The 57,671-nt window shown below is 71.7% G+C and carries 31 protein-coding genes and 1 pseudogene (1 of these 32 running past the window's edge); 13 read left to right on the plus strand and 19 right to left on the minus strand.

Going from position 1 to position 57,671, the window contains the following annotated elements; genetic code table 11:
• The first annotated feature begins 174 nt into the window (after positions 1-174).
• Positions 175-1,233: a hypothetical protein gene (locus NGF19_RS23710; RefSeq protein WP_252427303.1), complete on the plus strand. Its 1,059-nt coding sequence runs from the start codon at positions 175-177 to the stop codon at positions 1,231-1,233.
• 676 nt (positions 1,234-1,909) lie between these two features.
• On the opposite strand, the gene NGF19_RS23715 is transcribed toward NGF19_RS23710, so the two are convergent.
• From NGF19_RS23715 to NGF19_RS23725, 3 genes are read right to left on the minus strand one after another with little or no spacing between them, the layout of a single operon-like run.
• A complete protein-coding gene (locus tag NGF19_RS23715; RefSeq protein WP_252427304.1) occupies positions 1,910-2,887 on the minus strand; it encodes a sugar kinase in 978 nt (325 codons plus the stop codon).
• Positions 2,884-3,510 carry a bifunctional 4-hydroxy-2-oxoglutarate aldolase/2-dehydro-3-deoxy-phosphogluconate aldolase gene (locus tag NGF19_RS23720; protein WP_252427305.1) on the minus strand — a complete coding sequence of 209 codons (627 nt, stop codon included), beginning with the start codon at positions 3,508-3,510 and terminating at the stop codon, positions 2,884-2,886. Before NGF19_RS23720 ends, NGF19_RS23715 begins: the two co-directional genes overlap by 4 nt.
• Positions 3,511-3,512: 2 nt before the next feature.
• Positions 3,513-4,652: a mandelate racemase/muconate lactonizing enzyme family protein gene (locus tag NGF19_RS23725; RefSeq protein WP_252427306.1), complete on the minus strand. Its 1,140-nt coding sequence runs from the start codon at positions 4,650-4,652 to the stop codon at positions 3,513-3,515.
• Between the two features lie 274 nt (positions 4,653-4,926).
• Here NGF19_RS23725 and NGF19_RS23730 point away from each other — a divergent pair, with 274 nt between their 5' ends.
• From NGF19_RS23730 to NGF19_RS23745, 4 genes are read left to right on the plus strand one after another with little or no spacing between them, the layout of a single operon-like run.
• Positions 4,927-5,604 (plus strand): GntR family transcriptional regulator, encoded by a 678-nt coding sequence (locus NGF19_RS23730; protein ID WP_252427307.1) that lies wholly within the window; start codon positions 4,927-4,929, stop codon positions 5,602-5,604.
• The gene (locus NGF19_RS23735; RefSeq protein ID WP_252427308.1) at positions 5,601-6,389 is read left to right on the plus strand and encodes an SDR family NAD(P)-dependent oxidoreductase; all 789 of its coding nucleotides are present in this window, start codon (positions 5,601-5,603) and stop codon (positions 6,387-6,389) included. The genes NGF19_RS23730 and NGF19_RS23735 overlap by 4 nt, the downstream gene beginning before the upstream one ends.
• A 50-nt stretch (positions 6,390-6,439) precedes the next feature.
• Positions 6,440-6,823, plus strand: a complete 384-nt coding sequence (locus tag NGF19_RS23740; protein WP_252427309.1) for a sensory rhodopsin transducer — start codon at positions 6,440-6,442, stop codon at positions 6,821-6,823.
• A gap of 55 nt (positions 6,824-6,878) precedes the next feature.
• On the plus strand, positions 6,879-8,324 hold the full coding sequence (locus NGF19_RS23745) for a sugar porter family MFS transporter (RefSeq protein WP_252427310.1): 1,446 nt from the start codon (positions 6,879-6,881) through the stop codon (positions 8,322-8,324).
• A gap of 410 nt (positions 8,325-8,734) precedes the next feature.
• Here the strand turns inward: NGF19_RS23745 and NGF19_RS31295 are convergent.
• The 6 genes and pseudogenes from NGF19_RS31295 to NGF19_RS23780 form a co-directional block, all read right to left on the minus strand.
• A pseudogene (locus tag NGF19_RS31295) lies at positions 8,735-9,133 on the minus strand (transposase); the annotation flags it as partial.
• A 300-nt stretch (positions 9,134-9,433) separates the two neighbouring features.
• A complete protein-coding gene (locus NGF19_RS23760) occupies positions 9,434-10,300 on the minus strand; it encodes a TIGR03620 family F420-dependent LLM class oxidoreductase (protein WP_252427311.1) in 867 nt (288 codons plus the stop codon).
• 12 nt (positions 10,301-10,312) lie between these two features.
• Positions 10,313-11,137 (minus strand): nucleotidyltransferase family protein, encoded by an 825-nt coding sequence (locus NGF19_RS23765; RefSeq protein ID WP_308288521.1) that lies wholly within the window; start codon positions 11,135-11,137, stop codon positions 10,313-10,315.
• Positions 11,138-11,957: 820 nt separating this feature from the next.
• Positions 11,958-12,380 carry a secondary thiamine-phosphate synthase enzyme YjbQ gene (locus NGF19_RS23770; RefSeq protein ID WP_252427312.1) on the minus strand — a complete coding sequence of 141 codons (423 nt, stop codon included), beginning with the start codon at positions 12,378-12,380 and terminating at the stop codon, positions 11,958-11,960.
• A gap of 80 nt (positions 12,381-12,460) precedes the next feature.
• Positions 12,461-13,297 (minus strand): endolytic transglycosylase MltG, encoded by an 837-nt coding sequence (gene mltG, locus NGF19_RS23775; protein WP_252427313.1) that lies wholly within the window; start codon positions 13,295-13,297, stop codon positions 12,461-12,463.
• Between the two features lie 43 nt (positions 13,298-13,340).
• The gene (locus tag NGF19_RS23780; protein WP_252427314.1) at positions 13,341-15,143 is read right to left on the minus strand and encodes an ABC transporter ATP-binding protein; all 1,803 of its coding nucleotides are present in this window, start codon (positions 15,141-15,143) and stop codon (positions 13,341-13,343) included.
• A gap of 202 nt (positions 15,144-15,345) precedes the next feature.
• Here NGF19_RS23780 and NGF19_RS23785 point away from each other — a divergent pair, with 202 nt between their 5' ends.
• On the plus strand, positions 15,346-15,837 hold the full coding sequence (locus tag NGF19_RS23785) for a MarR family winged helix-turn-helix transcriptional regulator (protein ID WP_252427315.1): 492 nt from the start codon (positions 15,346-15,348) through the stop codon (positions 15,835-15,837).
• Here the strand turns inward: NGF19_RS23785 and NGF19_RS23790 are convergent.
• A complete protein-coding gene (locus NGF19_RS23790; RefSeq protein ID WP_308288522.1) occupies positions 15,834-16,601 on the minus strand; it encodes a hypothetical protein in 768 nt (255 codons plus the stop codon). The genes NGF19_RS23785 and NGF19_RS23790 overlap by 4 nt on opposite strands.
• A gap of 562 nt (positions 16,602-17,163) precedes the next feature.
• Here NGF19_RS23790 and NGF19_RS23795 point away from each other — a divergent pair.
• Positions 17,164-17,634 (plus strand): DUF5709 domain-containing protein, encoded by a 471-nt coding sequence (locus tag NGF19_RS23795; RefSeq protein ID WP_252427317.1) that lies wholly within the window; start codon positions 17,164-17,166, stop codon positions 17,632-17,634.
• 55 nt (positions 17,635-17,689) lie between these two features.
• Here the strand turns inward: NGF19_RS23795 and NGF19_RS23800 are convergent, their stop codons facing one another.
• Positions 17,690-18,484, minus strand: a complete 795-nt coding sequence (locus tag NGF19_RS23800; protein WP_252427318.1) for a metal-dependent hydrolase — start codon at positions 18,482-18,484, stop codon at positions 17,690-17,692.
• Positions 18,485-18,630: 146 nt separating this feature from the next.
• On the opposite strand from NGF19_RS23800, the gene NGF19_RS23805 reads away from it, so the two are divergent.
• Positions 18,631-21,144, plus strand: coding sequence for a DEAD/DEAH box helicase (locus tag NGF19_RS23805; RefSeq protein ID WP_252427319.1), 2,514 nt, complete (start codon positions 18,631-18,633; stop codon positions 21,142-21,144).
• 37 nt (positions 21,145-21,181) lie between these two features.
• Positions 21,182-22,051: an acyl-CoA thioesterase gene (locus NGF19_RS23810; protein WP_252427320.1), complete on the plus strand. Its 870-nt coding sequence runs from the start codon at positions 21,182-21,184 to the stop codon at positions 22,049-22,051.
• Between the two features lie 46 nt (positions 22,052-22,097).
• Here the strand turns inward: NGF19_RS23810 and NGF19_RS23815 are convergent, their stop codons facing one another.
• The 8 genes from NGF19_RS23815 to NGF19_RS23850 all read right to left on the minus strand — a co-directional run bounded on the left by NGF19_RS23815 (position 22,098) and on the right by NGF19_RS23850 (position 52,731).
• A complete protein-coding gene (locus tag NGF19_RS23815) occupies positions 22,098-23,021 on the minus strand; it encodes a TetR/AcrR family transcriptional regulator (RefSeq protein WP_252427321.1) in 924 nt (307 codons plus the stop codon).
• A 153-nt stretch (positions 23,022-23,174) separates the two neighbouring features.
• On the minus strand, positions 23,175-23,930 hold the full coding sequence (locus NGF19_RS23820) for a thioesterase II family protein (protein ID WP_252427322.1): 756 nt from the start codon (positions 23,928-23,930) through the stop codon (positions 23,175-23,177).
• Positions 23,927-29,815 carry a non-ribosomal peptide synthetase gene (locus NGF19_RS23825; RefSeq protein ID WP_252427323.1) on the minus strand — a complete coding sequence of 1,963 codons (5,889 nt, stop codon included), beginning with the start codon at positions 29,813-29,815 and terminating at the stop codon, positions 23,927-23,929. Before NGF19_RS23825 ends, NGF19_RS23820 begins: the two co-directional genes overlap by 4 nt.
• Positions 29,812-35,502: a type I polyketide synthase gene (locus NGF19_RS23830; protein ID WP_252427324.1), complete on the minus strand. Its 5,691-nt coding sequence runs from the start codon at positions 35,500-35,502 to the stop codon at positions 29,812-29,814. Before NGF19_RS23830 ends, NGF19_RS23825 begins: the two co-directional genes overlap by 4 nt.
• Entirely contained in the window at positions 35,499-42,020 is a 6,522-nt protein-coding gene (locus tag NGF19_RS23835) for a non-ribosomal peptide synthetase (RefSeq protein WP_252427325.1), read from the minus strand. Before NGF19_RS23835 ends, NGF19_RS23830 begins: the two co-directional genes overlap by 4 nt.
• Positions 42,020-45,115: a type I polyketide synthase gene (locus NGF19_RS23840; protein ID WP_252427326.1), complete on the minus strand. Its 3,096-nt coding sequence runs from the start codon at positions 45,113-45,115 to the stop codon at positions 42,020-42,022. The genes NGF19_RS23835 and NGF19_RS23840 overlap by 1 nt, the downstream gene beginning before the upstream one ends.
• 1 nt (position 45,116) lies before the next feature.
• Positions 45,117-52,049 (minus strand): type I polyketide synthase, encoded by a 6,933-nt coding sequence (locus NGF19_RS23845; protein WP_252427327.1) that lies wholly within the window; start codon positions 52,047-52,049, stop codon positions 45,117-45,119.
• Between the two features lie 205 nt (positions 52,050-52,254).
• Positions 52,255-52,731 (minus strand): flavodoxin family protein, encoded by a 477-nt coding sequence (locus NGF19_RS23850; RefSeq protein ID WP_252427328.1) that lies wholly within the window; start codon positions 52,729-52,731, stop codon positions 52,255-52,257.
• A gap of 663 nt (positions 52,732-53,394) precedes the next feature.
• Here NGF19_RS23850 and NGF19_RS23855 point away from each other — a divergent pair.
• The 4 genes from NGF19_RS23855 to NGF19_RS23870 all read left to right on the plus strand — a co-directional run.
• Positions 53,395-54,315 (plus strand): ABC transporter ATP-binding protein, encoded by a 921-nt coding sequence (locus tag NGF19_RS23855; protein WP_252427329.1) that lies wholly within the window; start codon positions 53,395-53,397, stop codon positions 54,313-54,315.
• Positions 54,312-55,871: an efflux permease Rv1217c-related protein gene (locus NGF19_RS23860; protein ID WP_252427330.1), complete on the plus strand. Its 1,560-nt coding sequence runs from the start codon at positions 54,312-54,314 to the stop codon at positions 55,869-55,871. The genes NGF19_RS23855 and NGF19_RS23860 overlap by 4 nt, the downstream gene beginning before the upstream one ends.
• A gap of 99 nt (positions 55,872-55,970) precedes the next feature.
• On the plus strand, positions 55,971-56,993 hold the full coding sequence (locus tag NGF19_RS23865; RefSeq protein ID WP_252427331.1) for an NAD(P)-binding domain-containing protein: 1,023 nt from the start codon (positions 55,971-55,973) through the stop codon (positions 56,991-56,993).
• Positions 56,994-57,418: 425 nt separating this feature from the next.
• Positions 57,419-57,671, plus strand: partial view of a ParB/RepB/Spo0J family partition protein gene (locus NGF19_RS23870; RefSeq protein WP_252427332.1) — the start only. 866 nt of this gene lie beyond the right edge of the window; the window shows 253 of its 1,119 coding nt (coding positions 1-253); it begins with the start codon at positions 57,419-57,421; the stop codon falls past the right edge of the window.

Consider the following 57,671-nt stretch of genomic DNA (forward strand, 5'->3'; position numbering starts at 1 on the left):
CGGTCGGGGTTGTCCCTGTTCGTGTCCACCAAACTCCGGTCGTGGACGGCCGGCTGCACTGGGTCCTTGGTGGAAGGCCCGCCGGTCGTGAGGCTCGTTCGCTACTGTCCCAGTTGAACTTCCATCCGCAGCACGGACTGTGGGAGGAACTAGACGGACGGCAGGGGGTGCGGTGTGCTGAGTGAGAGCGACGTTCTGAACGCTGTACAGCGGCGTGTCCAGGAGCAAGCGGCAACTTCCGAACTGGCACTGCCGGACACGGTGGAGATCACCTGGCTCTCCCTCCTGGAGGGTGAGACCGTGCGATGCATCGAGACCCGGAAAGAAGGCCGGCGGGAGCATTTCGGCTCCATCGATCTGTCGAGCCGGCCGGTGTACGACGTCCTGAGCGATTACCACGTGGCGCCGCCGAAGAGCCCGGAGGAAAGACTGACGCTGAAGCTGGTACGACGCGGAACCGCGGCGGACGAGTCATGTTCGTGCAGTAACGGCAAGGTGTCTTGCCCTCGCTGCAGTGGCCGGGGCGATCTGCTCTGCGAGGAGACGATGATCTGCCCGGCCTGCCGTGGTGTGGACTCGTGTCTGCGCTGCGACATCACCGAAACCAAGAACCGGAAGCTCCCCGAGGGCCGCGGCTCGGTGGACGAACGTGGTCTGTGCCGACGCTGCGGGGAGCGGGACGTCGCATGTACCACCTGCTATGGCAGACGCCGCGTCACCTGCTCCCAGTGCGGTGGCAGAGGACTGCGCAGCTGCCCCGACTGCAACCGCGCGGGAACCCAAGACCACGATAAGTGCAAAGGCGCGGGGCGGATCGTGACGTGGACCGAGGGCATCGTCTCCCGGACCCCTGAGAAGGACACGGTGAGGAAGCCCGAAGCAGGCGTGCCGGACCGGGTCCGCAAGGCAGCTCACGAAAGCGGCCACTGGCACACGATGCGCCTGAACGACGACCAGCCTGTGCCCACGGAGGCGACGAGCGAGTTCCGCCGCGCTGTACAGCCCTACCTGACACCGTCCAAAGGTGAGATCGCGCGGCAGGCCACGTTCCAACACCTGAAACTGGCCCGCGTGGTGGCATCGCAGCACCCGCACCGTGTCTACTACGTCATTCCTACGGCCAGTTCACCCAGAGTGGTCATCCTGCCTTCGCAACGGCGTCTCTGGCAGATCGCCGCAGCGGTTCTCGGAGCCCTCGTGGTACTGATCACGCTCCTACAGCTGTTGTCGTAACCCTCACTTGAGCATGCGTCGGCCAAGGGAGTGCGCCGCGAAACTACTGACATCATCGTCGATCAGGCCGCGCACCATCTATGAGGGCGCGGAAGCGGGTCCGCTGCAGCGGCATCGAAACTGTGGACTGCCTGGCACCTCACCAGACTCCCGCATACCTGGCAGGCGACCAGCGCGCCTCCCCTCGCCGAGACACACGCCACGATCAGCTTCCGTATCTGGACCGCACTCGGCAGCCTGACCGCAGGCACCGTGCTCCTGATCCGCATGCAACGGCAAGGGCTCGGCCCCGGCGACGAACTCTTCCGCAACTTCCACCTGTTGGAAGCGCTCAACAACTTCCAGGCCTACCTCGGCTTCGCCCTCATCCTCCTCGCCCTCCTCGTGCTCTTCCCGCCCGGTGGTGGACCGGCCCTCGCAGCCACCGGCATGACAGCGAGCGCCATCACCGCCGAAGCCGCCCTTCACGCCGCTGGGCTGGGCACCCTCGGTATCGTCCTCATGGCTGCCTCGGCTGACGGCAGCAGTGACGGTACTCCGGCCGAGTCGGGCTCGGGGTGGCTGACGGCTACCCTTCAGGACCTGGCTCCATCGACGAGCGACGCGGGTGACCGCGCGGCCCCGTCTGCGTCCTCGCCCACCACCGTCGGCGGACGGCCACTCGCGCGGCGAGCGGTCAGCGCACGACCGGATCGGCGCCGTCCAGGAAGGCCGACAGGTCGCGTCTCGTCGGTGTGCCCTCCCAGTCGCCGGTGTTGAGGCAGGCCAGGGCGCCGCACGCGTTGGCTTGTCGCAGCCGTTCGACCGGTGAGCGACTCTCCAGCACGGCCGCGAGATAGCCCGCGACGAACGCATCGCCCGCACCGACGGTGTCCACCGGCTCGACGGGGAAGGCCGCGGCTTCCTCGTACGCGCCGTCGCGGTGGGACGCGGCGCCCGCATCGCCTCGTTTGAGGACGACTTCACGCGACCCGGCGTCGGCGAGGGATGCCAGAAGGGCGGAGTCGTCGGCGACGTGGTGCCGGTCCGTCCGGTCGCAGAGCAGGAAGAGTTCGCCGTGTCCGCCGAAGAGGACGTCGACGAGGGGGAGCAGCCGCTGAAGCCCCTCGCGTGCCTCGTCGACGCTCCACAGAGTCGACCGGTAGTTGACGTCGAGGCTGACCCGTACGCCGTGTTCGCGGGCCGTCACCGCTGCCTCATGGACAAGATCCGCGCTCGTCCTGGACAGTGCCGGGGTGATGCCGGTCAGGTGCAGCAGCTCGACGCCCTCGAACAGCTCCGGCCTCAGGAGTTCCGGGGACATCGCGCTCGCCGCGCTTCCGGACCGGTAGTAGCTGACGCGAGAGGCGCCCGGAACCCGGGATTCCTTGACCATCAGCCCGGTCGGTCGTTCCCCGTCGACCTCTGCGGCGAGTTCCACGCCCTCGGCGCGCAGCGCGGCGAGGACGGCTTCGCCGATCGCGTCGTCGCCGACGCGCCCCAGCCAGAGCGCGCCGATGCCGAGGCGGGACAGCCCGATCGCGACGTTCGTCTCCGCGCCGCCGATCGTGATGCGCGCGGAGGCCCCGGCCCGCAGGGGGCCGGTTTCTCCTGCCCGGACGAGACCCATCGTCTCGCCGAGCGTCAGCACCCGAGGGCGCGGCCGTACGTTCATGTGATCACGTCCTCGCCGATCGCCTCGGCAAGGCGCCGCATGCGGTCGGTGAGGGTCCGGAGCGACCCGCCGTTCAGCGCGTCGCCGATGAGAGGTCCGCCCATGGAGACGGCGGCCGCTCCCGCGGCCAGCCACGCGCGTGCCTCTGCCGCGCCGATCCCTCCGGACGGCACGGCGCGCAGGTCCGGGAAGGGCCCGCGGAGCTGCTCCAGGTATTCGGCTCCGACCGCGGACGCGGGGAAGATCTTCACCAGGTCCGCGCCCGAGGCCGTCGCGGTCATCACCTCGGTAGGAGTGAGCGCGCCCATGATGACCGGCACGCCGTGCTCGTGCGCCGGCTCCGCCGCCGCGCGGACGATGCCCGGAGTGACGAGGAACCGCGCACCGGCGTCGAGCGCGGCTCGGGCCAGCACGCCGTCGGTCACGGTGCCGACACCGATGCGCGCAATGTCGCCGACATCCGCTCGCAGGCGGCTGACGACGTCGAGCGTTCCCGGCGTGGTGAGCGTGAGCTCGATCTCGCGGACGCCTCCGGCGACGAGTGCGTCGACGACAGGGCGGTAGCGGTCCGCCGACGGGGCGCGGAGGACCGCGACGACCTTCGACAGGGGTGTGGTCGGCATGCTCACGCCTCCGGGTCCGCGAACGCGGGCCGGGTGCCGTACTTCTCGACCGCTTCGGGGTCGAGGGACACACCGAGTCCGGGGCCGGAGGGGATGTCGAGGCATCCGTCGGCACCAAGTCGCCAGCCCCCCGCGACCAGGTCGTCCACATAGGCCGAGCCGGTCTTGTACTCGACGAGGTCGGTGGACGCGAGCGCGGACGAGAGCTGCAGATCGGCGGCGAGACCGATGGCCGTGTTCCATCCGTGCGGGATCAGGCGGATGCCGAGGTCCTGGGCCTCCCAGCCGATCCGTCGCGACTCGCTCAGGCCGCCTCCCTTGGTGGTGTCGGGCTGGACGATGTCGAAGGCGCGGCGCCGCAGGTAAGGGGAGAAGCTCTGCCTGCGGGTGAGGACCTCGCCGCCGCTGATGGGGACGGGTGAACCCGCGCGGAGTTCGGCGAAGCCTTCCAGGTCGTCCGGCGCGAGGGCCTCCTCGAACCAGGCGACGTCGTAGTCGGCGAGCATCCGCGCGGTTCGCTTCGCCCATGCCAGGCCGCCGGGGAAGAAGCCTTCGGAGCCGCCGGCGTCGACAGCGAGCAACCGGTCGCCTATCGCGGCGCGAGCGGCGGCGACGGTGCGCTCGTCGGTGGCGGCGTCCACCCGTCCGAACTTCCACCAGCCGATCTTGAACGCGGTGAATCCCTGCTCCACGAGTTCGGTGAGGTTGTCCGTCATCGGTCCGGCCTCGTCCATGAGCACCGACGCGTAAGGGCGCACCCGGGTGCGGTGGCGCCCGCCGAGCAGTCGGCCGACCGGCTGGCCGAGCGCCTGACCGGCGATGTCCCACAGGGCGATGTCGATCGCGCTCGTCGCGTGCGTGAGCGCCCCGCCCCGGCCCATCCAGAACGCGGTCTGGTGCAGCGTTTCGGTGATCCGCTCGACCTCCACCGGGTCCTGTCCGACGAGGTGCGGGAGCAGGAGGTCGATCGCTCCCCGGACGAGATTCTCGGTGGTGAACGCACTTCCGATGCCCGTGACGCCTTCGTCGGTGTGGACGGCGACAAGCGTGTGCACGACATCGTCCGGGCGCAGTTCGTTCGACCAACCGCCCTCGGGGGTCGCCCCGCGAAGACCGCATGTCTCGACCCTGGTGATTCTCATGAGTGCCTCTCGTGACGGGTGCCATAGCCGCGGACGCCGACGGGGCGGCGGCTGTGTTCGGGACCGTACCCGACCGAGAGGGCCATTGTCGACAATCGACTATTCGGCTACAGTCTGCCGGACCGCCCGCCGCACCCGCCCGGGAGGCACTACCGGAAGGCGTCATGCGACGAAGCCCCGCTCCCACCCCCGCCCCGCGACCCACTCCCTCCGCACCTCTGGGAGCCCGCCGAACTTGATTGTCGACAAAGTACGATCCTGCTACGCTCCGGCCATGTCTGGTCTTCCCGCGCTTCCCGCACTCCCCTCCGCCTCCCTCGCCTCCCGCCGCGAAACCGTGGCGGACGTCCTGCGCGAGGCCATCACCTCGGGCCGCCTCCAAGCGGGCCAGAAGCTCACGGAGTCGGGGGTCGCCGAACAGCTGGGAACCAGCAGGGCGCCGGTCCGCGAGGCGCTGCGCCAGCTGGAGCAGGAGGGCCTGGTGGTCTCCTATCCGTACCGCGGTACGGAGGTACTCGGCGTCTCCCAGGAGGAGATCGAGAACGTTCTCGTACCGGTCCGCGTCTCCCTGGAGAAGTTCGCCTTCCGCAAGGCGATGCCCCGTCTGACCGACGCGGATTACGCCCATCTCCAGTCGCTCGTCCGCAACATGGAGGAAGCGGCCGACGCGTCCGACGCGGCGCTGCTCGCCGACGAGGACATCCGCTTCCACGAGGCGGTCGTGACCTTGTCGGGGCAGCAGCACTGCCTGCAGATCTGGCGGTCGATCCAGCCCCGCGTGCGCGCCTACTTCCGGCGCGACGCGAGCCACTACCCGGACGCGACCGTGGTCGCCGGGCAGCACCGCGAGCTCATCGACGCACTTCGCGCGGGCGACGAGCACGCACTGGACCGCACCGTCACCGCCCACATCCAGACCCATTTCAGAACCACCGAGGACTCCTCCGAATGACCAGAACGATCTTGATCACCGGCGGCGGTAGCGGCATCGGCCGCGCCACCGCGTTCGAAGCCGCACGCCGGGGCTGGGCCGTCGGCATCCTCGACCGTGACGGCGAGAGCGCCGAGCGGGCCGCGGCCGAGGCCCGGCGCTTCGGCGCCCACAGAGTCTGGTCGGCCGCGGTGGACGTCACCGGCGAACGGGAGCTCGTCGACGCGTTCGGCGCGGCGAGCACCGCACTGGGCCCGGTGGACGGGGTGATCGCGAACGCCGGCATCGAGGTCAACGCGCCCCTGCCGCAGATGCCTCTCGAGACATGGCGCCGCGTCCTCGACGTGAATCTCACCGGCGCCTTCCTGACCGTACGCACGGCCGCGCAGGCGCTGCGGGACGCCGGGAGGCCGGGCTCCCTCGTGTGCGTGTCCTCCCCTTCCGCCTTCGTCGGCTTCGCGGGCGGCTCGAACAGCGCGTACGGAGCGTCCAAGGGCGGAGTCTCCGCGTTCGTGCGAGCGGCCGCCATCGACCTCGCCCCTCACGGCATCCGCGTCAACGCGGTCGTCCCCGGCGCCACCGACACGCCGATGCTCTACTTCGGCCTCGACGGTGACGCGCTCGAAGCGGAGCGCGCGCGCTTGAGGGACGCCGCGGCACGGCAGATCCCGCTCGGGCGGATGGCCGACCCCGCCGAGATCGCGCGTGCCGCCACCTGGCTGCTCTCCGACGACGCCTCGTACGTCACGGGCAGTCACCTGGTCTGCGACGGCGGCCTCATGGCCAAGAGCGCGAACGATTTCTGACCGGACTTGTGACAAACCCTGAGAACCCACTGCAGAAAGGCCGAACTCACATGACGACTCAGGCGATCGGCGCCACGACATGGGTGGTCGCGGACGGCTACATCCCCCCGAGCAGCACCGGACCGGCACCCGCGATGACCAGCCATGACAGCATCTGTATGCTCAACGCGGGCGACGACCCCGCACACGTCGCAGTCGAGGTCTTCTACACCGACCGCGAGCCGGTCGGACCCTATGAACTCACCGTTCCCGCACGCCGCGCACACCACCAGCGGATCAATGATCTCCGCGGCCCCGAGCCGATCCTTCCGGGCGTCGACTACTGCCTGGTGATCCGGAGCGACCACCCCATCGTCGTCCAGCACACCCGCCTCGACTCCCGGCAGGCGGAGAACGCCCTGATGTCCACCATCGCCTATCCCTCCTCCCGGTGATTCTCCCTGTGAGCAACATGGTCGACAATCCACAATCGACAAGGACCGGTTCATCATGTCCCACGCACGCCCCGGAGAGAGCGGCCGCCTGACCCGCCGGGTGGCCGCGATGGCGGTGGCCGCCGCCATCGGCGGCTTCCTCTTCGGATTCGACACCGCCGTGATCAACGGCGCCGTGAACGCCATCGAGATCAACTTCGCGCTGGACTCCATCGGACTCGGCACCATCGTCGCCGTCACCCTGCTGGGCGCCACACTCGGCTCCTTCACCGCCGGCTGGCTCGCCGACCGCATCGGGCGCCACCGCACCATGGCGGTCGCCGGTGCCGTCTTCCTCGTCGCCGCGATCGGCTGCGGCCTCGCCCAGGGCCTCTGGGACCTGGCGATCTGGCGCCTGCTCACCGGCTACGGCGTCGGATTCGCGACAGTGATCGGACCGCTCTACATCTCGGAGATCGCTCCGGCGAACGTGCGCGGCCGCCTCGCGTCGCTCCAGCAGATGGCCATCGTCCTCGGCATCTTCGCCGCTCTCCTCTCCGACAGCTCGATCGCGCTCGCGCTCGAAGGCGCGGACGCGCGGGCGTTCCTCGGGCTCCCCGCGTGGCGGTGGATGTTCATCGTGGGCATCGTGCCGGCCCTTGTCTACCTGGTCATCGCACTCGCGGTCCCTGAGTCGCCGCGGTTCCTCGTCGCGCGCGGGCGAGCCGCCGAAGCGCGCGACGTGCTGCAGAGGCTCCAGGACATCACGGCCGAAGAAGCCGCCACGCTGACCGACCGTATGACCGCGACGCTGCGGACCGACCGCTCCGCCCGCTTCCAGGATCTCCTCGACCGGCGGCGCGTCCTCCTCCCCGTCGTCTGGGTGGGAATCGGACTCGCGGCCCTTCAGGCCCTGGTCGGCGTCGACGTCATCTTCTACTACTCCACGTCGCTGTGGCAGTCGGTCGGCTTCGGTGAGTCGGCGGCGTTCGCGCTGTCGGTGCTGAGTTCCTTCGTGAACGTGGCCGCGACGGTGATCGCGATTCTGCTCATCGACAGGGTGGGCCGCCGCCGGCTGCTGCTCGCCGGATCGACGGGCATGTTCCTGAGCCTCGTCACGGTGGCGGTGGGCTTCTCCACCGCCACCATCGCCGCGGACGGTGAGCCCGCGCTGTCCGGGATCTGGGGGCCGATCACTCTTGTCGGCGCGAACCTGTTCGTCGTGGCCTTCGCCGTCTCCTGGGGCCCGGCCGTCTGGGTCCTTCTCGGCGAGATGTTCCCCAACCGCATACGCGGCCTTGCGCTGTCGGCGTGCGCCGCCGCCAACTGGCTCGCCGGCGTCCTGCTCAACTTCACGTTCCCGAGCCTGCGCGACCTCTCCCTGGCGGGAAGCTACGGGGTCTACGCGTTCATGGCTCTGCTCTCGTGGCTGCTCGTGTTCTTCTTCGTCGATGAGACGAAGGGGCGCTCACTGGAGGACGTGCCGGAAGACGCCACACCCGTGACCAGCCCCCTGAAGTGAAACGCGCCGACGAGGCGCCGGACGCCGCGGCGCTCATGCCCGGCCCGCCCTCCCCGCCCCGGATCCGGAACGTGCTCCGGGGCGCCTGCGGGGCTGGCCGCCCTGTGGTCCGACGCCGAGACGCAGGCACGCGACCTGACCGAACAGCTCCAGAGGCAGGTATCGAGCGCGACGACGAGGGGCATGGCCGTCCGCCTGGAACGCGCGGTCAGGAGCCAGCCCCACGTGCGGCAGGAAGCACCGGGCGCCCCGCCCGGTCCGCGACGCCCGGCTTCACGGCCGCCATCGGTGAAGGCCCGGCGTGCTCCCCCTTTGAGGGCCCTGACGTGCGAGCCGTTGATCGCGCGGTCGTTCATGTCCAGCAAGTCGGCACGTCGCAGCTCGATGAGCGGGGACTCGTGCAGGCGGACCCATACCCCAGGCTCGGTCCAGTCCCGCAGCCGCCGCCAGCAGGTGACCCCGGAGCAGCCGATCCGTTCGGCAGGGACGTCCGCCCACGAGATGCCCTTGCGCAGGACATACGCGATCCCGGCCAGCGCGGTACGGTCGTCGACTGGCTTCCGTCCGGGCAACCGGTGCCGCCGCGGCGGCCGGGGTGGAGCGCAACCATGTGCGCGGTTGGTCGCGTTGAGACCCTGATGGATCGGTGGGCTGCCAGCGGGGAAGCTCTGGGAGGACGCTACTTCTGATGCTCGGACGGGCTCATCGTCCGCGACGGCGGCATCAGCAGCGTGATCCAGGTCCTCATCGGCCTGGTCGAGAACAGCGAGTTCACGCAGATCCTGCAACGCCTCGAGGATTGACCCCACTCAGCCCGCCCCTCTCATTCTGAAACGATCAGTAAAGCTGTTCTCTATGGCCTCCGGTGACTGACCGCGACAGTCCGCGAGGTTGAGTGGGCATGACTGCCCCGGTTGCTGCGCCTGCGTGACTCGCGCTTCGGCATCCACCGTTGTGGGCCCTGACGGTCGGTCATTTGGCACGAAGAGCGCGGGCATCCCGGCCCTCGTGGGTAGCGGAGGCGGGTGGGCACGCTCGTACTGGTCGTGCCAAGCGGCAATCGTGAAGAACAGTGCAACGGTTGCCACGAACGGGCACCGGGGGCATCGTCAGATGGTCGGAAGCACTGAGGCCAGGTCGTGCCAAGCAGCGCGTGGGAAGGCTCGGGGGTGCTCGGTGACAACATGGACGGCGACATGGTCGGCACCGGCCCGCAGATGGCTGGTGACGTGGGCGGTGATCCGCTCGGTGTCCCCCCAGGCGACGAGCCTGTCGACGAGGCGGTCGCTGCCGCCGTGCTGGAGATCGGCCTCGGTGAAGCCTGAGTCGAGCCAGGTTCGGTTGAGGTTGGGCAGTGTCAGGTAGGGCGCGAGTACGGTGCGGGCCACTGCCCGGGCCGCGACCGGGTCGGTGAGCGGGACCACGGTCTGCACGGGGGCTAACAGCGGGCCCGCGCCCAGCAGCGCACGGGCCCGCGCGGTGTAGCAGGCATCTACGAGATAGGGCTGCGTGCCGGCGGTCCGAGCGGCGGCCAGCTGTGTCATCCGCGGGCGGTGTGCGCCGATGAGCCGTGCGGAGGGCGGTGGTGCGGTGCCGATGGCATCCAGCGCGTCGAGATAGCGGCACATGGCGGTCAGCGGCTGCCGGTAGCGTTCGGCGAACGGGGCATGGCTCACCGCCAGGCCCGTGACCAGTCGGCCGCGGTCGGCAGCGGGCAGTGCCCGGTAGGCGGCGGCGAGCTGGTCCGGGGTGTGTGTCCAGATGGAGAGGCAGGCGACCGCTACCACCGTCCGTCTGGTCGCCGCCAGCACTTCGGCTGCCGGAGCGAGATCCGCCTGCGGGTTGTCGCCGGGAACACCGCCTAACCACAGCGCGCCGTAGCCGAGTTCCTCAAGCTCGGCCGCGGCCTCCCTCGCCTCGGCGCGGTCCCCGTGGGTGAGTCCCACACTCCATACACCGATCCGTCCGAGCCGCATGGCGCTCCTCTTCTACACGTCATCCGTACCCGACGCGAGTTCGCGTTCAATGTCGTCCAGGTCACGTGGTGTATTGATGGCCCGCCAGGGGCCGTCCACCGGATAGCCGATCAGCTGCCGTGCCTGTATCAGACGAGGGAGGGTGGCCTCCTCGTGGTCGCCCTCGTCGGGCAGCAGTTCCACAACGCGCGGGTCGAAGATGTAGACGCCGCCGTTGACCCGTAACGGCGGTGGCATGCGTGAGACAAGCGTGGTCACTCGGCCCCGCTCGTCACAGTCGACGCTGCCCCTGGGCAGCCAGGGCCGGGGCAGGGCAACCGTGGCCAGCGCGGCGTGACTCCGGTGGTGAGCGAACATACCGGCGAGCGAAAACCGCGTCCAGATGTCCCCGTACACCGCCAGCCACGGCTCGTCGAGCCGGTCCAAGGCGGCGGATGCGAGCTTGAGTCCGCCGCCCCGGCCCAGGGGCCGTTCCTCGACCACCACATCCGTCCGCAGCGGCATCTGGTGGGAGGCGAGGTAGTCGCCGATCACCGGCGCAAGGTGCCCCGTGGAGACGACGACCTGTTCCACGCCCGACTCCGCGAGCCAGTCGAGTTGGTGGCGCAGGATCGGCGTGCCGTGCACTTCGACCATCGTCTTCGGCCGGGTCCGCGTCAGTGGACACAACCGACTACCGAAACCGCCGGCCAGGATGACCGCCTGCCGCACCGCGCCGCGTCCAGTATCCCCGCCGTCCACATCATCCGAGAGTTGTGACATGATCACGTAGCGTACGCCGCGCCTGTACTTCTCGCCGCAGGCCGTCCCTGCCGCCGGCCGCAGCAGGCCCCACACCGGGCCACCGCCGCCACCTTCGCCTCCAGGCGGATCAAGCCGAGAGTTGAGGGCTGAGGGCCGACGTCAGCGTGCCCCAGCGATCTCTTCGATACCAAGCCTGGGCGGATGAGGGCCAGAGCCCCCGCTGTTCGACGCTGCGGCGCCTTCACGACGGCTTGTCCGACCCCGGCGTGCGGGAGATCCTGGCGAAAATACAACGAGTCGACAACCGCCCGACTCGCTGTTCTTCGGTGATTTCACCGTCGCGATGTCAATGACTGCGCCAACCTCCACGGATGCGCTGGCGAAGGCCTTGTTGTCCAGCGCGGTGGCCGAATGGCGGGACACAGCAAGTGATTGTCAAACCTCGAACAGGGGCAGCATTACATTCTGCTCCCCGGCCCTGCTGTTTCAACAGACCACTCTCTGAACGGCCAATTGGTAGGACGCAGCCGAGTCCAGATCGCAGAAGCAGGATCGTAGGTTGAGCGAGAGTCACCTCAATCCCTGCTCGGGTCCGTGTGAAGTTCCGTTGCAGCCGGAGCCTCGTATCCAGCGGGCCGTCCCTCCATCCACCATCTCGTGTGAGCTTAATCTTCTTCTCGTCCCGCACCTTGTATCCGGTGTTCAGGCAGTTGACGACGTTGCGGCCGAGCCGGTCCACCGCTGCCGTCACCAAGCCGCCGTAAGGCCCCCTCTCATCGCGGAGCCAGGGGCCGAGCTTCATGAACGGGGCGGGGCGCCCGAGACCTCCCACTTGGGTCCGTACCCGCGCAGGTCTCTCTCCGTTCGCACGCGCACGGCACGGAGAATCGACGCCCCCCGCGAGCGATCTTGGTCAGCCGAGGAAGCTCAACCGCACCTGACGGTCAGGGTTGTCCCTGTTCGTGTCCACCAGGCACACCGACTGCCAAGTCCCCAGTTCCAGACGGCCGCCGATGACCGGCAGGGTCGCGTGGGGTGGGACGAAGGCCGGGAGGACGTGGTCGCGGCCGTGGCCGGGGCTGCCGTGGCGGTGTTGCCAGCGGTCGTCCGCCGGGAGCAGCGTGTGCAGGGCCGCGAGGAGGTCGTCGTCGCTGCCGGAGCCCGTCTCGATGATCGCTACGCCGGCCGTGGCGTGCGGTACGAAGACGTTCAGGAGGCCGTCCCGGCCGCCCGCCGCCTCGCGGAGGAAGGCCTCGCAGTCTCGGGTGAGGTCGACGACCGACTCCGCCGAGCCGGAGGTGATGTTCAGGACACGGGTGCTGAAGACATCGGACATGCCTCCATCCTCGCCCATACGACGCCTTCCACGCCCGAGCGATCGTGCGCCGTACGACGCCGGTCCCCCGCCGCGTGCGCTCAGTGCGGCGGCGACTTGCCGGCGCGCAGCCGGTTGAACTCGGCCACGTTCCGCTGCTGCTCCTCGTAGCTTCCCGTGAACCGGGTGTCGCCCGGCTTGACCGTGACGAAGTAGAGCCAGTCGCCCGGTGTCGGATTGAGCACGGCGCGCAGCGCGTCCTCGCCCGGGTTGGCGATCGGTGTCGGCGGCAGGCCCATGCGCTGGTACGAGTTGTAGAGGCTGTCGATGCGTGTGTCGGCGGTCGTGGTGTCCAGCGTGAAGCGGTTCATCGCGTAGTTGAGGGTGGAGTCCATCTGGAGCGGCATGCCGCGCTCCAGGCGGTTGAAGACGACCCGGGCGACCTTGCGCATGTCGGCCGGGGTCGCGGCCTCGGCCTGCACGATGCTCGCGATGGTGACGGTCCGATAGCCGTTCATCGCGCTGCGCGGGGCACCCGCGGCGACCGTGACACCGCTGAACCTCTTCTTCGCGGTGGACACCATGTACCGCAGCAGGGACTGCGGAGTCGTCCGCTCGCTGATCGGATACGTGGCCGGGAAGAGGTAGCCCTCCGGATTGCCCTCCGCGCTCTTCGGCAAGTCGAGATGGGCCTTGGTCAGGGACTTCCTCGTCGAACCCGGCGGCAGCCGCAGGGCCTTGTCGATCGCCGCGTAGACCTGGCGCGCACGCCAGCCCTCCGGGATGACGAGCGACGCGCGGGTCCCTTCGTTCCTGTTCAGGATCGTGAGCGGCGCCGCCACACCGGCGACCGCCACGACGGCTCCGGTCGTGACCAGGGCGATGCGGCTCCGGCGCGTCAGTCGAATGCGTTTCCACAGTGGGGTATTCGTCTGCATGCGGGCACGGTAACCCGCAATTCACGGCATATCCGGCATATTTTCATCTTGTCGACTCCAGTTGGGCGTCCCGTCTGACGAGGGCCGCGTACCGGCCCCCCAGTTCCAGCAACTCCTCGTGCGTGCCCCGTTCGACCACGTGTCCGGAGTCGAGAACGACGATCTGGTCGGCACCGCGCACGGTGGACAGCCGGTGGGCGATGGTCAGCGTGGTGCGGTCGGCCGACAGGGCGTCGATGGCCTCCTGGACCGCGTACTCGGTGCGCGTGTCCAGCGCGCTGGTCGCTTCGTCGAGGATGAGGACCGGCGGGTCACGCAGGATGGTGCGGGCGATGGCGAGCCGTTGCTTCTCACCGCCCGAGAACCGGTGGCCGCGTTCGCCGACGATCGTGTCGTACCCGTCCGGCAGGGACGCGATGTGGTCGTGGATCTGGGCCGCCTGCGCTGCCGTCCGCAGCTCCTCGTCGGTGGCGTCCGGCTTGGCGAAGCGGAGGTTGTCGGCGACCGAGGCGTGGAAGAGGTACGTCTCCTGGGAGACCACCCCTATGGCGCGAGCGAGCGTGTCGAAGTCCAGGTCCCGTACGTCGACGCCGTCGAGCGTGACCCGCCCGGCCGTCACGTCGTACAGCCGCGGCACCAGATAGCTGAGCGTGGACTTGCCCGAGCCGGTGGGGCCGACCACGGCGAGGCTGCCGCCCGGCGGGACGGTGATGTCGATGTCCGCCAGGATCGGGCCGCTCTTGTCGTCGTAGTGGAACTCGACCCCCTCGAAGCGGATCTCCCCCTTGACCTGGTCGAGGTGGACCGGGGCCTCGGGCTCGGTGATGTCGATGGGCAGGTCGAGGTATTCGAAGATGCGCTGGAAGAGCGCGAGCGAGGTCTGGATCTGGACCCCGGTGGACAGCAGGCTGACGGTCGGCCGGAACAGGCCCTGCTGGAGCGAGACGAACGCGACGAGCGTACCGATCGAGATGGACGGGCCGCCGAGTTGGAGCGCGATGCCCGCGGCCCAGTAGATGACGGCGGGCATGGCGGCCATGACGATGCTGATGACGGACATCCGCCAGCGCCCCGCCATGTTCGACTTCACTTCGAGGGCGACCAGGCTCTCCGACTCGCCCGCGAAGGACCGGGTGAGGGAGTCGGAGCGGCCCATGGTGCGGCCGAGGAGGATGCCGCTGACGGAGAGCGACTCGGTGACCGTGGCGGCCATCGCGGCCATCTGCTTCTGGCGCTGGGTGGCGATCCTCTTGCGTTCGTTGCCCACCCGTCTGCTGATCCAGGCGAACAGCGGCAGCAGGAGCAGCGAGACGACGGTGAGCCGCCAGTCGAGGGCGACCATCGCGACGATGGTCGCGACCACGCTGGTGAGGTTGGAGACCAGCGAGGTGGCGGTGGAGGTGACCGTCGCCTGCATACCGCCGATGTCGTTGGCGATACGGGACTGGACCTCGCCCGTGCGCGTACGCGTGAAGAAGGCGAGCGACATGCGCTGCAGCCGGTCGTACACCGCGGTGCGCAGATCGTGCATGACGCGCTGGCCGACCGTCGTGGAGATCAGGGTCTGCAGCACGCCGAAGACGCTCGTGACGACGGCGCTCAGGATCATGCCGAGCGCGAGCAGGCTCAGCAGCCCGGTGCGGCCCTGCGGGATCGCCACGTCCAGGGTCGCCTTCAGCAGGAACGGCGTGGCGACGGAGACCAGCGACGAGGCGCCGACGAGCACGCCGACGACGGCGAGCCGGCCGGTGTACGGCTTGAAGAGCTTCAGGATGCGACGCACCTGCCGCGGCTGCTCGGGCGAGCCGCCAGGTGACGGTGTCCACGTGGGTCGGTCGGGATGCATGGGCTCCTACGGGGTGCTCGGCGGATCTGGGACGGGGTCGGTTCGGGAATCGGCTCGGAACGGCTCAGCGGACGGGCGGGAAGGTTCGGCGGACACTTCGGACGGTACGACGGCGGCGCGGCAACGGCAGAGCGGCCGATTACGGATCCTAGCTCATTGTTACCTATGCTCACAATGAACGGGGTCCTGATATGGTGCCCGTATGACCACTGGCGATCCCGACGGCCTGCTCGCGGAGCAGCTTCTGCGACTCACCCGCCGCATGCATCGCGTCCAGAAGCACCACCTCGCGCAGAGCGACCTCGGCATCACACCGGCTCAGTCCCGGCTGCTGCGCACCCTCGCCCACGTGGGCTCACCACCCCGCATGGCGGACCTCGCCGAGCTGCTGGAGGTGGTGCCGCGGGCGGTGACCACGCTGGTCGACGGCCTGGAGGCGAGCGGCAGGGTGCGCCGGGTGCCCGATCCTGCCAATCGCCGGGTGATCCGGATCGAGGTCACGGACGAGGGCCGCGAGGCGCTGCGCACGCTGCACGAAGCGCGCAGGTCCGCGGCCAAGGAGATCCTCGCTCCGCTGACGGACGAGCAGCGCGAGACGCTCGGCGGTCTGCTCGACACCCTGTTCGACGGCGAGCCGCTCCCCGAGAGTCATCACGGCCGTCACGGCGATCACGGGGAACGGAGCCGGGCCTAGGACATCAGGGCTTCCCTGTCTCCCATGACCACCACGGGGTCCTGTGCCGGGTCGAGTGTGCGCAGCAGGTGGGTGATGCCCTCCTCGGGCAGGCTGACGCAGGCCAACGTGCCGTCGCCGTGGTCCAGATGCATCCAGATGCCGCCGCCCTTCGTCTGTCCCTCGGGGCGGGTCGGGTCGTTCGGCGGCGTACCCGGGACCCGGTTGTAGTCGACGGCGATGACGTAGTAGAAGTCGCGCCTGTGGGCCTCGCCCCAACTCCGCGGCACCTCATAGGCCTCGCTCTGCGAGTACGGGAGCCGGGTACCGGGGTCCGCGAGGACACCGCCCGCGTCGCTGAGCGTGAACACGCCCACCGGGCTGCGCATGTCGTCCTCGTGATGGTCCGTCGTCCAGCCCTTCCGGCCGTTGTGCCCGCGCCAGCGCCCGGCCTCGCTCCAGACGGAGCCGTACTTCGCATAGAGGACGATCGTGGAGTTCGGCGAGTCCTCGCCGTCGCCGTACACCGCCACCACCTGGCGCGAATCCGTGGGGATCTGTCCGTACAGCCAGTCGCCGATGCCGGGGATACGAGTCGGACCGGCCGCGGGGGCGGACGCGCTGCCACCTCTGCTTCCCGGCTCGGCACCGGGAACTGACGCGCTGCCACCTCTGCTTCCCGGGCCGCCGTGCTCCAGGCGCTGCCCGTCTCCCTTCGGCCCGCCGCAGGCCGCCAAGGACACCAGAAGCACGCCGCAGGCCGCCGCCACGGATCCTGAGCGCATCGCTCTACGCAGACCATCCCCTTGCATAAGTCATACGATCACACGGCCTTTCAGGCGTAGGGCGCATATGACTCTTTCAGTCGCGTGTCGGAGCTCGTGCCCTCGGGCTCGCGAGGCGGGCCGGATCGTGGTGATGGCGAGGGAGAACCGTTTGATACCACCGGCTGCACACCACCCATGACGCCGACGTCATCGCCGTCGTCGAGAACGGGCGGATCAGCGAGCCGGGCAGTCACGACGACCTGGTCGCCGCCGATGGTGCCTATGCGGCGCCGTGGCGGTCCTGGCACGGCTGACGTGGGACGACGGCGGCGCGGGCGGCGCTCCGGGACCTCGGCGGACGCCCGGTGGCCGCCCGCGCGTCGGCGTCCGGGGCCGCTGCTCCCCGCGCTGCCGTTGCGCGGGGGCAAAGGGGGGTGGAAGGCTGGATGTCGGTACCGGCGCGGGGAACGTCCCGGACCCGTCCGGTGCGCGGCGGCCCGGCTCGCGCCGAGCGGTCCCCGCCCCGCCGTGCCGTCCCGGACGGCGGCACCCGGTTCCGTAGCACCACCTGGAGGTACCCGTGGACAGCACCGACGGATGGGGAGACGACGTCTACCAGCCCGATGGATCCGAGGTGCAGGACGACGCGGGGCTGCTCGACGCCGAGGACACGCTGCTCGCCGACGGGGTCGGCGACCCGCTCGATCGGGGCTGGTCGCCTCCGGAGCGGCCGTGGGCGGTGGAGCACGAGGGCGTGACCGCGGCCGAGGGGAACCGCGGGGAGACCCTGGACCAGCGCCTCGCCGTGGAACTCCCGGACATCGCGGTTCCGGACGGCGACGGCATAGGGGACTGCCCCGACGGCGACGGCGAGCCTTGGGACAACGAGGTCGGCGCCGCCCGCTCCGGCCGTCTCGTCGCCCCCGACGAAGGGGCCCATGAGGACGAGGAGAGCGGTCTGATCGCCAGTGACGTCGGTGTGGACGGCGCGGCGGCCTCGGCCGAGGAGGCGGCCGTGCACATCGTCGACGAGGACTCGCTGTCCGGCTGACACCGCGACTGGCTGGGCCCGCCCCTTCTTCATGGCGCGGCGGCGCCGCGCCGCGTCAGACGACGTTGAGCGCGACCGCGCAGCCCACCCCGCCCAGCACCATGAACACCGGCATCAGCACCTTGAGCTCGACCCAACTGCCCGCCCGGAACCGCATCGCCTTCGGCGGGCCGAGGGGGTACCAGCGCTTGCGGCCCACCGGTATCGGCCACAGGATCGGGCATCCCGAGACGGTCAGCGCGTCCCCGAGGTCGTGCATCAGGGCGCCCAGGACGATCGGCAGGCCGAGCCAGAGGTACTCCTGCCCCGGCTCGCTGAACAGCCAGGTCGAGCCATTGCCCGGTTCGTCCAGGATGCCCGCCAGGATCCAGGCGGACGTCGCGGCCAGCAGCCACACCAGGACGTCACTGCTCGAACCGCGGGCCGCCCGCCACAGCAGTCCCTCGATGGCGAGCACCATGTGCACGAAGAGGATGGCCAGGACCGCCCAACGGCCGCCCGTGATGGCCAGGACCGAGGCGCCCGCGCCGATCAGCACGGCCCACAGCCAGGTGTGCGTCAACGTACGGTGACCGCCCGACCGGCGCGGGTCGCCCGCCTTCCGGGTCGCCTTGTAGACCGCGTACGACAGCTTGTCGACGATCTCGCACAGCCAGCGGGACACGGGTCCGAAGGCCGTCGAGATGGTGGCCGCCTTGTGATCCAGGTCCGGGGCCAGCGCGGCCCCCGCGCTGATCAGCGCACCGACGAGGAGGACCGGCCAGGGCATCGGATGACCCGCCGCCGCGGCGGCGGCGCCCACCCCGAGCCAGGCCGCGGCCCCCGACAGTGAGTGTGCTGGTCCCATCATGGCCGCTTCCCGCCCCATCCCTCTTGCAGCGCTGCCCAGTTGTCGACTCACGCTGACGCTTCCCAGGCGCCACAGCGTAGCGTTCGTGATCTTCCGACAGGCATCCGATTCCCCCATCCGGTGCGAGGACAGGCAAGATGGGGGGCGTGACCCTCATCGATCAGCTCCCGCAGACCGCAGACCCCGACGCCCTCTACGAAGCCTTCGAGTCGTGGGCGAGCGAGCGCGGCCTCACCCTGTACCCGCACCAGGAGGAGGCGCTGATCGAGGTGGTCTCGGGTGCGAACGTGATCGTGTCGACGCCCACCGGCTCCGGCAAGAGCATGATCGCCGCGGGCGCGCACTTCGCGGCGCTCGCCCGGGACGAGGTCACCTTCTACACCGCGCCGATCAAGGCGCTCGTCTCGGAGAAGTTCTTCGAGCTGTGCAAGCTCTTCGGTACCGAGAACGTCGGCATGCTCACCGGCGACGCCTCCGTCAACGCCGACGCACCGGTGATCTGCTGCACCGCCGAGGTCCTCGCGTCCATCGCGCTGCGCGACGGCAAGCAGGCGGATGTCGGCCAGGTCGTGATGGACGAGTTCCACTTCTACGCCGAGGGCGACCGGGGCTGGGCCTGGCAGATCCCGATCCTGGAGCTGCCGCAGGCCCAGTTCATCCTCATGTCGGCGACGCTCGGCGACGTCTCGATGTTCGAGAAGGACCTGACCCGCCGTACCGGCCGCCCGACCGCGGTGGTGCGCTCGGCGACCCGGCCGGTCCCGCTCTCGTACGAGTACCGGCTCACCCCGCTCACCGAGACGCTCACCGAACTCCTCCAGACCCGGCAGGCGCCCGTCTACATCGTCCACTTCACCCAGGCGCAGGCCGTGGAGCGGGCGCAGGCGCTGATGAGCATCAACATGTGCTCGCGCGAGGAGAAGGACGAGATCGCCAAGCTGATCGGCAGCTTCCGCTTCACCACCAAGTTCGGCCAGAACCTCTCCCGTTACGTACGCCACGGCATCGGCGTCCACCACGCGGGCATGCTGCCCAAGTACCGCCGTCTGGTGGAGAAGCTGGCCCAGGCCGGTCTGCTGAAGGTCATCTGCGGCACGGACACTCTCGGCGTCGGCGTCAACGTCCCCATCCGCACGGTGCTGTTCACGGCGCTGACCAAGTACGACGGCAGCAGGGTGCGCACCCTGCGCGCCCGTGAGTTCCACCAGATCGCCGGCCGGGCCGGGCGGGCCGGCTTCGACACGGCGGGTCTCGTCGTGGCGCAGGCGCCCGAGCACGTCATCGAGAACGAGAAGGCGCTCGCCAAGGCCGGTGACGATCCGAAGAAGCGCCGCAAGGTGGTGCGCAAGAAGGCACCGGAGGGCTTCGTCGGATGGACGGAGAACACCTTCGAGAAGCTGATCGCCGCCGACCCCGAGCCGCTCACCTCCCGGTTCCGGGTCACCCACACGATGCTGCTGTCGGTGATCGCCCGGCCGGGCAACGCCTTCGACGCCATGCGCCATCTGCTCGAGGACAACCACGAGCCGCGCAAGCAGCAGGTGCGGCACATCCGGCGCGCGATCGCGATCTACCGCTCGCTGCTGGACGGCGGGATCGTCGAGAAGCTGGACACGCCCGACGCCACCGGCCGTATCGCCCGCCTCACCGTCGATCTCCAGCAGGACTTCGCGCTCAACCAGCCGCTGTCGACCTTCGCGCTGGCCGCCTTCGAACTCCTCGACCCGGAGTCCCCGTCCTACGCCCTCGACATGGTCTCGGTCATCGAGTCCACGCTGGACGACCCGCGGCAGATCCTGGTCGCCCAGCAGAACAAGGCGCGCGGCGAGGCCGTGGCGGCGATGAAGGCGGACGGCGTCGAGTACGAGGAGCGCATGGAGCGCCTCCAGGACGTGACGTACCCCAAGCCGCTGGAGGAGCTGCTCTTCCACGCGTACAACACCTACCGCAAGAGCCACCCCTGGGTCGGCGACCATCCGCTGTCGCCGAAGTCGGTCATCCGCGACATGTACGAACGGGCGCTGTCCTTCACGGAGTTCGTGTCCTTCTACGAACTGGCCCGCACCGAGGGCATCGTGCTGCGCTACCTGGCCGGCGCCTACAAGGCCCTGGAGCACACCGTCCCGGACGACCTGAAGTCGGACGACCTGGAGGATCTGATCGCCTGGCTCGGTGAGATGGTGCGTCAGGTCGACTCCAGCCTGCTGGACGAATGGGAGCAGTTGGCCAACCCGGCGGAGATGACGGCCGAGGAGGCCCAGGAGAAGGCGGACGAGGTCAAGCCGGTCACGGCGAACGCGCGCGCCTTCCGCGTCCTGGTCCGCAACGCCATGTTCCGCCGGGTGGAGCTCGCCGCTCTCGACGCGGTCGACGAACTCGGCGAGTTGGACGCCGAGTCCGGCTGGGACGCCGAGGCGTGGGGCGCGGCCATGGACAAGTACTGGGACGAGTACGAGGACCTCGGCACCGGCCCCGACGCCCGCGGCCCGAAGCTCCTGATGATCGAGGAGGAGCCGGAGAACGGGCTGTGGCGCGTCCGGCAGACCTTCGCCGACCCGAACGGCGACCACGACTGGGGCATCAGCGCCGAGATCGATCTCACCGCCTCCGACGCCGAGGGCCGCGCCGTCGTCCGGGTCACCGACGTCGGGCAGCTCTGAGGTGTCGGCCGGCTCCGAGTCCAGGAGAACTTCACCCATGACGAACCCCGCCGAACGGCTCGTCGACCTGCTCGACCTGGAGCAGCTCGAGGTCGACATCTTCCGTGGCCGCAGCCCCCAGGAGTCCCTGCAACGGGTCTTCGGGGGTCAGGTGGCCGGCCAGGCGCTGGTCGCCGCCGGCCGCACCACGGACGGCGAACGGCCGGTGCACTCGCTGCACTCGTACTTCCTGCGTCCGGGGATACCGGGTGTGCCCATCGTGTACCAGGTCGAACGGGTGCGTGACGGCAGGTCGTTCACGACCCGCCAGGTCACGGCCGTGCAGCAGGGCCGCACGATCTTCACCCTGACCGCGTCCTTCCACAAGCCCGAAGTGGCGAGCTTCGAGCACCAGTTGCCGCCGGTACGCGAGGTGCCGCCGCCGGAGTCGCTGCCGACGGTGGCGCAAGAGGTCAGGGAGCATCTCGGCGCCCTGCCCGAGACGCTGGAGCGGATGGCCCGGCGGCAGCCCTTCGACATCCGCTATGTGGACCGGTTGCGCTGGAGCGCCGAGGAGACGAAGGACGCCGAGCCGCGCAGCGCGGTGTGGATGCGGGCGGTCGGCCCGCTGGGGGACGACCCGCTCGTCCACACCTGCGCGCTCACCTACGCGAGCGACATGACGCTCCTGGACGCCGTCCGTATCCCGGTCGAGCCGCTGTGGGGACCGCGCGGCTTCGACATGGCCTCGCTGGACCATGCCATGTGGTTCCACCGGCCGTTCCGCGCGGACGAGTGGTTCCTGTACGACCAGGAGTCACCGATCGCGGTGGGCGGCCGGGGCCTGGCCCGGGGGCGTATCTACGACACCGAAGGGCGTCTGCTCGTCTCGGTCGTCCAGGAGGGGCTGTTCCGCAAGCTGGGCTGACCTCGCTGGTGACCTGAGTCGGAGATTCTTGGGCCGGCTCAGGTCACTAGGACGTGAGGGGTGGTTCCTCTGCTCGGAACGGTCGTTGCAAGGTGCCCTTGCGGCGGGTGCGCCGTTGCTGTGGTGGAGGTGTGAGCGTGGTGCGGAGGGCCTCGATGCGTTCCTCGTCGAAGTGGACGTCGGGGTCGGCCTCGACGAACGTCATGGCGATACCGGCGAGCGCGAGGGCGAGCTGTGTCCAGTCGGCGGGTGCGGGCGCGCCGAACGGGTCGGTGTGGACGGTGTGGGTGGCCAGTTCGGGGCTGGCCGGCGCCATGATGACCATGCCACGGGTGGCGGCGGTGGTGAGCCGGGCGACATCGGCGAACGTGACCCGCAGTTCGGGGCGGAGACGGCAGCCCAGCAGCCGGGTGGTCCGCTCGTAGGCGGCGGCCAGCCCCGCGGTCATGTCGGCCTCGGCCTCGCGCAGGGAGGCCTGGATCTCGGTCCGCAAGTCGCTGTCGGCCAGGCTCAGGAAGGTGGCCTGCAGGGCGAGGTAGGTGCGCCACTCCGGGGAGTCGGAGAAGATCTGGAGCTCCTTGAGAGCCCCCTGGCGCAGCACCTCCGCCACCAGGGCGGTCCGCAGTCCGGGCTGTGCCACCCAGTCCAGCCGGTCGAGGATGACCTGGCGGACCGCCTCGGCCGTCTCCGGATCGGACACGCTGATGGCGGGCCCCGCGCCCCTGGCCAGTTCCTTCAGGAGGTCGCTGAAGAACAGGTCCTTGTAGGGCCAGCGGCGGTAGGCGGCGCTCCGGGCGACGCCTGCGTGGCGGATGACGTCCTCGAAGCTGATGTGGTCGAGGCCCACGGTCAGGCCGGAGCTGTTGATCATGCTCATCGCGGCCTGGAGCATGCGCTGCTCGGTCTCCTCGTCGGACAGTCTGCGCCGTCGACGAGACAGCCCGGACCCCATGGATGACACATCGGCCACGTCGTTCACCCCTCACGGTAACCACGGTCTGCAGAACGCTGCGCCGGTTCGACGGGCGAACGTCGACACCGCGCAAGCGCGGACGCTTGGTAGCCCCTTGATGCCGACTCTTGTGATGCCGACTCTCGAACCCAGGATTCTAAACACAGAGTCTCAACTCTCCACGACGGAAGGGATCAGCGGTGTGAGGTGGGCGACGACGAGCCGTACGACCTCGGCGGCCATTCCCTGGACGAAGAAGTGATCGCCGGGCAGCAGACGAAGGCGTGAGCTGGTCGACTGCCCGCGCCATCCCTCCAGTTCCGAGGGCCGTACCGTACGGTCGTGGATCCCGCCGAGCACCGTGAGCGGCACGTCGAGCGGTGGTTCCTCGTGGTACTCGTACGTCTCCAGGATCGCGAAGTCGGCGCGGAGCACGGGCAGGACCAGCTCCATGAGCTCGTCGTTGTCCAGGATCTCGCGCGGCGTTCCGTTGAACGCGAGCAGCCGGGCCTTCAACTCGGCGTCGGAGGCGTTGTGCAGCACCGGCTCATGGCGCCGGGCGGGGGCCGCGGAAGCCGATACGAACAGGTGGCAGGGCACGGGCCACCCGCGGCGGCGCAGCAGCCGTGCCAGCTCGAACGCCACCAGTCCGCCCAGACTGTGCCCGAAGAGCGCGAAGGGCCGGTCGAGCAGCGGCTCCAGCGCATCGGCCAGCGCATGGACCAGCGGCGGCAGGCGGGAGAAGGGCTGCTCGCCGATGCGCCAGCCGTGGCCGGGCAGTTCGACCGGGCAGACCTCCACATCGCTCGGTACGAGCTGACCCCATGTGCGGTACAGCGCGGCCGACCCGCCGGCGTACGGCAGACACACCAGGCGGGTTGCCGCGGCCGGCCGGGGCCGCGGCACCCGGAACCACTGCTCCGTCACTCTTCGCTTCCCTCCGCGCCGGTACCGCTCGCGGTGGCGGGCATCTCGTCCTCCCGCAGGAGCCGGCACAACTCCTCGATCCGGCGGTCGGGTTCGGCCACCACCGTCTCGAGGAGTCGGCTCCACTGGCGGGTCACCCGGCCGACCAGCCGTGGATCGACGCGTTCGACGGCGTGCAGCCAGATTCCGCGCAGCGCACCCGCGTCCTCGAGCATGATGAGGCTGAGATCCACCACCGCCGGTTCCATCCCCGGCGGCACGTGCACGAATCCCTGGTCGGCGGCGAGCGGCTCCAGCCGGACGTCACGCAGCATCGCGGTGGGCAGTGGTGCGTTGAGCAGGTTGAACCCCAGACGGACCCGTTCGCACTGCGGCGCGAACTCGCGGCGCAAGGGCTGCAGCGGCACGCTCTGGTGGGCGTACGCCTCGATGATCCGCTCCCGGACACGGGCGACCAGTTCGCGGAAGCTGGGGTCCCCGCCGAGATCCGCGCGCAGCACCAACGGGTTCACGAAGAAGCCGATGAGCTGCTCGGTCTCCGGCCGGTCCCGGCCCGCGGTGGGGAAGTCGACGGCGAGGTCCCGGCTCCCGGTGCAGGCGGCGAGCTGGGCACCGAAGGCGGCCAGGAGCACCATGAAGAGGGTCGCGCCCTCGCGCTGGGCGAACTCCCGCAGCGCGGCGGTCAGTTCCGGGGACAGCTCGAAGGCGTGGCCCGAGGCAGCCGCCGCCGCCTCGTCCGGGAGCCGGACGTCGTTCAGCCGTGGCGGCGGCGGAAGTTCCGCGAGGGTGCGCCGCCAGTACGCAGTGTCCGTGTCCAGCGCACCGCTCTCGAACGCCTGGCGCTGCCAGGCCGCGAAGTCGGCGAACTGGAGCGGAAGGTCCGGCAACGTCGGCTCCCGCCCCTCGGCGAGGGCCTCGTAGGCGCCGACCAGGTCCTGCAGCAGCACCCCGTACGACCAGTTGTCGGTGACGGCGTGGTGGACCGTGAGCACCAGGATCCGCTCCTCGTCGCCGAAGGTGAGCAGCCGCCCCCGTACCAACGGGCCCTCCGCCAGGCGGAACGGCCGGCTGCTCTCCTCCTCGAGGACGGCGCGGATCGCCTGGCCCGGATCCCCGGGCGCGGTGCCCTCCAGCCGGGACCGGGTCAGCGGCCAGGTACCGGTGGCCTCGACGACCTGTGCCGGCCTCCCCGACCGGGTGACCAGGCGAGTGCGCAGCGCTTCGTGCCGCCGCACCACGTGGTCGAAGGCGCGCGCCAGGGCGTCCTCGTCGAGCCGTCCGCGCAGCCGCGCGGCGGTCACCACGTTGTGAGCGGGGCTCTCGGGGCCGACCGGGTGGTCGACGCAGAGCCATTCCTGCGCGTACGAGAGCGGGAGGTCCTCGCCGCGGTCGGCCGCCGGGACGGGCAGGAGCGCCGGGCCGTCGTCCTCCGTGTCGCTCTCCGCGTCGGTGTCCGCCAGCCACGCGGCCAGCGTCGCGACGGTCGGATACGCGAAGAGGTCGCGCAGGGACACCTCCCGTCCCAGCCGGGTCCGGATCCGGGAGACCGCCTGAGTCGCGAGCAGTGAGTGGCCGCCCGATGCGAAGAAGTCGTCATGGATGCTCACCGCGTCCAGGTGCAGGAGCTGTTCCCAGATCTCGGCGAGGTCCCGCTCCAGGTCGTCGCGCGGTGCCTCGTAGGGGGTGCGCGGATCGGAGCGGACGGCCCGGGGCTCGGGCAGCGCCTTGCGGTCCACCTTGTCATTGGGGGTGCGGGGCAGCGCGTCGAGGAACACGAACGCGGAGGGGAGCATGTACGCGGGCAGCTTCTCGCCCAGCGCGGCACGCAGGCGCGGCTGCAGGGTGCGGGCGCGGCGCGACGCGGCACCGTTCACCCACGCGGACAGCGGCCCGGACGGCACCAAAGGCGCCTGCGGGAAGGCCCGCGCCGGGGCCACGGGGTGCCCGTCGCCGCCCAGTCGGCGCAGCACGAGGTCGAACGCGCCGTCCGGGCCGTGCCGGGTCCAGTCCGGTTCGGCCCGGTATCCGGTCCGCTCGGCCAGGGCGGCCAGCTCCTCGGGATCGACCGCGTCCGCCGCCGCGGCGGCCAGGCGCTGCCGCAGGTCGGCGGCCGTGCCCCCGGCGGTGCCCAGCCGCTCCACCAGGTCGGCGAAGGGCCGCACCCGCGCGTTCGGCACGTCCCGGACGGCGATGACGTCCGCGGTGGCCGGGGCGAGCAGCTCCCGGAGGGCCGGGAGGGAGAGCCCGTCGGCACGCCAGTCGAGCGGGGAGAGGTCGGCGGGCGGGGCCTCCGGGTCGCTCGTGAGGATCACGTCGTACCGGAAGCGGGTCAGTTCGTTGTCGTACCGGCCGCGCTTGGGCAGGATCCGTACCTCGGCGATGCCGGGCAGCCGGTCCCGCAACGCCAGGAAGAAGCGCGGGTCGATGACCAGTTCCTCCTCCTCGGCGGCCAGGCGCCGCACCCGCTTGCGCAAGGCGTCGGCGCTCAGGTCGGGTGCCGCCCGGTGCAGCTCGACCGAGGCGTGGAACGCCTCGAGCAGCGGAAGGCTGCGGACGTCGCCCACGATGACCGCGCCACCCGGGGCGAGCCGGGGCAGCGCTCCCGCGATCACCCGGGCCAGGTACTCCTCGTCGGGGAAGTACTGCACCACCGAGTTGAGCAGGACGACGTCGAACTGCTGGTCCGGCAGCAGGTCGAGGCGGTCCGCCGCGCATTCGTGCAGTTGCACGTCGCCGGGGAAGCGATCGGGGTCGGCAGCCGCCCGCCGCAGCCGCGCCAGCGCCACGGCCGAGAAGTCGGTGCCCCAGTAGCGCTTGCAGTGCGGCGCGACCGCGTGCAGGACGAGGCCGGTGCCGCAGCCCACGTCCAGCACCGACTGCGGCGCGCGGCTGAGCACGCGCTCGGCGGTGCGGTCGACCCAGTCGCGCATCTCCTCGGCGGGGATGGGCTCGTCGGTGTAGCTGCTCGTCCAGCCGCTGATGTCGAAGGACGGGTCGATGTCCGCGGCCGGTTCGTCGTACGCCGTGTCCCAGATGGTGCGCCACTGGTCCAGCTCGGCGGGGCTCGTGGCGGAGTCGGCGCCGGACGGGTCGGCGACCACGTACGCCACCAGGCGTTGGTCGCCCGGTGTGTCCTCGCGTACGGTCACCACCGCCTGCTGGACGGCCGGTTGCCGCGCGAGGACCGCCTCGATCTCCCCCAACTCGATCCGGAAGCCGCGCAGCTTCACCTGATGGTCGATGCGGCCGAGGAACTCCAGGCTGCCGTCGCCGCGTCGGCGGACCAGGTCCCCGGTGCGATACAGCCGGTCGCCGAGGCCGATGGGGAACGGGTGCGGCACGAACCGCTCGGCGGTCAGCTCCGGGCGGCCGAGATAGCCGTGCGCCAGCCCGGCGCCGCCGATGTGCAGCTCTCCGGGGGCGCCGGGCGGAACGAGCGCGCCCCGGGCATCGAGCACGTGCAGTTCGGTGTTGGCGATCGGCTCGCCCAGGGAGACGGTGCCGTCGTCGATCCGGGCCACCGCCGACCAGATGGTGGTCTCGGTGGGGCCGTACATGTTCCACAGCTCGCCGCCGCCGCGGCTGAGCTGCCGGGCCAGGTCGGCGGGGAGCGCTTCACCGCCGCACAGCATGCGGAATCCGGGGCGCGGCGACCAGCCGGCGTCGAGCAGCAGCCGCCAGGTGGACGGTGTGGCCTGCATCAGCGTGGCCCCGGTCTCCGCGAGCAGCGCGCGCAGCCGTCGGCCGTCGGCGGCCACCTCGCGGTCCGCCAGGATCACCCGCGCACCGGTCGTGAGCGGCAGCAGCAGCTCCAGCATGGAGATGTCGAAGCACAGCGTGGTCACCGCGACCAGGGCGTCGTCCGGGCCGATCCCCGGCCGCTCCCGCATCGACCGGAGGAAGTTGGCGAGCGCGCGGTGCGGGATCCGCACGCCCTTGGGTGTGCCGGTCGAGCCGGAAGTGTAGATGACGTAGGCCAGGTCCTCGCCCTGGCTCTCGACGTCCGGCCGGGTGGCGGGCTCTGCCTCCAGCGCCTCGGTGACCTCGTCCAGGCAGAGGACTCCCGCGGCCGGTTCGGGCAGGCCGGCGAGGACGGTGCGCTGGGTGAGCAGGAGCTTGAGCCCGGAGTCGCGCACCATGAAGGCGAGGCGCTCGCTCGGGTACGCCGGGTCCAACGGCACGTAGGCGGCGCCGGACTTGAGCGTGCCGAGGACCGCGACCGCCATCTCCGGCGTGCGCTCGGTGCAGATCCCGACGAGGTCGCCCCGCCCGACGCCCAGCCGGTGCAGGTGGTGCGCGAGCCGGTTGGCCCGCCGGTCGAGTTCGGCGTACGTCAGGGTCTGCTCCCCGCAGCGCAGGGCCGCCGCCTCCGGTGTCGCCCCGGCCCGCTCCTCGAAGCTGTGATGTGCCCAGCGCAGGTCCGGCCAGACGCGCCGGGTGTCGTTGGGCTCCCGGGCCAGCCGGTGCCGCTGCTCCTCGGTGAGCAGGCTCAGCTCGGAGAGACGGCGGTCGGGCGCGTCGGCGATCTCCTCGACGAGGACGCGCAGCGAGTCGGACAGTTGCTCGATGGTGGCGCTGTCGTAGAGGTCGGCGTTGTACTCGAACCAGCCGCTCAGCCCGTCCGGCCGGTCGAAGACCTGCAACTCCAGGTCGAACCGGGCGGTGGCGCTCTCCAGCGTCAGCGGGGTGACCCGCAGCCCGCCCAGGTCCAGCTCCGGCATGTCGATGTTCTGGAAGACGAACGACACCTGGAACAGCGGCGACCGGGAGAGGTCGCGCTCGGGGTGCAGCTCCTCCACCAGCCGTTCGAACGGCAGCTCCTGGTGGGCGTAGGCCCCCAGGCAGGTCGCGCGCACCCGCGCCAGGGCCTCACGGAAGGTGGGGTCGCCGGAGAGGTCCGCGCGCAGGGCCAGGGTGTTGACGAAGAACCCGATCAGCGGCTCCAGTTCGGGGCGGGTCCGGTTGGCGATGGGCGCGCCGATCACCAGGTCGTCCTGGTCGGCGTAGCGCTGGAGCACCACGGCGAACGCGGCCAGCAGCGTCATGAAGGGCGTCGCGCCCTCCCGTCGGCTCAGCGCGCGCAGCCGTGTCATCAGCGGTCCGGGCAGCTCGAAGGGGATCGATCCGCCGCGCGACGTCTGTACGGGCGGGCGCGGGCGGTCGGTCGGAAGGGCGAGGACCGGCGGGGCGCCGTCGAGCGCCTGCTTCCAGTACGCGAGGTCGCCGGTCACGCCGGAGCCCTCCGCCTGGCCGCGCTGCCAGGCGGCGTAGTCGGCGTACTGGAGGGGAAGTTCGGGCAGTGGTGAGCCGCTGCCCGCGCGCAGGGCCGGATAGAGGGCGACCAGCTCCCGGACCGCCACCGCCATGGACCAGAGGTCGGCGACGATGTGGTGCATGGTGAGCAGCAGGACGTGCTCCTCGGGGCCCAGCCGGAACACCCTGACCCGCAGCAGCGGGCCCCGCTCCAGTGCGAACGGCCGCCGGACCTCCTCCCGTGCCAGGCGCTGGACCTCCCGCTCACGGTCGTCGCCGGAGAGGTGGGTGCAGTCGACCACGGCGAAGTCGGCCCGTCCCGTCTCGGCCACCCGCTGTACGGGCTCGCCGTCGACCTCCGCGAAGGTGGTGCGCAACGCCTCGTGGCGCCGCACGATCTCGTCGGTGCAGCGCCGCCACACGTCGAGATCGAGCCGGCCGTGGATCCGCACCGCGCTGGGGACGTTGTAGGCGGCGCTGTCCGGCACGAGTTGCTGCAGGAACCAGAGCCGCTGCTGCGAGAAGGAGAGGGGGAACTGGCGCACCCTCGGTCGTCGGGCCCGGCCCAGCCGCTCGGCCAGAAGTCTCCGCTTCTGCTCGGCGGTCATGCCGTCCAGGTCAGGCATGCTCATGCCTCGGTCTCCCCTTCCATGTCCGCCTCGGCCGCCTCCGCCGCGAGCAACTCCCGCAGCATGGCGTCCACTTCGTCGTCCGGTAGCGCGTCCACGTCGGTCACCTCGGCCGGTTCGTCGCGCGCGAGTCGCTCGATGGGGGCGGGTTCCTCCGCCGCCGTCCCGCTGTCCGAGCCGCCGGTGGCGAGGAGCCGGGCGGTGTTGGCCACGGTCGGCAGGTCGAAGAAGTCACGCAGTGTCAGCTCCGCCCCGAAGTGGGCCCGGAGCCGGGTACCGATCTGCACCGCCGCCAGCGAGTGACCGCCGAGCGCGAAGAAGTCGTCGTGCAGGCCGATCGGGTCGACACCGAGCGCCTCCTGCCAGATGGCCGCGATGGCGGCCTCCTCCTCGGTGCCCGGTGCCACGTACGGGGTGTCCAGCTCGGGACGCGGGTGCACCGCGGTCGGCGCGGCCGTCTCCAGGTCCGCCGCCAGCCGGGCCGGATCGATCTCGGCGGCCAGGCGGCGCACGGTGGCCAGGTCCTGCCGGGAGACGACGAGGTGCGCCGGCATCGGCCGGGCCCGCAGGATCCGGCCGAACAGCTCCGTCCCCTCCTCGGCGGTCATGCCGGCGGCCAGGGCGTGCAGCGCCGCCAGTCCCCCCGGCTCGTGCGCGGCGGGCTCCGGAGCCTCGGGCGCCGGGGCCGCCGCTGACGACTCGACCTGTTCGCGCATCGCCTCGGGCTCGTGGATGCGCTTCATGATGAAGTCACCGAGCCGCACCAGCAGTCGGCCCTCGTCGTCGTAGACGTCGGCGTCGCAGACCAGGGTCTCGCCGGACGTGTCGCCGCCCTCCTTGATCCGGATGTGGCAGGCCATCCGCCGGGTGAGGCCGCGCACGACCCGCAGGCTGCCGTACCAGAAGGGCAGGTAGTAGCCCTCGGCGGCGTGCACGCGGGACGCACCGCCGACCACGTCCAGCAGCGCCGGGTGCAGCCGGTAGGTGTCGAGGTCGGCGGCGTACCGCTCCGGAAGCTCCAGGACGGCCACCATGCCCCGGGTGCCGACGTGGATGCGGGTGAGGCAGCGCCAGCGGCCCTGCACGGCGAACCGGATGATCCCGCCCTCGGCGGCGAAGTTCAGCCGGAGCCGCTGCCGCAGCGCCTGCTCGCCCTCGATGACCTCCTCGACACCGGATTCCTCGAGCAGTTCGGCGACGTCGCGCGGCGTACGCTCCACGCGTTCGTGCAGCAGGACGGAACCGGCGGCGTGCTCCTGCCAGTTCCGCGCCGCCCCCGGTACGCGGCTGCGGATCCGGAAGCTCAGCTCGCCGTCCGTGCGCTCCAGGACCGTGTACAACTCACGCTCCTGCCCGTCGGGGACGATCACCGGCAGGGTGAACAGCACGTCGCGGAACTCGATCTCGCGTCCCGCCGCCAGGGGCTCCACCGCCGCCCGGACCATCTCCAGGTACGTGGTGCCGGGAACCAGGCCGTGCCCCTGCATCCGGTGCTCGTCGACGACCCAGCTCTCCGAGGTGCGGATCGTGGTCAGGAAGACCTCGGTGCTCTCCGTCCGCCGCAGGCGGCGTTGCAGCAGCGGGTGACCGACGTCCTCGCCGGTGCCCGCGTCGGCGCCGGGCAGCGCGTGCGGGCCCGCCGCCATGCCGGTCTCGCGCCAGGTGTCCCAGGCCACCGCCGTCACGGGCGCGGACCCGCCCGCGGTACGCCAGGCGGCGAAGGCGTCCAGGAACGCGTTGGCCGCGCAGTAGTCGGCCTGGCCGGGCCCGCCGAGCACCGCGGTCCGCGACGAGCACAGGAGGAAGAAGTCCAGGGGGTCGCGGGAGCAGACCGTGTCGAGGACCAGCGTGCCGCGCGTCTTGGCGGCGAGCACGGCCTCGGCGTCGGCGCGGGACGTCCCGGCGAGCAGCCCGCTCGCGGGGGCCCCGGCCGCGTGGACGACGCCGTTGAGGGCGCCGAAGCGGGCCCGCAGTTCCTCGACCGCGCGGCTCGTCTGCTCGGCGTCGGTGACGTCGGCGCGGAGCACCACCGGTCGGGCGCCCAGGCTCCGCAGCGCTTGCAGGCGCCGGATCCGGGTGCTGGTCGGGTCGTCGGCGCCGTGCTCCGCGAGCCACTGCGCCCAGGCGTCCTCCGGCGGGAAGGTGCCCCGCCCGAGCAGTCCGATGGCCGGTGCCCGCACGGAGCGGGCCAGGTGCGCGGCGAGCGCGAGGCCGATGCCGCCGAGCCCGCCGGTGACGAGGTAGACGCCCTCGTCGCGGAGCCGCCCGCTGCCCGGCTCGCCCGCGTCCAGGGGGACGGGGTCGAACGTCCGCGCCCACCAGTGGCTGCCGCGCCAGGCCAGCACCTGCTCCGCCGGGGGTGCGGCCACCGCCGCCCGCAGGGCGTCGAGCAACGTCTCGGGCGGCGCGGCCAGGATCTGCCCGGTGAGGTCGAGGAGGCGGCACGTGACGTCCGGCACCTCCTGCGGGATCACCGTGCACGGGCCGAGGACGGTGGCGTTCTCGGGCTGGAGCGGCTCCTCCCCGGTCACGCCGAAGACGCCGCGGGTGAGGACGTCGAGTGCGAGGGGCGGGTGCCCGGCGCGCTCGGACAGGGCCTGCGCGAGGGCCAGCAGGCTGTGGAAGCCGGCGTCCTGAGCGCGATCCAGCCGCGTGCGGTCCAGGTCCGCGGTGGGTTCGACGGCGAGGCTCCACAGGTGCAGGGCTCGGGCCGGTCGCAGGTCGTCCGCGTCGAGGGCGGCGAAGAGGCGTTCGAAGTCGTCCCGGTCGGCCGGGTCGACGGTGAAGGAGCGCTCGCCGTCCCGCGCGAAGCCGTCCCCCGCGGACACCCCGACGACGGTGCAGCCGGCGGCCTCCAGGCCCTGCCGCAGCGTCCGGCCCAGCGGCAGGTCCGCACCGAGCACGAGCCACGGTCCCGACGCGGCAAGGGGCCGGGAGGCGTGCGGTGGGAGGCGCCGCCAGCTCGGCGTGTAGGTCCACCCCGCGGGCTCCGCCGGTCCGGGCTCGGCGACGCCCTGCCCGGCATGGTCCGCCGGGCCGGGGTCGACCCAGTACCGCTGCCGCTGGAAGGGGTACGAGGGAAGGCGCACCCGGCGGCGGCTGCCGGCATCGTGCTGTGCTTCCCAGTCGACCTCCGCTCCCCCGGACCACATCGCCCCCACCGCCTCCAGCAGCACCTGCCGGTCGGGGCGCTCCTCGCGGGGCTGGCGCAGCGTGGCGGCCACGACCCGGTCCGGCGTCCACGAGCGGTGCTGACGGGCGTAGTTCGACAGCGACCGGCCCGGCCCCACCTCCAGCAGGAGCAGGTCCGGGTCGGCGAGCAGCGTCGACAGGTTGTCGGCGAAACGTACGGCGGAGCGCAGGTGGGTGCCCCAGTACTCGGGGTCGGTGGCCTCGGCGTCCTCGATCCAGGTCCCGCTCACGTTGGAGCCGAAGGGGATCCGCGGGGGGTGCAGCCGGATCGTGCGGACCTCCTCCCGGAAGGGGGCCACCGCGCCCTCCACCAGGGGCGAGTGGAACGCGTGCGAGGTGTGCAGGCGCCGGCAGCCGACGCCGGACGCGGCGAGCTTCTCCCGCAGTCGCTCGACGGCCCCGACCGGACCGGCGACCACGCAGAGCGACGCGGCGTTGACGGCCGCGACGCAGAGGTCGTCGTCGAGCAGCGCCCTCGTCTCGTCCTCGGGCAGGAAGACCGCGAGCATCGCCCCGTGCGGGGTCGCCTGCATCAGCCGGCCGCGCGCCGCCACCAGCGCGGTGGCGTCCTCCAGCGTGAACACACCGGCGACGCAGGCGGCCACGTACTCACCGATGCTGTGACCGGCCATGGCGTGTGGCACGAGACCCCACGCCATCAGGGTGCGGGCCAGGGCGTACTCCACGGCGAAGAGGGCGGGCTGGGCGAGCGCCGTCTCCTCCAGGCGTTCCGCGGCCTTCTCGGCCTCCTCCGGCGCCGGGAACAGGGCCGCCCGCAGATCCTCGTCGAGATGCGGGGCGAACAGCGTGAGGCAGCGGTCGAGTTCGGCGCGGAAGACCGGCTCGTCGGCGTAGAGCTCGCGGGCCATGCCGGGATACTGCGTCCCCTGGCCCGGGAAGAGGAAGGCCACCTTCGCGGCCCGGCCCGCCGTTCGCGTCTCGCCGACGCGTGCCGCCTGCCGCAGCCGCCGTACGGCGTCGGCACGGTCCACGCAGACCACGGCCCGGCGCTGTTCGAAGGCGCGCCGCCGTGCCGCCAGGGTGAAGGCGACGTCGGCGAGTTCGTCGCCCGGGTTGGTCTCGAGGTGGACCGCCAGTCGCTCCGCCGCCTGCGCCAGGGCCTGGTCGGTACGCGCCGAGAGGGTCAGCACCTGCCAGGGGCGTCCGGGCTCGCCGGGCCGCGGCGCGGGCCCCTCCTCGAGGACCACATGCGCGTTGGTCCCGCCGATGCCGAACGAGCTCACCCCGGCCCGGCGCGGCGCCTCGTCGCGGGGCCAGGGCCGGTGCGTGGTGTTCACGAAGAAGGGGCTGGACTCCAGCCCGAGCTCCGGGTCGGCCCGCTCGAAGTGCAGGCTGGCGGGGATGGCCTCGTGCTTGAGCGCGAGCGTGGCCTTGATCAGTGCGGTCGCCCCGGCGGCGGCGTCGAGGTGGCCGACGTTGCTCTTCACCGACCCGAGGGCGCAGTAGCCGCGCGCCTCGGTCTCCTCCCGGTACGCGCGGGTCAGGGCGGCGATCTCGATGGGGTCACCGAGGGCCGTACCGGTCCCGTGGGTCTCCACGTAGCCCACCGTCTCCGGCGACACCCCGGCGATGCCCAGCGCCTCGGCGATCACCTCCGCCTGGCCCTCGACGCTCGGTGCGGTGTAGCCGACCTTGAGCGCGCCGTCGTTGTTGACGGCCGAGCCCCGGATCACCGCGTCGACGAGGTCACCCTGCTCGCGCGCGTCGGCGAGGCGGCGCAGCACCACGAGGGCGACGCCGTTGCCGATGACGGTGCCCCCGGCGGCGGCGTCGAACGGGCGGCAGTGTCCGTCCGGCGACAGGATGCCGCCGGGTTCGTGCAGGTAGCCGTTGCGCAGCGGGACGTTGACGGAGACGCCGCCGGCCAGGGCGATGTCGCACTCCCCGGAGAGCAGGCTCTGGCAGGCGAGGTGGACCGCCACCAGCGAGGTGGAGCAGGCGGTCTGCACCGTGATGCCGGGGCCCTTGAGGCCGAGCTTGTACGAGACCCGGGTGGCGAGGAAGTCCTTGTCGTTGGCGAGCTGGGTCTGGTACTGGCCGAGGGTCTCGACGACGCCGCGGTTCGCCAGCAGGTTGAAGAGCAGGTAGGTGTTGAGGCCGGCACCGCCGAAGACGCCGATCCGGCCCGGGAACGCCTGCGGGTCGTACCCCGCCGACTCCAGCGCCTCCCAGGCGCATTCGAGGAAGACGCGGTGCTGCGGGTCCATCAACTCGGCCTCGCGCGGGGACAGGCCGAAGAAGCCCGCGTCGAAGGTGTCGGCCCCGTCGAGGACGCCCTTGGCGCGCACGTACCCGGGCTGTGCCAGCAACGCCGGGCTGACGCCCTGCTCACGCAGCTCCTCCTCGGAGAAGAAGGAGAGGCAATTCTTCCCTGCTGCCAGGTTGTCCCAGAACGCGCCGACGTCGGCCGCCTCGGGGAAGCGCCCCGCCATGCCGATGATGGCCACCTGCGACAGGGCGTCGGTCTCGTCGCTCACGGTCGGTCTCCTTCAGATTCGTTGCGGTTCCGGGAGCGGCGGCCGGCGGCCGCGCGGCGCGCCGCCATGGCCTCCCGGCGGCCGGCCACCCGCCCGCGGGCGTCGGCCATCGGATCGGCGGCCGTGCCCGGGGTGCCGGCGAGGTGCTCGGCCAGGGTGCGCACGGTCGGGAACTGGAACAGCTCGACGAGCGTGAGGGGGCGCCGTAGCTCCGTCTCGAGCGTGCTGCGCAGCTCGGCCATGAGCAGCGAGTGGCCGCCCAGCTCGAAGAAGTTGTCGTCGACGCCCACCTGGTCGAGGCCGAGCAGCCGGGTCCAGGCCTCGGCGACGGTGCGCTCCACCCGGTCCCTGGGCGCCAGGTAGGGCACGGCCAGCTCGGGGCGGGACAGCTCCGGCGCGGGCAGGGCGGCGCGGTCCACCTTGCCGTTGGGTGAGAGCGGGAAGGCGGGCAGGGGGACGAAGGCGGCGGGAACCATGTAGTCCGGCAGCCGCTCCTTCAGATGGGTGATCAGCTCGCCCGCGGTGGGCGGCTCGTCGGCGGTCAGGTACGCCACGAGCCGGGTGTCGCCGCCCTGTCCTCGGGCGGTGACGACGGCCTCCCGTACGGCGGGATGAGCGGCCAGCACCTGTTCGATCTCACCGAGTTCGATGCGGAGTCCGCGGAGCTTCACCTGGTGGTCGAGCCGGCCCAGGTATTCGATGGCCCCGTCGTCGCGGAATCGTGCCAGGTCCCCGGTGCGGTAGATACGGGCCCCGGGATCCGGGTCGAACGGATGGGGGACGAAACGCTCGGCGGTCAGCTCCGGGCGGTCGAGATACCCACGGGCCAGGTTGCGACCGCCGATGCACAACTCGCCCGCGACACCGCGCGGCACCGGTCGCAGCGCCGGATCGAGCACGTACATCTGCGTGTTGGCGATGGCGTGGCCGATGGGTACCGGCCGGGTGTCGCCGTCGCGTCGGCAGGCCCAGGCGGTGACGTCCACGGCCGCCTCGGTCGGGCCGTACAGGTTGTGCAGCTCGGCAGGGAGGAGGGCGAAGAAGCGCTCCTGGAGCTCCCGGGGCAGCGCCTCGCCGCTGCAGATCACCCGGCGCAGGCCGCGGCAGTCCTTCGCCCCGTCATCCCGCAGGAAGACCTGCAGCATCGCGGGCACGAAGTGCAGTGTGGTGATCCCCTCGCGCTGGACGGTCTCCACCAGGTAGCGGCCGTCCTTGTGCCCCTCCGGACGGGCCACCACCAGACAGGCGCCGGTCGTCAGCGGCCAGAAGAACTCCCAGACCGACACGTCGAACGAGTACGGCGTCTTCTGCAGCACGCGGTCGGAGGCGTCGAGCCGGTAGGCGTCCTGCATCCACAACAGGCGGTTGCGGATGCCTGCGTGGACGTTCATGACGCCCTTGGGGCGCCCGGTGGAGCCGGAGGTGTAGATGACGTAGGCGAGGTCCTCGCCGCCGACCCGGACCCGTGGCCGCTCACCGGACTCGCGCCCGAGATCCTCGGCGGCCTCGTCCACGCAGAGCACGACCGCCTCGTGGTCCGGCAGCCCCGGCACCAGGCGGCGCTGTGTCAGCAGCACCGGAACGCGCGCGTCGGCCAGCATGAACTCCAGGCGCGAGCGCGGATAGCCGGGGTCCAGGGGCAGGTAGGCGCCGCCGGCCTTGAGCGTGGCGAGCAGCGCGACCACCAGCTCGGTGGAGCGCTCCATGCAGATGCCCACCAGCACGTCCCGGCCCACGCCCGACCGGCGCAGCCGGTGGGCCAACTGGTTGGCGCGGCGGTCCAGTTCGGCGTAGGTGAGCCGCTCGCCCTCGAAGCGCAGCGCCTCGGCGTGCGGCGTCGCGTCGGCCTGCGCCTCGAACATCTGGTGGAGGAGGCCCGCGTCCGGCCATTCCCGGGGACCGCCCTCGCCCAGCGCCAGCACCTCGCGGCGCTCCGCCTCGTCGAGGATCGGGAGGCGGCCGATGGGCTCGTCGGGCCGGTCGGCCACGGCGGTGAGCAGGCGCTGGAGACACCGCGCGATGCGGTCGGCGGTGGGCGCGTCGAAGAGGTCGAGGCTGTACTCGAGACGGCCGTGCACGGTGTCGCCGTCCTCGCTCAGCAGCAGTTCGAGGTCGAACTTGGCCGTGCCGCCGTCGGCGGGTATCGGCTCGACGTGCAGCCCGCCGCCGCTCCAGGCCGGGAACGGGACGTTCTGCAGGGCGAACCCGACCTGGAAGATCGGGGTACGCGCCAGGCTGCGCTCCGGCTTGAGCGCCTCCACCAGCCGTTCGAACGGAACGTCCTGGTGGTCGTACGCGTCGAGGCACACCCGGCGCACCCGTCCGAGCAGCTCCCGGAAGCTCGGGTCGCCGGAGAGGTCGGTGCGCAGCGCCAGGGTGTTCACGAAGAGCCCGATCAGTGGTTCGAGTTCGGGCAGCCGCCGGCCCGCCACCGGCGTGCCGATCACCACGTCGTCGACGCCGCTGAGGCGGGCGAGCAGGGTCTGGAAGGCTCCGGTCAGGACCATGAACAGCGTGGCGCCCTCCTGCCGGGCGAGGGCGCGCAGCCGCCGGACGACGAGCGGGTCGAGCCGCAGTTCCAGCGCGGCACCCCGGTAGCTCTTCTCCGGTGGGCGTGGGCGGGCCGGCGACAGATTGAGTTCGGCGGGTGCCCCGCTCAGTCGCCGGACCCAGTGGTCGAGGGCGTCCCCGTCGGTCTGTCGGCCGAGCGCCTCCTGCTGCCAGAGGGCGAAGTCCGGGTACTGCACGGGGAGTTCGGGCAGGGGGCTCGGTCGGCCGGCAGCGAAGGCGGCGTAGAGGGCGAGCACCTCCCGCAGCAGGACGCCCAGGGACCATTGGTCCGAGACGATGTGGTGCATGGCGAGCAGTACGACGCTCTCCTCGGCGGAGACGCGGAGCAGCTCGAAGCGGAGCAGCGGTCCGTCCGAGAGCCGGAAGGGGCGCGCGAAGAAGCTCTCCGCCCGCGCGCGAACCTGCTCCTCGACGTCGTCCGGGCCCGCGAGGTCGCGCACCTCCAGCTCGGCGGGGACCTCCGGGCGGACGACCAGCCGGGGCCGGCCGTCGATCTCGGGGAAGACCGCGCGCAGCGCCTCGTGACGCCGCATCACCTCGTCGCAGGCTCGCCGGAACACCGCGGCGTCGAGACGGCCGCGGACGCGGAGGGCGGCGGGTATCAGGTAGGCGCGGTTGCCTGCGGAGAGCTGTTCGAGGAACCACAGCCGCCGCTGTGCGAACGCCGGTGGTACGGGCAGGGCGGGGTCGGCGCGGCGGGGCACGGTCGGCACCTCGCGGTCGCCCGGTGCCGTACCCGTCCTCGGCTGTGCGCCGCGTTCCCGCAACCGGTACGCGAGCGCGGACACCGTGGGGCGTTCGAAGAGTTCCCGCAGCGGCAGCTCCACCCCGAGGACGGACCGCAGGCGGGTGGTGACCTGGGTGGCGAGCAGCGAGTGGCCGCCGAGCGCGAAGAAGTCGTCGTCCGCTCCCACCTGGTCGACGCCGAGCAGGTCGGCGAAGACGTCGGCGATCGTCCGCTCCAGCGGCTCGGCGGGGGCACGGTAGGGCGTCCGCAGATCCGCGCGGCCGAACTCCGGCTCCGGCAACGCCGCGCGGTCGATCTTGCCGTTGGGGGTGAGCGGGAACGCGGTCAGGAACACGAACGCCGAGGGCACCATGTACGCGGGCAGGCTGTCCCGCAGGAAGGCGGCGATCTCCGCGGGCTCCGGCGCCTCGGCGCAGGCGAGGTGGGCGACCAGCCGGGTGTCCCCCGCGTGCTCGCGGGCGGTGACCACCGCGGCGCTCACCCCCGGGTGGGCGGTGAGCGCCTGCTCGATCTCCCCGAGCTCGATACGGAAGCCGCGGACCTTCACCTGGAAGTCGATGCGGCCGAGGAACTCGATGCTGCCGTCGCCGCGTCGGCGCACCAGGTCGCCGGTGCGGTAGAGCCGCTCCCCCAGGTCGTTCGGGGCCGGGTGGGCGACGAAGCGGTCGGCGGTCAGCTCCGGCTGGTTCAGGTAGCCGCGGGCCAGCCCGGCGCCGCCGATGTGCAGTTCGCCGGGCACGCCGGTGGGCACGAGCTGTCCCCGCCGGTCGAGGACGATCAGCTCGGTGTTCGCGATCGGCTCGCCGAGGGAGATCGGCCCGGTGTCGATCCGGGAGACCGCCGACCAGATGGTGGTCTCGGTGGGGCCGTACATGTTCCACAGTTCCGCGCCCAGGGGACGGAGTCGGCCCGCGAGGCTCGGCGGGAGGGCCTCGCCGCCGCACAGCATCCGCAGGTGCCGTCGGCCCGCCCAGCCCGACTCGACGAGCATCCGCCAGGTCGAGGGGGTGGCCTGCATGAGCGTCGCTCCGGCGGCGTCGAGCGCCTCCGCCAGCGCGGGTCCGTCGGCGGCCACGTCCCGCGGGGCCACCACCACGCGCGCGCCGGCCACCAGGGGCAGCAGGAGTTCCAGGACGGAGATGTCGAACGAGAGGCTGGTGACGGCCAGGAGGACGTCGTCGCGGGCGATGCCCGGGCGCTCCTGCATGGAACGCAGGAAGTTGGCGAGAGCGCCATGGGTGATCTGCACACCCTTCGGCCTGCCGGTCGAGCCCGAGGTGTAGATCACGTACGCGAGGTCGCCGGGGCCGGGCTGCTCGCCGGGCGCGTGCGTCGGCTCGTCGGCGAGCTCCTCGTCCAGCTCGTCGAGGCAGAGCACGGCGGCGGCGCCGGACGGCACGTGCTCGGCCACGCGGCGCTGGGTGAGCACCACCGGGGCCCGCGAGTCCTCGATCATGAACTCCAGGCGTGCGCGGGGGTAGGCCGGGTCGAGGGGCAGGTAGGCGCCGCCTGCCTTGTGCACGGCCAGCAGTGCGACCACCATCTCGAGCGAGCGCTCCAGGCAGAGGGCGACCAGCACGTCCCGGCCCACCCCGAGGCGGCGCAGCCGGTGGGCGAGCTGATCGGCACGCCGGTCCAGCTCCGCGTAGGACAGGGCGTGGTCCGCGCAGCGGACCGCCTCGGCGGTGGGCGCTTCCCGCGCCCGGCGGGCGAACCGCAGGTGAGCGAGGTCGCCCTCGGGCCAGGTACGGCGGGTGTCGCCGCCCGGCGCCGACAAGGACCGCCGCTCCTCGTCGCCGAGCAGCGGCAGCGCCCCGATGGGCCGGTCCGGGTCGGCCACCGCCTCCCGCGCCAGTCGGCACAGGTGGTCCGCCAGCCGGGCGACGGTCGCCTCGTCGAAGAGGTCGCTGTTGTACTCGAACAGTCCGCTCAGGCCGCCCTCGTCCTCGACGAGTTGCAACTCCAGGTCGAACCGGGCCGTGCGGCTGCGGACGGCGACGCGGGAGAACTCGAGCCCCGCCACGCGCAGGGTGGGCAGCGGCTGGGTCTGGTAGGCGAAGCTGATCTGGACGATCGGCGGCCGGCCGAGGTCGCGCGGTGGCTTCAGCTCTTCCACCAGCTTCTCGAAGGGCACCTCCTGGTGTGCGTAGGCGCCGAGGCAGGCGTCGCGCACCCGCTCCAGCAGTTCGGCGAAGGTCGGGTCACCGGAGAGATCGGTGCGCACGGGCAGGGTGTTGACGAAGAAGCCGATGAGCCGTTCCAGTTCGGCCCGTTCGCGGCCTGCGACCGGAATGCCGACGACGACGTCGTCCTGGCCGCAATAGCGGTGCAGCAGCACCTGGAACAGCGCGAGGAGCACCATGAACGGTGTGGCGTCGCGTCGCCTGCCGATGGCGGCCAGGTCGCGTACCAGTCGGGCAGGCAGGTCGAAGTGCCACGAGCCGCCGCGGAAGGACTGCGCCGGGGGACGCGGGTGGTCCGGCGGCAGCTCCAGCACCGGTGGGGCTCCGGCGAGGCGTTCCTTCCAGTAGCGCAGGGCTTCGGCCGAGGCATGCGGCTGCGCGTGCCGCCGCTCCCGCAGGGCGACGTCCCCGTACTGGATCTCCAGCGGGGGCAGCGGGGAGGGACGGCCCTCGGCGAAGGCCGCGTAGATCTCGGCGAACTCCGCGAAGAGAACGGTCACGGACCAGCCGTCCGAGATGATGTGGTGCAGGACCACGACGAGGAGGTGCTCGTCGTCGGCCGTCCGCAGCAGCCGCATCCGCAGCAGCGGCCCGGCCGTCAGGTCGAACGGTGTCGAGATCTCGGCCGCGATCCGCTCCGCGCAGGCCGCCTCGCGCGCCGCCGCGGGCAGTGCGCGCAGGTCCTCCTCGGGGATCTCCACCGTCACGCTCGGCGCCACCGACTGCACCGGGGTGTCGTCACGTTCGGCGAAGGTGGTCCGCAACGACTCGTGCCGGTGGACCAGTTCGGTGACGGCGGCGTGCAGCAGGTCGCGATCGAGGGCACCGCGCACGCGCACGGCCGCGGGCACCACGTACGCCGTCGTGCCCGGCGTGAGCCGTTCCAGGAACCACAGCCGCTGCTGCATGGCGGAGAGCGGATAGACCTTCTCCCGCGCCGGTGCCGCCAGTTGCTTCGCGAGGTGTGCGCGCTGCTCGGGTGAGAGACTCGCCAGCCGTTCCCGCAGGCTCGCCATCAGCGTCCCTCCTCGAGCAGCGCGCGGGCCTCGGCCTCGGGCAGGCGCTTCAGCTCGGCGAGGAGCGCCTCGGTGTCGTCGGCCGGCGCTTCCTCGGTGTCGTCGGCCGGCGCCTCCTCGGTGCCGGTCTCCGCGTCGTCCCCCAGGTGTTCCAGGACCTGCTCCGCCACCCGTCGGACCGACGCGCCCTTGAGCAGCGCGACGAGCGGCAGGGTGACCCCGAGCCGGTCCCGGATCTGGACCCGCAGGCCTGTGGCCATCAGCGAGTCCAGGCCCAGGTCGAGCAGGGGCTGGTCGAGCCCCACCTCGACGGTGGCGGCGCCGGGACGGCGGCGCGGGCCGCCGCCGGACCCCAGGGCCGCGCCGACGCCGCGGGCGAGATGGTCGGCGAGGACGTCGAAGCGCTCGTCCTCCTTCAACACCAGCAGGGCCTCGCGGGTGAGCAGCGAACTGTCGGCGGCGGACGCGGTCGTACGCTCCCTGGCGTCCGTACGCTCCCCGGCGGTCGTACGCACCTCGGCGACCGGCGTCTCCTCCCGGTCGGCCTCGTCACCGGCCGTCGTGGCCACGGGGGCCGCAGGCGCGTCGTACCAGTGGCGTGTCCGGACGAAGGGCGAGGTGGGCACCGGCACGCGCGTGCGCGAGTAGCCCCGGTCGAACCCGGCCCAGTCGACGTCGGTGCCGTGCTCGTACAGCTCGGCGAGGGTGGCCAGGACGGTGCGCCAGTCGTCCTCACCTGCCCGCAGACTCGGCGCGGTGAGCAGTTCGTCGCCGGGCTGTTGCGCCCGTATCCGGTCGACGAGGGCGGCGTCCGGGCCGATCTCGACGAAGCGGGTGTACCCGAGGCTTCGCAGCGTCGACACGGCGTCGGCGAACCGGACCGGCCGGTGGCTCTGCCGGCACCAGTGCTCGGCGTCGGGGGCCTCGTCCCACGGCCAGAGCGCTCCGTCCAGGCCCGAGACGAACGGGATGCGCGGCGGCGCCTGGGTGATCTCGTCGGCGAGCCGGCGCAGCGGCGCGAGGTCCGCCTGGGCCGTCGGTGAGTCGGGCGGGAGCTGCAGGCGGGCGCGCCGCGTCACGAGCCGCAGCGCGTCCTCCAGGCTCATCACCCCGGCCGTGCGGGCGGCGGCGATCTCGCCCGCGCCGTGCCCGAACACCGCGGCCGGCCGCACGCCCCAGGCGCGCCACAGCTCGGTGAGCGCGTACTGCACCGCGAAGAGCGCCGGCTGCGCCAAGGTGGGCCGGTCCAGGTGCGCCGCGCCCGGATCCTTCGGGAACAGGACGTCGAGCAGCGGAACCTCCAGCTCGCCCCGGAGCAGTTCGTGACAGCGGTCCAGTGCCTCCTGGAAGACCGGTGCGCTCTCGTACAGGACGTGGGCCATGCCGGGTCGCTCGGTGCCCGCGCCGCTGTAGAGGAACGCCACCTCGGGCTCGCGTCCGTCGGTGGAGACGGCCGCGTTCGGCGCGGAGCGGTCCAGGACGTCGGCGAGCGCCGCGTCGAGTTCGGCCGCGGACCCGCCGACCACCGCCAGGCGGTGCGGGAAGTGGGACCGTCCGGTGTTGGTGGAGTAGCAGTGGTCCGCGACCGGCGCCTGGGCCGCGTGCCCCAGCCGGTCGCGGTGCCGCTCCACGAGCACGCGCAGTCCGGCTTCGCTGCGGGCGGAGAGGGCGAGGACGTTCAGCGGCCGGCGCTCGTCCGCGGTGGCCGGTGCCCGGCCGGGGCCCTCCTCGACGAGGAGGTGCACGTTGGTCCCGCTCAGGCCGAAGGCGCTGACGCCTGCGATACGGCGGCCGTCGCGCGGGGTCCACTCGGTCAGCTCGGTCGGGACGGCGAAGGGGGGCCGGTCGAGCGCGATGTGCGGGTTGAGGCGCTCGAAGTGCAGGTGCGGCGGGATCGAGCGGTGGCGCAGCGCCAGGACCACCTTGATCAGTCCCGCGATCCCGGCGGCGGCCTCGAGATGACCGAAGTTGGTCTTCACCGAGCCGAGGTGCCACTCGGCGCCCGGTGCCGCCGGGTAGACGTCGGCCAGCGCCTCCACCTCGATGGGGTCGCCGAGGGTGGTGCCGGTGCCGTGCGCCTCGACGTACGACACCTGCCCGGCCTCGACACCGCTCGTCTCCAGGGCGCGGCGCAGCAGCTCGCGTTGGGACAGTACGTTGGGCGCGGTGAGGCCGGTGCTGCGGCCGTCCTGGTTGACGGCACCGCCGCGGATGACGGCGAGGACCTCGTCGCCCGCGGCGACGGCGTCGGAGAGGCGCTTGAGGACCACGATCCCGCAGCCCTCCCCGCGGACGAAGCCGTTCGCCCCGGCGTCGAAGGTCCGGCACCGCCCGTCCGGCGACATCATGCCGAACTGCGAGAAGCCGATGGTGGCCAGCGGCGAGAGGATGACGTTCACGCCGCCCGCGAGGGCCATGTCGCAGTCGCCGGTCCGCAGGCTCTGGCAGGCGAGGTGAACGGCGAGCAGCGAGGAGGAGCAGGCGGTGTCGATCGACACCGCCGGGCCGCGCAGGTCCAGCAGGTACGCGAGACGGCCGGAGACGATGCTGTGCGCGGTGCCGGTGACCGCGTACGGCGTCAGGTCGTCGGGGCGGGAGAACCGCTGGATCCCGTAGTCGCTGTTGATCACGCCGACGAACACACCGGTCCGGCTCCCGGCCAGGTCGGCGTACCCGGCGTTCTCCAGCGCCTCCCAGGCCACCTCCAGCATCAGGCGCTGGTTGGGGTCCATCGCCTCGGCCTCGCGTGGTGAGATGCCGAAGAAGGCGGCGTCGAACTCGTCGATCCGGTCGAGGAAGCCGCCCCACTTCGTGGTCATCTTCCCGGGGCGGCCCACCTGCGGGTGGTAGTAGGCGTCGGAGTCCCAGCGGTCGGCCGGGACCTCGCGGATGGCGTCGACGCCGTCGGCGAGCAGCCGCCAGTACGAGTCGGCGTCGTGCACGCCGCCCGGAAAGCGGCAGCCGACGCTCACCACCGCGATGGGCTCGGTGCGTCCGCGGCGTGCCGCCTCCAGTTCGCGCTGGAGCCGGTCGATGGCGGTGAGCGCCCGCTTCAGCACGGGGGACGACGTGGTGGCGGCGGCCGGCCGGCTCATCTCAGGCCCTTTCTTCGACAGTGTCATGTCGGCCTCCCTCGAGGGATTCCAGTCGTTGCAGGAGAAGCGCCTCGACGTCGTCGTCGCTGAGCGCCTCGACATCGAGCTCCGGCTCGGCGGGTGCGGCGGTCTCGGGCGGTGCGGCGGTCTCGGACGGTATGGCGGTCTCGGACGGTATGGCGGTCTCGGACGGTATGGCGGGAGGGCCGTCGGCGGCCGTCGCGTCGAGCGGGATCCCCATGCGCTCGGCGAGGAAGGGCGCGAGCGCGTCGATGGTCGGGTAGCGCCAGGCGAGCGTGGCCGGCAGGGCGACCTCGACGGCGGTCTCCAGGCCCTTCTTGACCTCCAGGGCCAGCAGCGAGTCGAGGCCCATGCTGGTGAACGGCACGGTGACGTTGACGCGGGCCGGTTCGAGCCTCAGCACGCGGCCGACCTCCCGTCGGCACCGGTCGACGAGGACGTCGCGGCGCCGTCGTCCCGGCTCCACCGCGAGCAGCGCCCGGCGCAGCTCGCCCGTCCGGCCGTCACCCGTCGCGAGAGCGCCCGGCCGCAGGGCCCGCCGCGCTTCGGGCAGGTCGTCGAGGAGGGGACGGGGGCGTGCCGCGGCGTAGGCGGGGGCGAACAGGGACCAGTCCACGTCGGCGACGACGGTGGTGGTCTCGTCCCGGCCGAGGGCGCGGTCCAGCGCTACGAGGGCCGGGGCGGCGTCCATGAGCCGCAGGCCCCGGCGCGCCAGTTCGTGCTCGTGCTCGTCGTGCGCCCGCCCGGCCCACGGGCCCCACTGCATCGAGGTGGCCGTCAGCCCGAGGCCGCGACGGTGCTCGGCCAGCGCGTCCAGACAGGCGTTGGCGGCGGAGTAGGCGCACTGGCGCCCGCTCCCCCACACCCCGGTGATGGAGGAGAAGAGCACGAAGGCGTCGAGCGGGCGGCGCAGGAGATCGTGCAGGTGCAGGGCGCCCGCGTCCTTGCCCGCGACCACCTGGGCCAGCTCGGCGGTGGTGGTGTCGGCGAGCGGCTTCACCAGCGAGACGTCCCCGGCGACGTGGAACACGGCACGGACCTGGTCACCGTCCGCCTCCAGCCCGTCCAGCAGCGCGGCGAGGGCGTCTCGGTCGGCGACGTCGCAGGCGGCCAGTGTGACGCGGGCGCCCAGCTCGGTGAGCTCCGCCTCGAGGTCCGCGGCGCCGGGGGCCTCGGGGCCCCGTCGGCTGACGAGTACGAGATGGTCCGCGCCCCGCCGCGCCAGCCGGCGTGCCAGGTGGACGCCGAGTGCGCCGGTGCCGCCGGTGACGAGAACGGTCCCCTCGGGCCGGTACGCCGGGGGCTCGGAGTCGTCGGACGGCGCCCGTACCAGCCGCCGGGCGAGGAGGCCGCCGGGGCGCAGCGCGAGCTGGTCCTCGTGGTCCGGGTTGCCGAGGGCGAGGGCCAGTTGGTCGCCCGCGGCCTCGTCGAGCGGGCCCGCGATGTCGAGGAGTCCACCCCAGCGCTCCGGGTGCTCCAGGCCCACCACGCGGCCCAGCCCCCAGGCGAGCGCCTGCACCGGGCGGGTGACCGGGTCGTCCGGACCGGTGCCGACGGCGCCGCGGGTGAGGAGCCACAGCGGCGCGCTCTCGCCGATGTCGCCCAGCGCTTGCGCCAGTGCCAGGGTCAGGGCTGCCCCGCGGGGCAGCCCTGGTCGATCGGGCAGCGGCGTCTCGTCCAGGGCGAGCAGCGACACCACTCCGCGCAGGGCGGGCTCGCGCCCGGCCGGGCCGTCGAGCGCCGCGGCGAGCGCCGCGCGGTCGGCGTCCGCGGCGACGGCGATCTCGGTGACCGTGCCGCCCCGCGCGGCGATCGCCGCGCGCAGCCATCGGGTCAGCTCGTCCGGGACCGGCCCGTCCGGGACCGGCCCGTTCGGGGTGACGACCAGCCAGGTGCCGGGCAGCGCGGCCGTGGCCGTACCGGCCGGCGGGGTCCAGGCGACCCGATAGCGCCAGGCGTCGGCGGTCTCGCGGTCGAGGCTCTCCCGGTGCCAGGCCGTAAGAGCGGGGAGTACGGCGGCGAGGGCGTCGCGCTGAGCGGCGCCCGCGATTCCCAGCACACCGCTGAGCGCCTCCAGGTCGCCGCGCTCGACGCTCCGCCAGAGCGCGTCCTGCGCGCCGGAGCGCGGCGGAGCCGTCCCCTCCCCCGCGGCCGACGCTTCCTCGATGGGGAGCCAGCAACGCTCGCGCTGCCAGGGGTACGCGGGGAGCCGTACCACCGGCGGTGCGGCCCCGTACAGACGCGTCCAGTCGACCGGGAAGCCCGCGCAGTACAGCCAGCCGAGCTCGCCGAGCAGAGCGGCGCGGCCGGGCCGGTCGCGGTGCAGCGACGCCACGGCCACGCCCTCCGAGCCTCGGGTCCCGAGCTTCTCGGCGAGCGCGCCGACCAGCATGGGATGACCGGAGATCTCCACGAAGACGTCGTGCCCGGTGTCGAGGAGGGTGTCGACGGCCTGGTCGAGCAGCACCGGTCGGCGCAGGTTCGTCGCCCAGTACGCGGCGTCCAGCTCCGTGCCCTCGACGGCCCGCCCGGTGACGGTGGAGACGACGGTACGGTCCGCCGGGCGCGGCGTGAGGCCCGCGACCGCGTCCCGCAACTCGCCCTGCAACGGCTCCATCTGGGGGCTGTGCGAGGCGTAGTCGACCGATTCGAGGACCCGGCAGAACACCCCTTCCTCGTCGAGGGCGGCGGCGAGGCGTTCGATCGCCGCGGTCTCGCCCGAGATGACGGTCGAGGTCGGGCTGTTGCTCGCGGCGACCGAGACCGATCCGTGGTCGAGCCGGTCCAGGATCCGTTGCGTCTCGTCGAACGTGGCACCGACGACGGCCATCTTGCCCCGGCCGATCACGGTGCGGATCACCCGGCCACGGTGCAGGGCCACGCGGAGCGCGTCGTCGAGGTCGAGCGCGCCGGAGACATGCGCGGCGGCGATCTCCCCCACGCTGTGTCCCACCACCGCGTCCGGCTCGACGCCCCACGATCGCCACAGGGCGGCGAGGGCGATCTGCACCGCGCAGGTGGCGGGCTGCACCACGCCGGGGTCGGCGAGCCGGGAGCGCTCCGGCGCCATGGTGAGCTGGTCGATCAACGACCACTCGACGTGCCGGCGCAACGAGGCGTCACAACGCTCCAGGGTCTCGCGGAACACCGGCTCCTGGTCGAGCAGTTCCGCGGTGAGCGGCCACCAGCGAGGTCCCTGACCGGAGAAGACGAACGCCACCCGGGAACGGCGGCCCGTGCTCCCGCCGTCCCAGGCCACGCGGGGGTGCTCCTCGCCGCGCGCGAACGCGGCCAGGCCGTCACGGAGTTCGGCCGCCGATCGGCCGACGCAGGTCAGTCGCTCCGCGTGGTGGGTCCGGCGCACCGCCGCCGCGGCGCAGTACTCGGCCACGGTGGCCTCGGCGCCCGGCGCGTCCAGCTCGGCCAGGTGCCGGGCGGCCAGCTCGCGCAGGGCCTGCTCGGTCGGGGCGGAGACGGTGAGCAGATGGTCCCGGTCGCCGTAACGATTCGGCTGAGGCACGGCCGACGGCGGGGCCTCCTGCAACACCAGGTGGGCGTTGGTGCCGCCGAAGCCGAAGGAGCTCACCCCGGCCAAGGCCGGACCGTCCCCGGCCGGCCAGGGCCGCGCGGTGTCGGCCACCCGCAGCGCCAGCTCCTCGAAGGGGATGTGCGGGTTGGCCTCGCGGAAGTGCAGGCTCGCCGGGATCCGGCGGTGGCGCAGCATCAGGGCGACCTTGATCAGGCCCGCGACGCCCGCCGCGGCCTCCAGATGACCGAGGTTCGACTTGACCGAGCCCACCAGGCAGGGCCGGGCGCGGTCCCGGCGCGCGGAGACCACGGCCGCGAGCGCCTTCGCCTCGATGGGGTCGCCCAGCAGCGTGCCGGTGCCGTGCGCCTCGACGTAGTGGACGTCCTCCGGCGCGACGCCCGCGCGGGCGTACGCGGTGTGCAGGACCGCTTCCTGAGCGCGCGGGTTGGGCGCCATGAGGCCGTTGGTCCGGCCGTCCTGGTTCACCGCGCCGCCGCGGATGACGGCGTAGACGCTGTCCCCGTCGCGCAGCGCCGCGGAGAGCGGCTTCAGCACCACCACACCGGCGCCCTCGGCGCGGACGTACCCGTCGGCGCGCGAGTCGAACGTCTTGCAGCGCCCGTCGCGGGCCATCGCTCCGGCCTTGGCGAAGTTGATCGCCGGCCCCGGAGACAGGATGAGGTTCACGCCACCCGCGAGGGCGAGCGTGCAGTCGCCCTGCGCGATGCTCGCACAGGCCTGCTGCACGGCGACCAGGGAGGACGAGCAGGCCGTGTCGATCGACAGGCTCGGCCCGCGCAGGTCGAACAGGTAGGAGAGGCGGTTCGCGGCGATGCTGAGCGCGCTGCCGGTGCCGGTGTGGGCATCGATCTGGTCGAGCCGCTGGAGCTGCAGATGGCCGTAGTCGCTGGTGGCGACGCCCACGAACACGCCGGTGGCCGAGCCCGCCAGGCGCTCCGGCACGATGCCCGCGTCCTCCAGGGCCTCCCAGGCGACCTCGGCGAGCAGCCTCTGCTGCGGGTCCATACGGGCGGCCTCACGCGGGGAGATCCCGAAGAAGCCCGCGTCGAAGCGGTCGACGCCTTTGAGGAACCCGCCCCACCGGGTGGTGGTCTTCCCCGGCGCGGTGGGGTCCTCGTCGAAGAAGTCCTCGGCCTTCCAGCGGTCGGCGGGCACCTCCGTCACCGCGTCCCGGCCCTCGTCGAGCAAGCGCCAGAACTCGTCCGGGCCGTCGGCACCGCCGGGAAAGCGGCAGCCGATGCCGATGACGGCGACCGGTTCGGTGCCGTCGCCGCCCGCGGTCGGGGCGGGGAGCGGCGCGGCGGCCTCGGCGCCGTCCGCCAGGAAGGCCGCCAGGGCCTCGACCGTCGGGTATTCCCAGGCCAGCGTGGCCGGAAGCGAACGTCCGGACCACCGCTCCAGTTCGCCGATCATCCCGACCAGCTCCACGGACTGCAGCCCGTAGCCGGCGAACGGCTTCCGGGGGTCGAGGCGTTCGGGGGCGACACGCAGACGCCCGGCCAGCTCCTCGAGGAGGCGCTTCTCGAACGTCGCACGAAGCTCGTGGTTCGGCCGGGCGGCCGACGCGCCGCGCTCCTCCGGGGAGTCGGCGAGGACCGACGCGCCGCGCACCTCGAGGGAGTCGGCGGGGGCCGAGGGAGCGCTCCACCGCTCGACCGGGTCGAGCGAACCGGCCAGATACGCCTCCTTGCAGGCGTAGCGCTGCAGTTTGCCGCTCGACGTCTTCGGGATGCTCCCCGGCGCGACCAGCACGATGTCGTGGACCCGCAGGCCGTGGTGTTCGGCGATCGCCGACCGGACGGCGGTGAAGATCTCCTCGGCCGCGGCGCGGGCGGCGCCCCGCACGGCCTGCACCACGACGAGTTCCTCCGTCTCGCCGGAGTCCACCGAGAACGCGATGCCCGCGCCACGGCGCAGGGCCGGGTGCGCCTCCTCCACGGTGCGCTCGATGTCCTGCGGGTAGTGGTTCTTCCCGGCGACGATGATCAGGTCCTTGATCCGGCCGGTGACGTACAGCTCTCCGTCGTGCAGGAAGCCGAGGTCACCGGTGCGCAGGAACGGCCCTTCGCCGTCGGCGAGGCGGGCCTCCAGCCGCTCGGCGCTCTCCTCGGGACGGCCCCAGAATCCCCGCGCGATGCTGGGACCGGCGACCCAGATCTCGCCGACCTCCCCGTCCGGCAGCGGGGTGCCCGCGTCCGGCGCGACGACGACCAGCCGATGTCCGGAGACGATCTGTCCGCAGCCGACCAGGGTCCGCGTGCCCGCACCGGGCTCGGCGGGCTCGGCGCGGTGCTGTTCCAGCAGGTCGGCGCGGACCTGCAGCAGGGGCGGTTCGGTGGTGCGCGCGCCGCCTGCGAGAAGCAGGGACGCCTCCGCCATCCCGTAGCAGGGATAGAACGCCGAGCGGCGGAACCCGTGGGGCGCGAAGGCGCGGGCGAATCGTTCCAGCGTCTCCGCGCGGACCGGCTCCGCGCCGGAGAAGGCCACCTGCCAGGTGCTGAGGTCGAGGCCTGCGCGCTCCTCCTCGGAGATCTTCGATACGCAGAGGTCGTAGCCGAAGTTCGGGCCGCCGCTGTGGGTGGCCCGGAAGTCGGAGACGGCGCGGAGCCAGCGGGCGGGCCGCTTGAGGAAGGCCAGCGGCGACATGAACGTCACCGGGTAACCCCGGTAGGCCGGTTCCAGCAGGCCGCCGATGAGTCCCATGTCGTGGTAGGGCGGCAGCCAGATGACACAGCTCTGCTCGGCGCCGTCGAACATGTGCTGGTCGATGGCCGCCAGGTTGGCGAGCAGGTTGGCGTGACTGAGCATCACGCCCTTGGGGCGCCCCGTGGAGCCGGACGTGTACTGCAGGAAGGCGAGGTCCTGCCCGCGCACGCCCGGTCGGCGCCAGTCCGCCGCCCCCGCCTCGTCGACCTCGTCCACCGCCAGCCACGGCAGCGCCGCCGTCTGCGGTGCCAGCTCCGCGATCCGGCCCGCCATCGCCGCCGCGGCGGCGGGCGCCAGCACCACCGACGGTGCGGCATCCTCGATCACGCCCAGCAACCGATGAAGCATCCGGGGGACCACGCCGGAGTCGGGCGGATAGGCCGGTACCGCCACCACTCCCGCATAGAGGCAGCCGAAGAAGGCCGCCACGTAGTCGATGCCCGGGGGACAGAGGATCAGCGCCCGGTCACCGACCGCCGCTCGTTCCCTCAGCGCCACCGCGACAGCGCGCGCACGCCGGTCGAGCGCCGCGCCGGTGAGCAGCTCGACCTGGTCCTCCCCATCGGCCAGGAACCGGTAGCACGGTTCCTCGGCGCGCCCCAGCAGGACGGCGCCGAAGCGGTCGATGAGCGTCTGGTGGGAGGAAGCCCCCGTCATGTCCGTATCTCCAGCTCTTGCGGCGTAGGTCCTGTAGGTCCTGTAGATCCTGTAGGTCCTGCCTCGGCGGCAGGCGGTGGGAAGGCGGCCGGGCCCGGGACACACCCGGCTCGCCGTGCGACGGCCGGTGCACCGGCCCGGGTCCTCGGTCGGGTCCTCGGTCGGGTCCTCGGTCGGCTCCTTGGTCGGGTCCCCGGTCGGGTCCTCAGGCGAGCGAGGCCCCCCACTGTTCGGCGCGGTCCAACTCGCCGTCGGCCAACGGACCCTGCGTCGAGGTGACGAGGAAGCTCTTGCGGGCGATCACGCTGACGGAGCGTCGGCGAAGTCGCTTCTCGATCGACTTCGCCGCGGATCCGGAGAAGAACCCCGTGCCGGTGACGGTGTCGAATGCCACCACGCGGCATCCCGGGTCGCCGGGAAGCGCCTCGAGCCACTCCGCCACACCGGTGGCGGGCGCCTGGCCGCCCTTCTCCCGGGCCTGCCGCCGGGAGGCCGGTGAGGGAATCCCCATGTTGTGCGTGGGAGCGCCCAGGATCAGCAGGTGGACGCCGTCGAGCGCCGGTCCGGAGGACGCGGCGGCGACGGTCACCGTCGCGTTGCGGGACCGCAGGCCCGTGGCGATCGCCTCGGCGACCCGCGCGGTGTTGCCGAAGCAGGACTCGGTGATCACCAGAACGTTCATCGTGGCTCCTCGGGGCGGTGGTGGCGCCTGCTCCCGGACGGGTTCGGCAGCGCGCCGAGAGAGGCGGGAAATTCTGTTCTACGGCGTCGATCCATGGGTTCATCGATCCCCCCGAAAACGAAAGTCCTCCGCCTGCTCGTGTGAGCGAGGCGAGAGCAGAACAAGGTGCCACGTACTGAAAGAGACCACTGCCGCATTGGCAACCGAGCCCGAATAGACGCCCGTACGAACATGCACTTAGGAGGTGGACGGGAGCGCAATTATTGCGCCACAAACTCGCGCTTTCCAAGGGCGGACCGCACCTGCATCATTCGGCACTTCCCGCAAGGGCCGTTCGGCTCTCATGTGTTCAACCGTCCAGGGTGGCCGGTTGAACACCCAAGGATCCCCGCCCACTTGGGGATTCCCGGCGTCTGTGGCACCGTCGGCGACCGTCACCCGCAGCCGCTCTTGCGGTGCAAGGGGACCCGATGTTCCTATCGAGGTGCTGCCACGCCCGCCACCCAATTACTCTTCATTTCCACCGCGTTGGGCCGGGGCAGTCCGTACCGCCTGCATGCGGACGTGAGGAGCACTCGTGCCCGAAGAACTCGGCCGAACAAGCCGTGACTTGATTCACCCTCACATAACGAAAGACCCTGCAAATTGTGTCATCTTGTCGGCATGCATGCCATCGAAGCGGAAGCTCTCTGTAAGAGGTTCGGGCGTACGCAGGCCCTGGACGGCCTCGATCTCGCCGTACGGCAAGGCGAGGTGCACGGGTTCCTCGGGCCGAACGGCGCGGGCAAGAGCACCACGATCCGCGCGCTGCTGGGTCAGATCACGCTGGATTCGGGCCGCGCCAGGATCTTCGGGCTGGACTGCCGGCGCCAGTCCGTGCAGGCGCACCGGCGCCTCACCTACGTACCCGGCGACGTGGCTCTCTGGCCGGGGCTCAGTGGCGGCAGTTGCATCGACATCCTCGGTCGGCTGCAGGGCGGCCTCGACCCGAAGCGGCGCGACGCCCTCGTCGAGCGGTTCGAGCTGGACCCCACGAAACGGACCAGGACGTACTCCAAGGGCAACCGGCAGAAGGTCGCCCTGGTCGCGGCCCTGAGCGTCGACGCGGACCTCTACCTCTTCGACGAACCGACCTCCGGGCTCGACCCGCTGATGGAGGACGTGTTCCAGCAGTGCGTCCGGGAGTTGAAGGACGCCGGCCGCACCGTCCTGCTGAGCAGCCACATCCTGTCCGAGGTGGAGGCCCTCTGCGACCGGGTCAGCATCGTCCGGCGCGGCGCGGTGGTCCGCGAGGGCACGCTGGCCGACCTGCGCAGCCACACGCTGACGACGGTGACCGCGATAACCGGGACCGCCATAGCGCGGCTGGCCGACCTCGACGGCATCGTGGACCTCACCGTCGAACAGCAGCCGGACGGTGTGCACACCCGCTTCCGGGTCGGCCGCGCCGCGCTGGCGAGCGCGGTCGGACAGGTCGCCGCGGCCGACCCGACGGCCCTCACCGTGGAACCGCCGAGCCTGGACGAGCTGTTCCTGACGAACTACCGCACCGATACGGCGGTCACCGAGGGGACCCCGGCATGACGGGATACTGGCGCCTGGTCGCCATCAGCCTGCGCACCGCGCCCGCCCAGGTCCTCGGCTGGGCCCTGGCCGTCTGCGCGCTCGTCACCAGCAGCGCGTCCGCCATCGGCGACAAGTACGCCGAGCAGGCGAGCCGGGACGCCTACGCGGCCACCTACGTCGGCACGCAGAGCAGCGCCGCCCTCCAGGGCCGTGGCTACAACCTGGAGACCCTGGGCGGCATCCTGGCCAACGAGTTGGGCTACCTGACCCTCATCATGCTGCCGCTGATCGGCCTGCACCTGGCGATCCGTTTCACGCGCAGCGTCGAGGACACCGGCCGGCTCGACATCCTGACCGCGGGGTCGGTCCACCGGCTCGCCCCGGCCGCCGCCGGGCTGACCGCCGCCGCCCTCACCGCCGTCCTGACCTTCCTCCTCAGTGCCGCCGCGCTGGTCACACTCGACTATCCGGTCGCCGGATCGCTGCGGTACGCGGGCAGCCTCGCTGCGCTCATGCTGGCCTTCACCGGCATCGGCGCCCTGGTGGCCCAGTGCTGCCGGGACGCGCGCACCTCATACGTCCTCGCCGTCGCGTGCTGGATGGTCAGTTACCTGGCCCGTGCCGTGGTGGACGCCCGCGGCGTCGATCTGACCTGGGTGAACCCGGAGTCCTGGCTGGCGGAGATCCGTCCGTTCGCGGCCCAGCCACCGCTGTGGCCGTGGCTGGCCGTCGCGGCGACGGCCTCGGTCTCGTTCGCAGCCGCCGCCGTGGTGGCCACGCGTCGCGACCAGGGCGCCGGGCTCGTCCCACCACACCCCGGACCGGCCGCGGCGCCGTCCTGGATGACGAAACCGCTGCATGTACTGGTCCGGCTCACGCTCGGGGTCTGTCTCGGCTGGACCGTCGGGGGAAGCCTCTTCGCCTTCTCCTTCGGATACCTGACCAAGCAGATAAGCGTCCTGAGCGCGATCTCCGGCGCCACACGGAGCGACAACATCGACGCCACTGTGTCGCTCTTCGTCCAGATGAACGCGCTGCTCGCGGCTGCGGCCGCGATCCAGCTCACCCAGTGGCTGGCCGCCGAGGAGACCAGCGGACGGGTGGGGTACGCCCTCGCGAGCCCTGTGAGCAGACGACGTTGGTGGGGCGCCACCGCCGCGCTGGTGACCGCCTGGTCGCTCGTCCTGCTGATCTGCATGGGCGTCTGCACGGGTCTCGGGCTCGCGGCCGGATTCGGTGACGTCGGCTATCTCGACGACGGCGTGCCGGCCACCCTCGCGTACACGCCGGCGGTGCTGCTCCTGGCGGTGATCGCCCTGGCGCTGCAGTCGGTGAACCCCCGCGTGGTCACCGTCACGTGGCTCGCCGTCGGCTGGGGCATCGTCGTGTGCCTCCGTGCGGACCTGCTCGACCTCCCGGAGTGGGCCCGGCGGCTGTCTCCGGTGCATTGGGTGGGTGCCGTTCCTCGAGACGCCTGGGACCGGCCTGCCGCGCTGGTCATGACGCTCCTGGCGCTCGCCCTGGCGGCAGTTGCCGTTCTCGCCTTTCAACGCAGAGACCTGCGAGCCGGTTGAGCCCGGTGACGGCCGAAGGGCTTGCCGCACCGTACCGACCCGCTCGACCGGCTACCGAGCACGTGCCGAGTCAATCCCCCAGAGAGGGAGTTCAACCGCATGGCGACGAACAAGAGCTGTGCCGTGATCGGAAGCGGCCTCTTCGGCATCCAGGCCGTCCGCGAGTTCACGCGCCGAGGGAACACCGTTGACTGGTACTCGTCGGATCCCGAACCGGGTGGCATCTGGCAGCCCATGCCGTGGGGCAAGACCCGCGAAAGCACCGAGTTGGTGAATCCGGGATGGTGCATCGCCCCCGAGTTCAGAGGGAAGCCGACGGTGACGGTCCAGGAGTTCCGCGCTCTCCTGAAGTCCTGGTCCGACGAGAGGACCGACCTCCAGCGGAGACGGTTCCTCACCCGCGTCGACAGTGTCGTGGAGTACGAGTCGCACGTGTGCGTCACGACCCCTGACAGCGAGACACCGTACGCGTTCGTCGTCGTCGCGACGGGCCACTACGGGGCGCCGCGCATCCCGGACGAATGGGCGGGGGACAACTGCTGTCACGCCTCCAGCCTGCAGGACCTGTCGCGCATTCAACCCCACCAGTCGGTCCTCGTGATCGGCGGTGGACAGAGCGGGGTGGAGATCTGCGAGGAGATCATCGAGGATCGGCCCGACATCCGGCTGTCGTGGTGCACCGGGCGCACGGTGAAACTGATAACCCGGCACTCCCCCCTCGCCATGCTGGGGACGTGCGTGCGCTATTCCACGCGAGGTGAAGCGCCTCGCGGATTCGTGATCACCAAGAGCCCCTCCACGGTCGTGGCCCACTGCACGATCGTGCCGACCCGTGCCCTCCACGTCGATGGAGGTCGAGTCGAGTTCTCCGACGGGAGTGTCCAGAAGTTCGACCACATCATCGCTGCGACCGGATACGCGGCCCCGGTCGGCCTCGACTTCCCTGCCCCGAATCCGGCCAGGACCAAGGGCATGCGTCTCTCCCCACGCAGCCGCATCGCCTCCCTGAACCACGACGGCGACGGCTGCGGGGGCGCGTCGATGCGGTGTGCCCGCAAGCAGGCAGTCGCGGCGGCCCGGCTCTTCGCGGACCGGGGAGACCCGAAGAAGTCACCAGCATGACCTGACCGGTTCCGGGCGTCTCTCGCCCTGCCTCCCCCGTCTCCTCCCCCACCCGACATCCCTCGCCTCGGCCGGCCCTGCCCTCAGGACGCGCCAAGGCGAGGGATGTCGTTGGTTTTCAGCCACAAAACACCGTGTCCCAAACATTGATCTTCATTCAAATGGGCAGGTCAGCGGCGTAAAATGAAGATACACAGTATCTCAAACTTCAAATGCGCTTGTTGCAAGCCCTCTTGGGGGCTTGTAATCTCACGGCAACGGTTTCCGGACAAGGCGCGGGGCTCATCACCCGCGTGTGCCGCTTGTTCAGCGGGCGTTGAGGACAGTGACTGCGGTGCTGATGCGACTGCCGATACCCATGAGGTGGTCATCGGCGTCGAGTCGCACCCGGGATGACACTGAGAGACGAATACGGGGGAACGTCAATGAGTGCTGTCCACTTCGAGCCGCCGCCGCACGCCCGCACCACGCGTGAACCGAGCGCCTCGCCTCGCGAACGCGGCCGGCACCCGGACCTCGCCGTGGTCACCACCGTGCCGATCGCGCTGCTGCTCCCCGCGGACTCGCCACGCCTGTCGGGTGAGAACCTGGAGCACGCCCACACGCTGGCGGCCTCGGGACAGGAACTCCCGCCCATCATCGTGCACCGCCAGACCATGCGCGTCATCGACGGGATGC

It is taken from the genome of Streptomyces macrolidinus, from assembly GCF_023887685.1.
Lineage (GTDB): Bacteria > Actinomycetota > Actinomycetes > Streptomycetales > Streptomycetaceae > Streptomyces > Streptomyces macrolidinus.

Excerpts from the sequence above, each read along its gene's own strand:
- NGF19_RS23715 (WP_252427304.1), bottom strand. The coding sequence starts at position 2,887 with ATGAACGTACGGCCGCGCCCTCGGGTGCTGACGCTCGGCGAGACGATG.
- NGF19_RS23720 (WP_252427305.1), bottom strand. The coding sequence starts at position 3,510 with ATGCCGACCACACCCCTGTCGAAGGTCGTCGCGGTCCTCCGCGCCCCG.
- NGF19_RS23725 (WP_252427306.1), bottom strand. The coding sequence starts at position 4,652 with ATGAGAATCACCAGGGTCGAGACATGCGGTCTTCGCGGGGCGACCCCC.
- NGF19_RS23730 (WP_252427307.1), top strand. The coding sequence starts at position 4,927 with ATGTCTGGTCTTCCCGCGCTTCCCGCACTCCCCTCCGCCTCCCTCGCC.
- NGF19_RS23735 (WP_252427308.1), top strand. The coding sequence starts at position 5,601 with ATGACCAGAACGATCTTGATCACCGGCGGCGGTAGCGGCATCGGCCGC.
- NGF19_RS23740 (WP_252427309.1), top strand. The coding sequence starts at position 6,440 with ATGACGACTCAGGCGATCGGCGCCACGACATGGGTGGTCGCGGACGGC.
- NGF19_RS23745 (WP_252427310.1), top strand. The coding sequence starts at position 6,879 with ATGTCCCACGCACGCCCCGGAGAGAGCGGCCGCCTGACCCGCCGGGTG.
- NGF19_RS23760 (WP_252427311.1), bottom strand. The coding sequence starts at position 10,300 with ATGCGGCTCGGACGGATCGGTGTATGGAGTGTGGGACTCACCCACGGG.
- NGF19_RS23770 (WP_252427312.1), bottom strand. The coding sequence starts at position 12,380 with ATGTCCGATGTCTTCAGCACCCGTGTCCTGAACATCACCTCCGGCTCG.
- mltG (WP_252427313.1), bottom strand. The coding sequence starts at position 13,297 with ATGCAGACGAATACCCCACTGTGGAAACGCATTCGACTGACGCGCCGG.
- NGF19_RS23780 (WP_252427314.1), bottom strand. The coding sequence starts at position 15,143 with ATGCATCCCGACCGACCCACGTGGACACCGTCACCTGGCGGCTCGCCC.
- NGF19_RS23785 (WP_252427315.1), top strand. The coding sequence starts at position 15,346 with ATGACCACTGGCGATCCCGACGGCCTGCTCGCGGAGCAGCTTCTGCGA.
- NGF19_RS23790 (WP_308288522.1), bottom strand. The coding sequence starts at position 16,601 with ATGCGCTCAGGATCCGTGGCGGCGGCCTGCGGCGTGCTTCTGGTGTCC.
- NGF19_RS23800 (WP_252427318.1), bottom strand. The coding sequence starts at position 18,484 with ATGATGGGACCAGCACACTCACTGTCGGGGGCCGCGGCCTGGCTCGGG.
- NGF19_RS23810 (WP_252427320.1), top strand. The coding sequence starts at position 21,182 with ATGACGAACCCCGCCGAACGGCTCGTCGACCTGCTCGACCTGGAGCAG.
- NGF19_RS23825 (WP_252427323.1), bottom strand. The coding sequence starts at position 29,815 with ATGAGCATGCCTGACCTGGACGGCATGACCGCCGAGCAGAAGCGGAGA.
- NGF19_RS23835 (WP_252427325.1), bottom strand. The coding sequence starts at position 42,020 with ATGGCGAGCCTGCGGGAACGGCTGGCGAGTCTCTCACCCGAGCAGCGC.
- NGF19_RS23840 (WP_252427326.1), bottom strand. The coding sequence starts at position 45,115 with ATGAGCCGGCCGGCCGCCGCCACCACGTCGTCCCCCGTGCTGAAGCGG.
- NGF19_RS23845 (WP_252427327.1), bottom strand. The coding sequence starts at position 52,049 with ATGACGGGGGCTTCCTCCCACCAGACGCTCATCGACCGCTTCGGCGCC.
- NGF19_RS23850 (WP_252427328.1), bottom strand. The coding sequence starts at position 52,731 with ATGAACGTTCTGGTGATCACCGAGTCCTGCTTCGGCAACACCGCGCGG.
- NGF19_RS23855 (WP_252427329.1), top strand. The coding sequence starts at position 53,395 with ATGCATGCCATCGAAGCGGAAGCTCTCTGTAAGAGGTTCGGGCGTACG.
- NGF19_RS23860 (WP_252427330.1), top strand. The coding sequence starts at position 54,312 with ATGACGGGATACTGGCGCCTGGTCGCCATCAGCCTGCGCACCGCGCCC.
- NGF19_RS23865 (WP_252427331.1), top strand. The coding sequence starts at position 55,971 with ATGGCGACGAACAAGAGCTGTGCCGTGATCGGAAGCGGCCTCTTCGGC.